General features: G+C 49.1%; 47 protein-coding genes (1 of these 47 running past the window's edge). 39 read left to right on the top strand and 8 right to left on the bottom strand.

The window, feature by feature from the left end:
- From DFR28_RS18570 to DFR28_RS18540, 7 genes are all read left to right on the top strand, one after another.
- On the top strand, nt 1-321 hold the 3' portion of the coding sequence (locus tag DFR28_RS18570) for a Rieske (2Fe-2S) protein (protein WP_113955897.1). Its footprint begins 27 nt before the window's first position; only the last 321 of its 348 coding nucleotides appear in the window; the start codon falls outside the window, past its left edge; it ends in the stop codon at nt 319-321.
- A 10-nt stretch (nt 322-331) separates the two neighbouring features.
- The gene (locus tag DFR28_RS18565) at nt 332-1,462 is read left to right on the top strand and encodes an FAD-dependent oxidoreductase (protein WP_113955896.1); all 1,131 of its coding nucleotides are present in this window, start codon (nt 332-334) and stop codon (nt 1,460-1,462) included.
- A 43-nt stretch (nt 1,463-1,505) separates the two neighbouring features.
- Nucleotides 1,506-2,300, top strand: a complete 795-nt coding sequence (locus DFR28_RS18560; protein ID WP_113955895.1) for a glutathione S-transferase family protein — start codon at nt 1,506-1,508, stop codon at nt 2,298-2,300.
- A gap of 55 nt (nt 2,301-2,355) precedes the next feature.
- Nucleotides 2,356-2,853 carry a cupin domain-containing protein gene (locus DFR28_RS18555; protein WP_113955894.1) on the top strand — a complete coding sequence of 166 codons (498 nt, stop codon included), beginning with the start codon at nt 2,356-2,358 and terminating at the stop codon, nt 2,851-2,853.
- A 42-nt stretch (nt 2,854-2,895) separates the two neighbouring features.
- A complete protein-coding gene (locus DFR28_RS18550; protein WP_113955893.1) occupies nt 2,896-3,849 on the top strand; it encodes an NAD-dependent epimerase/dehydratase family protein in 954 nt (317 codons plus the stop codon).
- A gap of 123 nt (nt 3,850-3,972) precedes the next feature.
- Nucleotides 3,973-5,046 (top strand): aromatic ring-hydroxylating oxygenase subunit alpha, encoded by a 1,074-nt coding sequence (locus DFR28_RS18545; protein WP_211317059.1) that lies wholly within the window; start codon nt 3,973-3,975, stop codon nt 5,044-5,046.
- Nucleotides 5,047-5,154: 108 nt separating this feature from the next.
- Nucleotides 5,155-6,183: an aromatic ring-hydroxylating dioxygenase subunit alpha gene (locus DFR28_RS18540; protein ID WP_113955892.1), complete on the top strand. Its 1,029-nt coding sequence runs from the start codon at nt 5,155-5,157 to the stop codon at nt 6,181-6,183.
- 131 nt (nt 6,184-6,314) lie between these two features.
- Here the strand turns inward: DFR28_RS18540 and DFR28_RS18535 are convergent, their stop codons facing one another.
- The 5 genes from DFR28_RS18535 to DFR28_RS18515 all read right to left on the bottom strand — a co-directional run bounded on the left by DFR28_RS18535 (nt 6,315) and on the right by DFR28_RS18515 (nt 10,685).
- Complete coding sequence (locus tag DFR28_RS18535) at nt 6,315-6,827, bottom strand: hypothetical protein (RefSeq protein ID WP_113955920.1); 513 nt, start codon at nt 6,825-6,827, stop codon at nt 6,315-6,317.
- A gap of 87 nt (nt 6,828-6,914) precedes the next feature.
- Entirely contained in the window at nt 6,915-7,607 is a 693-nt protein-coding gene (locus DFR28_RS18530; RefSeq protein ID WP_113955891.1) for a glutathione S-transferase family protein, read from the bottom strand.
- Nucleotides 7,608-7,763: 156 nt separating this feature from the next.
- Nucleotides 7,764-8,666: a LysR family transcriptional regulator gene (locus DFR28_RS18525; protein WP_113955890.1), complete on the bottom strand. Its 903-nt coding sequence runs from the start codon at nt 8,664-8,666 to the stop codon at nt 7,764-7,766.
- Nucleotides 8,667-8,683: 17 nt separating this feature from the next.
- Nucleotides 8,684-9,598 carry a LysR family transcriptional regulator gene (locus tag DFR28_RS18520; protein WP_113955889.1) on the bottom strand — a complete coding sequence of 305 codons (915 nt, stop codon included), beginning with the start codon at nt 9,596-9,598 and terminating at the stop codon, nt 8,684-8,686.
- 190 nt (nt 9,599-9,788) lie between these two features.
- Nucleotides 9,789-10,685: a helix-turn-helix domain-containing protein gene (locus tag DFR28_RS18515; RefSeq protein ID WP_113955888.1), complete on the bottom strand. Its 897-nt coding sequence runs from the start codon at nt 10,683-10,685 to the stop codon at nt 9,789-9,791.
- A 198-nt stretch (nt 10,686-10,883) separates the two neighbouring features.
- Between DFR28_RS18515 and pobA the strand changes: the two genes are divergently transcribed.
- The 14 genes from pobA to DFR28_RS18440 all read left to right on the top strand — a co-directional run bounded on the left by pobA (nt 10,884) and on the right by DFR28_RS18440 (nt 27,054).
- Nucleotides 10,884-12,056, top strand: a complete 1,173-nt coding sequence (gene pobA / locus DFR28_RS18510) for a 4-hydroxybenzoate 3-monooxygenase (protein WP_113955887.1) — start codon at nt 10,884-10,886, stop codon at nt 12,054-12,056.
- Between the two features lie 21 nt (nt 12,057-12,077).
- A complete protein-coding gene (gene ligA / locus DFR28_RS18505; RefSeq protein WP_113955886.1) occupies nt 12,078-12,482 on the top strand; it encodes a protocatechuate 4,5-dioxygenase subunit alpha in 405 nt (134 codons plus the stop codon).
- Entirely contained in the window at nt 12,470-13,312 is an 843-nt protein-coding gene (locus tag DFR28_RS18500) for a class III extradiol dioxygenase subunit beta (protein ID WP_113955885.1), read from the top strand. The genes ligA and DFR28_RS18500 overlap by 13 nt, the downstream gene beginning before the upstream one ends.
- A 15-nt stretch (nt 13,313-13,327) precedes the next feature.
- Nucleotides 13,328-14,278 (top strand): Gfo/Idh/MocA family oxidoreductase, encoded by a 951-nt coding sequence (locus DFR28_RS18495; RefSeq protein ID WP_113955884.1) that lies wholly within the window; start codon nt 13,328-13,330, stop codon nt 14,276-14,278.
- A gap of 22 nt (nt 14,279-14,300) precedes the next feature.
- Complete coding sequence (locus tag DFR28_RS18490; protein WP_113955883.1) at nt 14,301-15,305, top strand: aldo/keto reductase; 1,005 nt, start codon at nt 14,301-14,303, stop codon at nt 15,303-15,305.
- Nucleotides 15,302-16,192, top strand: coding sequence for an amidohydrolase family protein (locus DFR28_RS18485; protein WP_113955882.1), 891 nt, complete (start codon nt 15,302-15,304; stop codon nt 16,190-16,192). Before DFR28_RS18490 ends, DFR28_RS18485 begins: the two co-directional genes overlap by 4 nt.
- A 50-nt stretch (nt 16,193-16,242) precedes the next feature.
- Nucleotides 16,243-17,253 carry an amidohydrolase family protein gene (locus tag DFR28_RS18480; RefSeq protein WP_113955881.1) on the top strand — a complete coding sequence of 337 codons (1,011 nt, stop codon included), beginning with the start codon at nt 16,243-16,245 and terminating at the stop codon, nt 17,251-17,253.
- Between the two features lie 20 nt (nt 17,254-17,273).
- The gene (locus DFR28_RS18475; protein WP_113955880.1) at nt 17,274-18,359 is read left to right on the top strand and encodes a 4-oxalomesaconate tautomerase; all 1,086 of its coding nucleotides are present in this window, start codon (nt 17,274-17,276) and stop codon (nt 18,357-18,359) included.
- Between the two features lie 13 nt (nt 18,360-18,372).
- Nucleotides 18,373-19,071: a 4-carboxy-4-hydroxy-2-oxoadipate aldolase/oxaloacetate decarboxylase gene (locus DFR28_RS18470; protein WP_113955879.1), complete on the top strand. Its 699-nt coding sequence runs from the start codon at nt 18,373-18,375 to the stop codon at nt 19,069-19,071.
- Nucleotides 19,072-19,112: 41 nt separating this feature from the next.
- Nucleotides 19,113-20,276, top strand: coding sequence for an NAD(P)/FAD-dependent oxidoreductase (locus DFR28_RS18465; protein ID WP_113955878.1), 1,164 nt, complete (start codon nt 19,113-19,115; stop codon nt 20,274-20,276).
- A gap of 241 nt (nt 20,277-20,517) precedes the next feature.
- Nucleotides 20,518-20,709 carry a hypothetical protein gene (locus DFR28_RS18460; RefSeq protein WP_147251064.1) on the top strand — a complete coding sequence of 64 codons (192 nt, stop codon included), beginning with the start codon at nt 20,518-20,520 and terminating at the stop codon, nt 20,707-20,709.
- 480 nt (nt 20,710-21,189) lie between these two features.
- Nucleotides 21,190-22,899, top strand: a complete 1,710-nt coding sequence (locus tag DFR28_RS18450; RefSeq protein WP_170132183.1) for a ShlB/FhaC/HecB family hemolysin secretion/activation protein — start codon at nt 21,190-21,192, stop codon at nt 22,897-22,899.
- A 9-nt stretch (nt 22,900-22,908) separates the two neighbouring features.
- Entirely contained in the window at nt 22,909-23,808 is a 900-nt protein-coding gene (locus DFR28_RS18445) for a FecR family protein (RefSeq protein ID WP_113955874.1), read from the top strand.
- Between the two features lie 3 nt (nt 23,809-23,811).
- Nucleotides 23,812-27,054, top strand: coding sequence for a two-partner secretion domain-containing protein (locus DFR28_RS18440; RefSeq protein WP_147251063.1), 3,243 nt, complete (start codon nt 23,812-23,814; stop codon nt 27,052-27,054).
- A 276-nt stretch (nt 27,055-27,330) separates the two neighbouring features.
- Here DFR28_RS18440 and DFR28_RS18435 read toward each other — a convergent pair whose 3' ends face one another.
- Nucleotides 27,331-29,592 carry a CHASE2 domain-containing protein gene (locus DFR28_RS18435; protein WP_113955872.1) on the bottom strand — a complete coding sequence of 754 codons (2,262 nt, stop codon included), beginning with the start codon at nt 29,590-29,592 and terminating at the stop codon, nt 27,331-27,333.
- Nucleotides 29,593-29,749: 157 nt separating this feature from the next.
- Between DFR28_RS18435 and DFR28_RS18430 the strand changes: the two genes are divergently transcribed.
- A complete protein-coding gene (locus DFR28_RS18430; protein WP_113955871.1) occupies nt 29,750-31,006 on the top strand; it encodes an MBL fold metallo-hydrolase in 1,257 nt (418 codons plus the stop codon).
- Nucleotides 31,007-31,087: 81 nt separating this feature from the next.
- Here the strand turns inward: DFR28_RS18430 and gspD are convergent, their stop codons facing one another.
- On the bottom strand, nt 31,088-33,148 hold the full coding sequence (gspD, locus tag DFR28_RS18425; RefSeq protein ID WP_113955870.1) for a type II secretion system secretin GspD: 2,061 nt from the start codon (nt 33,146-33,148) through the stop codon (nt 31,088-31,090).
- Nucleotides 33,149-33,410: 262 nt separating this feature from the next.
- Between gspD and DFR28_RS18420 the strand changes: the two genes are divergently transcribed.
- From DFR28_RS18420 to DFR28_RS18385, 8 genes are all read left to right on the top strand, one after another.
- Nucleotides 33,411-35,045, top strand: a complete 1,635-nt coding sequence (locus DFR28_RS18420; RefSeq protein ID WP_113955869.1) for a GspE/PulE family protein — start codon at nt 33,411-33,413, stop codon at nt 35,043-35,045.
- Nucleotides 35,042-36,064, top strand: coding sequence for a type II secretion system F family protein (locus DFR28_RS18415; RefSeq protein WP_113955868.1), 1,023 nt, complete (start codon nt 35,042-35,044; stop codon nt 36,062-36,064). Before DFR28_RS18420 ends, DFR28_RS18415 begins: the two co-directional genes overlap by 4 nt.
- Complete coding sequence (locus DFR28_RS18410) at nt 36,061-36,492, top strand: prepilin-type N-terminal cleavage/methylation domain-containing protein (RefSeq protein WP_113955867.1); 432 nt, start codon at nt 36,061-36,063, stop codon at nt 36,490-36,492. Before DFR28_RS18415 ends, DFR28_RS18410 begins: the two co-directional genes overlap by 4 nt.
- Nucleotides 36,473-36,967, top strand: a complete 495-nt coding sequence (locus DFR28_RS18405; protein WP_113955866.1) for a type IV pilus modification PilV family protein — start codon at nt 36,473-36,475, stop codon at nt 36,965-36,967. The genes DFR28_RS18410 and DFR28_RS18405 overlap by 20 nt, the downstream gene beginning before the upstream one ends.
- Complete coding sequence (locus DFR28_RS18400) at nt 36,957-37,526, top strand: PulJ/GspJ family protein (RefSeq protein WP_170132182.1); 570 nt, start codon at nt 36,957-36,959, stop codon at nt 37,524-37,526. The genes DFR28_RS18405 and DFR28_RS18400 overlap by 11 nt, the downstream gene beginning before the upstream one ends.
- Nucleotides 37,523-38,353 carry a hypothetical protein gene (locus DFR28_RS18395; protein WP_113955864.1) on the top strand — a complete coding sequence of 277 codons (831 nt, stop codon included), beginning with the start codon at nt 37,523-37,525 and terminating at the stop codon, nt 38,351-38,353. The genes DFR28_RS18400 and DFR28_RS18395 overlap by 4 nt, the downstream gene beginning before the upstream one ends.
- Before the next feature lie 185 nt (nt 38,354-38,538).
- A complete protein-coding gene (locus DFR28_RS18390; protein WP_113955863.1) occupies nt 38,539-39,462 on the top strand; it encodes a hypothetical protein in 924 nt (307 codons plus the stop codon).
- Nucleotides 39,455-40,381 (top strand): GspMb/PilO family protein, encoded by a 927-nt coding sequence (locus DFR28_RS18385; protein WP_113955862.1) that lies wholly within the window; start codon nt 39,455-39,457, stop codon nt 40,379-40,381. Before DFR28_RS18390 ends, DFR28_RS18385 begins: the two co-directional genes overlap by 8 nt.
- A 27-nt stretch (nt 40,382-40,408) precedes the next feature.
- Here the strand turns inward: DFR28_RS18385 and DFR28_RS18380 are convergent, their stop codons facing one another.
- Nucleotides 40,409-41,746: a multiheme c-type cytochrome gene (locus tag DFR28_RS18380; RefSeq protein ID WP_113955861.1), complete on the bottom strand. Its 1,338-nt coding sequence runs from the start codon at nt 41,744-41,746 to the stop codon at nt 40,409-40,411.
- Between the two features lie 165 nt (nt 41,747-41,911).
- Between DFR28_RS18380 and DFR28_RS18375 the strand changes: the two genes are divergently transcribed.
- The 9 genes from DFR28_RS18375 to ltaE all read left to right on the top strand — a co-directional run bounded on the left by DFR28_RS18375 (nt 41,912) and on the right by ltaE (nt 57,372).
- Entirely contained in the window at nt 41,912-44,308 is a 2,397-nt protein-coding gene (locus DFR28_RS18375; protein ID WP_211317058.1) for an NAD(P)-binding domain-containing protein, read from the top strand.
- Between the two features lie 12 nt (nt 44,309-44,320).
- Nucleotides 44,321-45,202, top strand: a complete 882-nt coding sequence (locus tag DFR28_RS18370; RefSeq protein ID WP_113955860.1) for a hypothetical protein — start codon at nt 44,321-44,323, stop codon at nt 45,200-45,202.
- Between the two features lie 19 nt (nt 45,203-45,221).
- Complete coding sequence (locus tag DFR28_RS18365; RefSeq protein WP_113955859.1) at nt 45,222-46,664, top strand: cytochrome c3 family protein; 1,443 nt, start codon at nt 45,222-45,224, stop codon at nt 46,662-46,664.
- Nucleotides 46,665-46,693: 29 nt separating this feature from the next.
- Nucleotides 46,694-48,460: a GlcG/HbpS family heme-binding protein gene (locus tag DFR28_RS18360; RefSeq protein ID WP_211317057.1), complete on the top strand. Its 1,767-nt coding sequence runs from the start codon at nt 46,694-46,696 to the stop codon at nt 48,458-48,460.
- A complete protein-coding gene (locus DFR28_RS18355; RefSeq protein WP_113955858.1) occupies nt 48,460-50,328 on the top strand; it encodes a hypothetical protein in 1,869 nt (622 codons plus the stop codon). The genes DFR28_RS18360 and DFR28_RS18355 overlap by 1 nt, the downstream gene beginning before the upstream one ends.
- A gap of 6 nt (nt 50,329-50,334) precedes the next feature.
- Nucleotides 50,335-54,231 (top strand): LVIVD repeat-containing protein, encoded by a 3,897-nt coding sequence (locus tag DFR28_RS18350; protein ID WP_113955917.1) that lies wholly within the window; start codon nt 50,335-50,337, stop codon nt 54,229-54,231.
- A 5-nt stretch (nt 54,232-54,236) separates the two neighbouring features.
- Nucleotides 54,237-55,577 carry a multiheme c-type cytochrome gene (locus tag DFR28_RS18345; RefSeq protein WP_113955857.1) on the top strand — a complete coding sequence of 447 codons (1,341 nt, stop codon included), beginning with the start codon at nt 54,237-54,239 and terminating at the stop codon, nt 55,575-55,577.
- Between the two features lie 367 nt (nt 55,578-55,944).
- Complete coding sequence (locus tag DFR28_RS18340; RefSeq protein WP_113955856.1) at nt 55,945-56,166, top strand: DUF5808 domain-containing protein; 222 nt, start codon at nt 55,945-55,947, stop codon at nt 56,164-56,166.
- A 177-nt stretch (nt 56,167-56,343) separates the two neighbouring features.
- Nucleotides 56,344-57,372, top strand: a complete 1,029-nt coding sequence (ltaE, locus tag DFR28_RS18335) for a low-specificity L-threonine aldolase (RefSeq protein ID WP_211317056.1) — start codon at nt 56,344-56,346, stop codon at nt 57,370-57,372.
- The last annotated feature ends 299 nt before the right edge of the window (nt 57,373-57,671 follow it).

Here is a 57,671-nt window from a genome sequence, read left to right as displayed (position 1 = left end):
TTGAGCGAGCTGCCGCGCAACGGAGCCTTAGGCTTCGACCCATTTAACGAAGGGCGCGACACGGTGTTTGTGGTTGACACAATACACGGACCCGTGGCTTACCGAGACCTCTGCCCGCACTACGGCAGCACGTCGTTGCCTTGGCGGAAAAATGCGTACTTAAATTCAGCGGCAGACAAAATTATTTGTGCGGCACATGGCGCTGAGTTTCAAATTAATACCGGCGTCTGTGTGTCGGGCCCTTGTGTGGGGCAGTCACTTACACCGGTGCCAATAAAAATCGCTGAAGACGGTTTTATCTTGGCTTCAATCCATCAATAGGAGAAGGTCCTTGAGTAATTTAGTGAGTAAAGTCCTTATTATCGGAGGCGGTTTTTCCGGTATGTCCGCCGCGCTTCAGCTGCGTAAACAGAATATTGAAACGCATATCGTCGAACTGGATCCAGACTGGCAAGCCGACGGCGCAGGCATTAGTATCGGTGGTGCCACTTTACGCGCTTTTGAGACTCTAGGCATTCTGGATGAATTCTTGGAGCAGGGTAGTACCCAAGAAGCATTGGAAATTCATGCGCCCACCGGTCAGTTGCTGCTTAAGATTCCCAACCCACCATTGGCAGGTTCAAATGTGCCAACTGGCGGCGCCATTATGCGCCCAACCTTGGCACGCATTCTATCTAAGAAAGTGGTGGAAGCCGGCGCCCACGTCCGCCTTGGCTACAGCTATACATCAATCGACGAAGATGCGGATGGCGTTACCGTCGCATTTGCCGATGGCTCCAGTGATCGTTTCGATTTGGTCATTGCAGCGGATGGCATTTATTCGACAACACGCGAGTTGATTTTTCCTGAAGCGAGCAAGCCAACGTACAGCGGACAAGGTGTTTGGCGAGCTGTGTTGCCGCGCCCCGCTGAAGCAAATAACACCATGATGTGGGTTTCTGATCATCTTAAAACGGGTATTAATCCCATGTCGAAGGAGCAGGTCTACCTGTTCCTAACTGAGGACAAGCAAGAAAAAAGGCACGTGCCGAGCGATCAGTTGGTAGCGACACTCAAAGACTTATTAAGCCGCTTCCCCGCACCTATGGTGCAAGCGATGCGTGATCAAATTGATGAATCATCGCAAGTTATCCTGCGCCCAATAGAAGGGATGTTAGTGCCGTTACCGTGGCATAAAGGTCGCGTGGTCCTGATTGGCGATACCGTGCACGCGACGTCTCCACATTTAGCGTCGGGAGCTTGTATTGGAATTGAAGATGCAATTGTGTTGGCCGAGGAGTTAGCTAGGCACGACTCACTCAATGCGGCACTGGATGCGTTTGAACAGCGACGATGGGAACGTTGTCGCATGGTGGTCGAAAATTCTGCACGACTTGGCAAGATTGAAATTGAAGGCGGCGACAAAGCCGAGCACTCTGCAATTATGCGTGAGTCGATGATCGCGCTAGCGCAACCAATTTAGCGATGCGTGTTTGATCGGCATTGTTCCGCTTAAGATGAATTAGATGTTAGAGCTCTATCACAATGACATGTCGGTCTGCGCACAAAAAGTGCGCCTGGTCTTGGCCTACAAAAAACTTGATTGGCAAGGGACTAACCTGAACTTGCGCGCCGGACAACAGTTTTCGCCAGACTTCAAAAAAATCAGTCCTAAAGGTTTGGTGCCGGTATTGGTTCATAACGGTCAAGTCGTGACCGAATCAAATGTAATTATTGAGTACCTCGAAGAGGTGTTTCCTGACTTACCTTTATTGTCATCCGAACCCATCCACCGAGCGCAAACTAGAGTGTGGTTGACGCGTCTCGACGCCGGTTTGCATGAACAGGTCGCGGTGATTAGTTTTTGTATCGCGTTTCGCCATCAAATGCTAGAACGCTACCCCACTGACGACGCCTTACAGGGCTTTTTCAACAGCATGAGCGATCCAGCACGAAGAGCTGTAATGCAAGATATTGTGCTAAACGGCATGGACTCGCCGCGGCTATATTTGGCGGCCTTAGCTTACGACAAGCTGATTAAAGATATGGCCGAAGTCTTAGCCTTTAATGACTACTTAGTCGGAGACCAAATGAGTTTAGCCGACTTGTCGTTCTTGCCGTATATCGAACGTTTAGAGCAGCTGCAATTGAGCGCCTGGTGGTCTGAGTATCCTCAGATAGAACGCTGGTTGACGAGAGTGCGAAATACGTCAGCTTATGACGTGGGGATTGGTGAGTGGCATAAGCCCGACTACATCGCATTGATGGCTTCATTTGGTGCCAGCGCTTGGTCGCAATTGAGCGAGGTGCTCAAGTCCTAAATGTTCGCGTAATCGAGCGGATTTGTTTGGCAAGTTGAATAAGTTGGAGTGAGCTATGAGTACAAAAATATCGCCGTTTAGACGTATTGTTACCGGGCATGATGAACATGGTCGCGCAATATTTCGCAGTATTGATCAACTCCAACCAGAGATTATCCCCTCTGGTGATGCCGCATTCGCAACAATCTGGAGTACCGGCGAGGTGCCTGTCGATTTGAACGACGAAACAGATGGACGTGATCGAGATGTGGGTTTAACACTGCAAGGCGGCTCCGTTGTCCGCGTGGTAGATATGTTGCCCGGCAGCAGTTCGCCGATGCATCGTACCAACAGCATCGATTATGGCATTGTTGTTTGGGGGCAAGTTGAACTCGAACTCGATAATGCCGCGTTCGAAACATGCCGAGCTGGCGAGGTGGTCGTGCAGCGGGGTACCATCCATCGTTGGCGCAATACTAGTAACACGGAAGTTTGTCGGATTGTATTTGTATTAACCGAAGCGCGAGGCCCCTACTTACATGATGGTATGCCCCTCGATGAGGTGCAGCCATGATGTTTACCTATCAAGTAAAAACAGGCTGGAGCTGAAATAGGTATGCGCATCATTGTTACTGGCGCTGGAGGTTTTGTTGGCCGAGCTTTGGTTTCTCGTCTTGCTGACCTTAATTCTGAGCATCGTATTGTTGCGATAGACAATGCCGCTGAGGGTATTCCAAGTTTGCCTAACGTGATAGCGATTGCGGGAGATTTGCGCGATGTTGGCATTCTTAAAGAGGCATTTGTTGATGGCTGTGATGCGGTGGTCCACTTAGCCACCATGCCAGGCGGCGCTGCCGAGCAGAACCCTGATACTGCATGGCAGGTTAATGTTGAGGCGACGATGATGCTCGCCGAGATTGCCGCCAGCGGGGGGGCGAGCCCTCGATTTGTGTTTGCAAGTAGTATCGCCGCGCTAGGCAAAAACTTACCGAGCATCGTTGATGACAATACTGCGCTAGCGCCCAGCATGCTCTACGGTGCCCACAAGGCCATGATGGAACAATGGCTTGCAACGCTGACTCGTCGCGGCGTCCTTGATGCTATTTCGCTACGCCTATCGGGTGTGGTGGCTCGGCCGAAAGGCCCATCCGGTATGAAGTCGGCATTTATGAGTGATGTTTTTCACGCTTTGATTAACGGCGAGCGGTTTGTCATGCCGGTATCGCAACACGCCACCTGTTGGTTAAGTTCGCTTGACAGTGCAGTGAGTAACTTTGTACACGCGCTGCCGCTTGAACTTGAGTGCGCCCCGCCTGTTCGTGCAGTCACCTTACCCGCATTGCATGTCACCATCGGCAACCTGGTTGCTGAAATTGCCACGCAAACCGGCCAACCGAAGGAGCTAATTAGCTACGCTCCTGAAGCTGAGCTCGACGCCAGCTTTGGTCGTTATCCGCCGTTGCATGCCGATGCAGCTAGGGCATTGCAGTTTGGCGATGACCTCAGCCTGACTACACTGGTACGCCGCACACTCAGCAGCATAATGCCCGCTTGGACGCCACAACTATGAGCGCGTTTATGGAGCAAATGAGGATTGAGTTTTGTTGCTGCTCGCCCACATCTGTAGACACAATTTACCTATGTTTAGTGGCGCTAAACACGGCTGATTAATAAATTTACGAGGATAAAAATCATGAGCGTTAAGTTACACATTCCGGGCGTGAACGATATGACCACCGAAACTAAGAACACCTTTGCATTAAACCAGTGGTATGTTGCGGCGCTAAGCACAGAGCTAGTTGATCAGCCGCTGGCAAGAACCTTACTGAATCAAGCGGTAGTGTTATATCGTGATGATAGCGGTACGGTATGGGCACTCGACGATCGCTGTTGCCATCGAGCCTTGCCATTGTCGCACGGCACCTTGGAAGGAAAAGCTATTCGATGTGGTTATCATGGCATGTTGTATGACGGTACCGGGCAGTGCATCGACGTGCCTGGGCAAAACACCATTCCCAAACGCGCAAAAGTAAACAGTTATTGCATTGAGGAAAAAGATGGTTTGGTATGGATATGGTTCGGTGACGAGGGGCAGTCTGAGCCGCTGAATTCCGCACCAGATTATCCGGTACACACGAGTGGTGAATACGTATGGGGCGGTGGTGTCTTTTATTATGCCGCGCCATATCAGCTGATTCACGACAATCTATTGGATTTAAGTCATTTAGGATACGTGCATCTACTGACTATCGGCGGTGATCCCAATACGCATATGACGGCGGACATGAAAACGACCGTTGATGGAGACTGTGTGACTGTTGTGCGTCACATGCGCGATTCAACACCGCCCCCGACGTATCTTGCTGCTTATCCGTTCAATGACAAAATAGACCGGTGGCAAGAAATTGAGTTTATGCCGAGTCATCTGAGGATTTGGACCGGTGGCGTAAATATTGGCGAAGGCCACTTAGACGATCCAAATCGTGGCGGGTTTCATATGCGCGGGTTTCATGGCGTGACGCCAGAAACCGAATCTTCCGCCCACTATATCTGGACCATCGCCACCAATCCACAGACGGATTCGGACGCTATTTTGAATAAGGTAGTGGACCAAACCGCGTTGACCTTTGAGGAAGATAAGGTGGTGATAGAGGCTCAGTACCAAAATATGCTCAAATTTGGTAACGAGCCGATGGTCAGTATTCATGTTGATGCTGGCGCAACGCATGCGCGGCGGATTATTGAGAAATTAAGAACACGAGCTTAATGTAGTTGCTAAACACGTGAGCCAAATAAATTGAATATCGATTCGAGAGCATTAGCCAGAGATGCGACGCTCGGCACCATGCTACTGCTGAATATTTAGGAGAAGAGTATGTTTCTGAAAAACTGTTGGTACGTAGCTTGTACCCCAGATGAAGTTTCTGACCAGCCGTTGAGCCGCAAGATCTGTGGTCAGCGAATGGTGTTCTATCGTGCGGCTGAGAACCAAATAACGGCACTAGAGGATTTTTGCCCACATCGTGGCGCGCCGCTGTCGCTTGGTTATATTGAGGACGGTTTGTTAGTTTGTGGTTATCATGGTCTGGCAATGGGCGCTGATGGTAAAACCGCAAGTATGCCTGGCCAAACGGTTGATCGCTTTCGGTGTGTTCAGAGTTTTGCGGTGGTCGAGCGCTATGGCTTTGTCTGGGTTTGGCCTGGTGATCAGGCGTTGGCTGATTCAGCGGCCATACCTGCGCTTGAATGGGGCGAGCAGAAGGGATGGGCCTATGGCGGTGGTTTGTACCACATCAACTGCGATTACCGCTTGATGATTGACAATCTCATGGACTTAACCCACGAAACCTATGTGCACGCGAGTAGCATTGGTCAAAAAGAGATCGACGAAGCGCCCGTGACGACTGAGTTCGATGGCGACACGGTAACGACCAGCCGTTATATGGAAAATATTTCCGCACCGCCATTTTGGCAAATGGCTCTTCGTAGCAATGATCTCGCCGATGATGTGTTGGTAGATCGGTGGCAAATATGCCGCTTTAGCCCGCCCAGCCACGTGATGATTGATGTTGGCGTGGCACTTGCAGGCAAAGGTGGTTTTAATGCCGATGATAAATACAAAGCGAGTGGTACGGTGGTCGATTTTATTACGCCGGAATCCGACACATCGATCTGGTATTTCTGGGGGATGGCACGCAATTTTAAACCCGACGATGCAGACCTGACCGCGCAGATTCGAGACGGGCAGGGCGCAATATTTGCCGAAGACCTTGAAATGCTCGAGAGTCAGCAGCGGAATCTATTAGAAAACCCTGAACGTAAGCTCATGAAGCTCAATATCGATGCTGGCGGTGTGCATTCACGGCGCATACTGGCTCGCTTGATTAAGCAAGAAACGCAGTAGACCGGCGCCCCTTCTGGTGATTAAGACGTTGGATGCTCAAAACATTGTTGCGCCTCATTTTCAATTGCACGAAATGCTATTGGTGAGACGCACAATCATGAGTGACTCTCAAAGCTGTATGCGTTGCGCTCCTAAAACAACACCACGATCAAGGCCAGAACCATACCTGCAGCGGCGAACTTTAGGCCGGTGCGATAGGTCGACAAACGTGGCACGAACATAAAAAACGACGATATTGCAAAAAACAGTAAAGACGCACCAAAAAAGATATTCAAAAAGTACAAAGGGCTATTTACCGTCGCCTTGTGCATTTTTACCAGCTTCTGCAAAACCGGGTGATAGTCTTTCCCAGATACCATTGCCACGCCGCTATTTTTATCATAGTTGCCCTGTGAAAAGACCACTTGAGTGTCAGTGTCTTCTAGCACTTTGTAGTCCTTTAAACGTAATATTTTGCCGAGTTGACTGCCGCCGAGGTTGGATTCGAGGTGCCGCTCGGAGGTTTGTTCATATTTCAAAAAATCGGTGGTTCGAAAAATCATTAATACACCGCTGCTGGCATAAATTGCCATAATGCCGGCTAAGAAGAAACCAAGTAGGCGGTGATATTTTCGGAAAGTATTGGCTGTTTTTAATGAAGTCATTGTATTCGCTTTATTTGAAATTCGAATTAGATTTAGAGCTGAGTGAAACACCATGCCGCAAATAATATTTGCGTTAAGCTAAATGCTTTAATCAAGCTGTTTAGGGTTCAAAAACGTGGGATTTAGCCCCTTAGATTCTAAATAGGTTTCGGCTTCGTACTCTCGGGCGATTGCGCGTTTTACCGCGGGCATTGCCAATGTTTTCGAGTAGTGTGCTGAGATATAGGGGAAATCAGTGGCGTCAAATCCCGCTCCGGTTATACGAAACCATACCCAATGCAAGTATGCGTCGAGAACTGACCATTGTTGACCTGCCAGCCAAGGTTGTCTAGCCAGTTTCTGTTCGATCGGCTCTAGTTGCTCACGCATGATTTGAGTGGCCATCGACAACACACGCTCAGGGCCTCCGGGTAGGTCACAGAAAAAATGTGGTACCCGTATTCTCGAGACTAAGGGGTGCAGGTCTGATGGGAACCGAGCGAGTTGACTCAATAGTTGCGCTCGCTCCATGGGCGTGTTTGATTTGGGGAGGAGTTGTGCATTCGGGTAGCAAGCGTCGAGCCAGGTCAAAATAGCGATGTTTTGCGAAATGGGAATACCGTCAGCCACAAGCACTGGAATTTTCGACGAAGGGTTGAGTTGTTTAAACTTCGGCGACTTATGTGCACCTTGCATAAAAATAACCAGCTCGGTATTGAAGGCTACCTCTAAGGTCTCTAACGCTATAAGTGTGACACGAGAGCAGGCGCCAGGTGCAAAATGTAAGGTTAACTCAGGCATGCTAGATACTCCGATTTAAATCCGACGGTCTGTTTATTCGAAAACATTTAGATGATTCGTAGAGTATTGTCGTTAATCTGACGAGTGTATTTGAGCTAATGATAAAGAAGAGTTTGGAATCATGAAAATATATAGTTTTTATGTGTATGTATTCGTCTAAATGATGACTGTGCTTTTGATCTGCTCAATCATCCACCGAATTCCTCGATCGTCATTGCGGGTATCATGATACTGGACATACTCTTCGAGTACGGGAAATGTAAACGGCACTTCAGTAATCGCAATGGGCAAGCGCTGGGCGAAAATGTTAGCTAGCCGTTCGTGCATTACAGTTAATCGGTCAGTGCCGACCACCATTTCTGGCGCAAGCAGGAATGAGCCAACGAGCACATCGGTCTCACGCGGCCGTCTTCGAGCTTCAAGCATGTTATCTGTAGCCGATAGCGGTTGGCGTCTACCGAGTTTTACCATCACATGGCCTGAGTCATAAAACACTTTTTCGGAGAGGCCATTTTCAAATACTGGGTTGGTTTTACAGCCGACCACGACGAAGCGTTCTTCGAATAGGGCTTCGGAGGGCAGATTGTCTGAGAGCATTTGCTTTGGCGCTAACTTGAGGTCGATGCGTCCTTGGCTCAGGAGTTCGTTGGTCGAATCTGCTGGTGCTAATAGTTCTACTTTAATATTCGGTGCGCTGTATCGTAGTTTGCGAAGCAGCGGCACAAAGATTATCTGAGCTAAGTAGTCGGATACCGTGATGGTGAATTTTCGCGAAGATCGAGTCGGGTCAAATGATGCCGTTTTTGAGATAAGCGAATCCATGTCGCCGAGTACGGCTTTTAAGTCTTTATGAATCCTAAGAGCGTGCGAGGTTGGCACCATGCGTTTGCCGTGTAACTTTAAAACAGGGTCGTCAAAGTAATCTCGTATGCGACCTAGCGCCGCGGTCATGGCCGGCTGGCTCAAATGCAGTCGTTGAGCGGCCTTGGTCACGCTCTTTTCATCTAACAGGGCGTCGAGGGCAACGAGTAGGTTTAAATCTAGGCCTTTAAACCTCATGGCTTAGCCCGCACTGATTACTCGTGTTCATGATTGCCGATTGTGTCTTTAACTTGATCGATCATCCATCGGATGCCTGGGTCATCGACTCGCGTGTTGTGATATTGGACATATTCTTCAAAGATTGGAAATGTAAAGGGCACATCAGTGATAGCTATCGGCAGGCGTTCAGCGAAAATCTTTGCGAGTCGCTCATGCATAACGGTTATTCGGTCAGTATTGACAACCATCTCTGGAGCCAGGTGAAATGAGCTAACTAAAACATCAGTGTCACGCATTTTTTTGCGGGCTTCGAGGCTTTGGTCTGACACTGATTGAGGGCGTAGGCGCCCCAATTTAACAACGACGTGTCCAGATTCATAAAACTGTTCCTCCGACAGATCGTTTTTAAACACTGGGTTAGTTTTACAACCAACAACCACGAAGCGTTCTTGGAATAAATACTCTGAAGGAAACTCAGGTGCGAGCATTTGCGATGGCAGGCAAACAAAGTCGATGACTCCTTGCGACAACAGCTCATGTGTTGAGTCTGCTGGTGGTATTAATTCGACTTGTATATGCGGTGCTATCGACTTTAACCTTCTAAGTAGCGGCACAAATACAACATGAGACACATAGTCTGAAGCGGTAATTATGAATTTACGTGAAGAGGTGGATGGCTCGAAAAGTGCGGTTTTTGAAATAAGGGAGTCCACACTGCCTAACACTCTTTTCAGGTCATTTTGAATTCTAAGTGCGTGCGAGGTTGGAACCATACGCTTGCCATGTAGCTTTAAGATTGGATCGTCAAAATAGTCCCGTATGCGTCCTAAGGCAGCCGTCATCGCGGGTTGACTCAAATGCACACGTTGCGCTGCTTTGGTCACACTTTTTTCATCCAGAAGTGCATCGAGTGCAACTAACAAGTTTAAATCTAAGCCCTTAAATCGCATCGCGGTGTGAAATCATCTTCGAGTTTCTGATCGTTAAACTATAAATCAAAATTATAGTCTTTAATAAACCTAATACACTAAATTTATCTTAATGCTGAGCACGAAGGGGTTTAGTCAGTTTAGAAAATTCGTTTTTGGGCAACTTCAACCGGGTAAGCCAAGTGACAAGGGCTTTAACTTACGAGTGATGTTAGAGATTTTCACTAATCGAGGCACGTTTACGGTATTCGCTCGGTGACTCACCGGTGTGCTTTTTGAAAAATCTAGAAAAGTATGCCGGATCTTTAAAGCCGAGCATGTCGGCGATTTGACTTGCGGTCATCGAGGTATAGAGAATATTACGTTTGGCTTCGAGAATGATTTTATTGTTGATGAGCTGGTGCGCTGAAATGCCTAGAATTGACTGCGTCATCCGGCGCAATTTTGTCAGTGTGATGTTCATTGCGTTGGCGTAGAACTCAGTGCTGTGGTGTTCAGTGTAGTTCGCTTCGATCACCTCCATTAACGTGGCGACTTTTTGTTGGTTGTCAAAATCTGTTTCAGAAGGTTGCTCATTCAATTGTGGCACGCATCGGCTTAGATTTACTAAAATCAATGCCAGCAAGGAGCGCAGCGCGAGTAATCGGCAGGCCCTATTGCTGCGATACTCATCATGGAAACGTGTCATCAGATCTAATATTTTCGCGATCTGCCGCGTGTTGTCGTTTTCTGAAATGCTAAACGATTGATTAAATAGCGAAACAAGGTTCGGAACGCTTTGCAATGAACTGTGCACTTCGTCTTTGAACACGCTGAGCACGAAGCCTGAACTGTCTTCGATATAGTGAAAGCTGTGAACCGTAAGGCTTGGCACATAGGCGACAAACGGTGCCACGAACTTTATTGCTTCACCGTCAATTATTGCCTCACCGCCGCCCTCAAGCACCACGAATAGCTGCACTAGTTGGTCATGCCGATGGGGCTTTATCTTCCAGTCGTGGAACCCGCTGCGCTGCTCGAGGCGCTCACAATGCAACGAGTCAGGCAATTGCGTTGGCTCTAGTTCCTCGTAAAGGTTGGAAAAGATGGGGATGTTACTTTGTGTCATGAGTTTACTATCCAGCGCATTGCCTAGTGGGCTTTAAAAGTACCTGAAATAGGTATTATATTGCTTATATTTACTTAATTTTGAAACAAAAGTACAAGGTTTAATTTGTTTTGTCCATTCTCTGACAAGGCAATTTTAACTACAGTGGTAGCTCGAAATAAGTTTGGCAACATTTAGCGACCACGGGCGGGCAACGTAATGCGGACTCAAGTTGGAATTATTGGCGGTGGACCATCCGGCCTATTATTGTCGCAGCTGCTACATTTGCAAGGTATTGAGTCGGTGGTGCTTGAGCGTAAAACCCAGGAATATGTATTGTCGCGAATTCGCGCTGGTGTACTCGAAGCAGGCACCTGTGATTTATTGCGCAAAGCGAAGGTCGGTCAAAATTTGGACATGGTTGGTGACGTTCACAGTGGTATCGACATTGTGTTTAATGGTGAGGCCTGCAATATAAATTTCACTCGCTTAACCGGCGGTGATACCGTGACGGTATACGGACAGACTGAAGTTACGCGTGATTTGTACAAGGCACGCGAAGCGATGAACGGCGTCATCGAATATTCAGTCGATGACGTTGCCATTCATGATTTGCATACCACGTCACCGCACATTAGTTATAAGGTCGATGGTCAGGATAAGCAGTTGGAGTGCGATTTTGTGGTTGGTTGTGATGGCTACCATGGGGTCAGTCGTCAAACCATTCCACACCATCAGCGCGAGGAATATGAATCAGTCTATCCGTTTGGCTGGCTGGGAATTCTGTCTGAAACACCACCGGTATCTGACGAATTAATCTACGCGTATCACGAGCGCGGATTTGCCTTGTGTTCAATGCGCTCGCCTACGTTGAGTCGTTATTATGTGCAAGTCGACGCGGGCGACAAAGTCGAAGATTGGTCAGACGAGCGCTTTTGGGATGAACTAAAGCGCCGAATTCCTAAGCAGGCAGCGGATCGTTTAGTGACTGGCCCGTCGATCGAAAAGTCAATTGCGCCGTTGCGCAGCTTTGTGTGCGAGCCGATGCGTTGGCAGAATTTGTTCTTAGTTGGCGACGCCGCGCATATTGTGCCGCCGACCGGGGCTAAGGGCTTAAATCTGGCGGCTTCAGATGTGCATTATTTGTATGAGGCCATGCTGGCTTATTACCAAAAGGGCGACAAACAAGGTCTTGAGAATTACTCAGATCAAGCTCTGTCGCGAGTTTGGAAATCAGAACGCTTTGCTTGGAGTTTGACCAAGTTACTGCACTATTTTCCTGAAGACGGTGTATTCACTAACAAGATGCGTCAAGCCGAATTCGACTACCTGAAATCTTCCCAAGCGGCTCAGAGTTCATTTGCTGAGAGCTATGTGGGATTGCCCTATTAATATGAGGTTGACGATTTAAGTATGGCAACTAACAAAGTGTATAAACACATTCCTGGCACCATAATTTTTGATGCCGAGATGGCATCCAAAGGTTATCACCTAAACCAGTTTTGCATGTCGCTTATGACCGCGCCTAATCGCGCGCGTTTTAAGGCAGATCAGTCGGCGTATCTCGACGAATGGCCGATGAGCACCGAGCAAAAACAGGCTGTGTTAGATCGCGACTACAACCACATGATGAGCCTCGGCGGCAATATCTACTTTTTGGCCAAAATATTCTCTAGCGACGAATTAAGTTTTCAGCATGCGGCGGCCACCATGACCGGCATGGATATTGAGGATTACAAGAACATGATGATCAACGGCGGGCGTTCTCCAGCAGGTAATGTGCTCACCGCAGAGGAGATACAGCAATGGCAAAAATAACGGCTGGGGTTACTACCTCGCATGTGCCGGCTATTGGCGCTGCAATCGACAATAAGCTGACTCAAGACGATTACTGGAAGCCGCTATTTGCCGGTTACGAGTTCTCCAAACAGTGGATTAAGCAAGAGAAGCCAGATGTGGTGATACTGGTGTTTAATGATCATGCCACTGCGTTTGATATGAACATTATTCCGACCTTTGCGATTGGCTGCGCGGAAGAGTTTCAACCGGCGGATGAAGGTTGGGGCGCGCGCCCAGTACCCACAGTTAAGGGGCATCCTGAGCTGGCGTCGCATATAGCGCAATCGGTGATCCAAGATGATTTTGATCTGACCATTGTTAATAAAATGGACGTCGATCATGGCCTAACCGTGCCCTTGTCATTAATGTTTGGTGAGCCAGACAAATGGCCTTGTCGAATAATTCCGGTGGCGGTGAACGTGGTGTTGTACCCCGCGCCTTCAGGGAATCGCTGTTATCAGTTGGGTAAGGCAATTAATCGCGCGGTCGAATCATTCGATCAAGACTTGAACGTACAAATTTGGGGTACAGGTGGCATGAGCCACCAACTACAGGGTCCACGCGCGGGGTTAATTAATTCAGCGTTCGATAATGCTTTTTTGGACAGCATTGTGGCTGAACCGGAACAATTAACCAAGATGCCGCATTTGACGTATTTAAACGAAGCTGGGTCCGAAGGCGTGGAATTAGTGATGTGGTTGGTCATGCGCGGCGCGCTAAACGAAAAAGTGACGCAATTGCACCGCTTCTATCACGTGCCTGCGTCGAATACAGCGGTCGGTCATTTGGTGTTGGTAAACGAAGAATAGAGTGAGAATAATCGTATGAAAGTAGCATTAGCTGGTGCCGGCGCGTTTGGCGTAAAGCACATAGAAGGCATACAGAATATTGACGGTGTCGAGGTTGTGTCGGTGGTGGGGCGTGAGTTGCAATCGACTCAGGCCACCGCGGATAAATACGGCATTGGTCATGTCACCACAGACTTAGCCGAGTCACTGGCGCTGCCAGACGTTGACGCGGTTATCTTGTGTACCCCAACCAGCATGCATGCCGCACAGGCGATGCAGTGCATGCAAGCCGGCAAACATGTGCAGGTCGAAATTCCTTTAGCGGACAATCTTGCTGATGCGCAAGCCGTAGTCGACATGCAGAAAGCAACAGGCTTGGTATGCATGGTCGGTCATACACGCCGCTTTAATCCATCACACCAGTGGATGCACAACAGTATTCAATCTGGCGAGCGGTCGATTCAACAAATGGATGTGCAAACCTATTTTTTCCGTCGTAAGAACATCAATGCCTTGGGCGAGGCGCGCTCTTGGACCGACCATTTGTTGTGGCATCATGCGGCGCATACGGTGGACTTGTTTCAGTATCAAACGGGCGAGGCGATTACCGTAGCGAATGCAATTCAAGGCCCTATTCATCCAGAACTCGGCATTGCTATGGACATGTCGATACAGCTTAAAACGGAGTCTGGAAAAATCTGCACCTTGTCTTTGTCGTTTAATAACGATGGTCCGCTTGGCACCTTCTTTCGCTACATCTGCGACAATGGCACCTTCATTGCGCGTTACGACGACCTAGTTGACGGCAAAGAGCAGGTGATCGATGTGACCAACGTTGATGTGTCAATGAATGGAATCGAGCTGCAAGATCGCGAATTTTTTGCTGCGATCAAAGATGGTCGTGAGCCAAATTCAAGTGTTGCTAAGGTGTTTGCTTGCTACCAGACGCTGCACGAGTTAGAGCAATCGTTAAACCGAGTTGCTTAATTACTAAGTCGTGACTAACAGCATGAAACAAGCACATACAACTCGCCAAATCGGTGGTATCGAGCAGGCACCTATTGGCTTAGGTTGCATGAACCTCAGTCATGCCTATGGTAAGCCTCCGAGTGAATCTGAGTCCATCGAATTATTGCACCGTGCTTTAGAGCTCGGCGTCACGCACTTTGATACCGCCGCATTGTATGGCTTTGGAAAAAATGAAACCTTATTAGGGCGCGCCTTTAAAGGCATACGTCCGCAAATTCATTTAGCGTCAAAATGTGGGATGACCGGCGTGGACGGTAAGCGCGTCATAGATGGGCGCCCCGAAACATTGCATCGCACGATTGATGCTGCACTAACACGTTTAAATACTGATGCGATCGATCTCTACTATTTACATCGAATTGATCCAAAGGTACCGATTGAGGATAGCGTTGGCGCCATGAGCGACATGGTGCAGGCAGGTAAGGTTCGTGCGATAGGCTTATCTGAGGCATCCGCTGACAGTATTCGAAGAGCACATGCGGTGCATCCGATTACGGCGCTGCAAACTGAGTATTCACTGTGGTCGCGCAATGCCGAGATTGCGGTTTTAGATGTTTGTAGAGAATTAGACATCACTTTTACGGCGTTCTCTCCACTCGCACGTGGTTTCCTCGCGAACGGCGTCACCGATGTAAACACTTTGCTTGACAGCGATATTCGTAAAGGTATGCCGCGCTTTCAGCCTGCCGCGTTTACAGAGAATCTTAAGTTACTTGCACAGCTAAACACCTTGGCAATTGAGGTGTCGTTACCGCTAAACCAATTGGCGTTGGCTTGGTTATTACATCAGGGCGAGCACATTATCCCGATACCCGGCACCACCAGCGTTGCACATTTAGAGTCCAATATTGCCGCTGCGCAGCTATCGCTAGATGATGCGGTGTTAGAGCGCCTCGATGCAATCGTGAACCACAATACCGTCACTGGTGCTCGCTATCCGGCGCCAACACAACTTGAAATTGATACCGAGGAGTTTTTAGCGTGAGCGACTTTATAAAAGACGCGGATTGGTTGGATTGGCACCCGAATCCGGTACGACCCACGTATCGACCTCCTGCGGGAGCGGTCGATGCGCACTGTCATGTGTTTGGCCCTGGTGATCAATTTCCGTTTGCGGCATCACGCAAATACACGCCGTGCGATGCCTCGGCTGAACAATTATTCAGCTTGCGAGACCACTTGGGTTTCAGTCGCAACGTGGTGGTACAAGCGACATGCCATGGAACTGACAACCGCGCCATGCTTCATGCATTGGCGCAATCCAATGGTATGGCGCGTGGTGTCGCCACGGTTACGCCTGAAGTGTCAGATGCCGAATTAGATGCTTTGCATGCGGCCGGTGTTCGAGGTGTTCGGTTTAACTTTGTGAAGCGCTTGGTCGACGTGCTACCGATTGACGGATTGAGGTCTATAGCCGCACGTTTGGCGAGTCGAGACTGGCATATTGTGATCTATTTCGAAGCACAAGATTTGCCGGAGTATTATGACTTCTTTGCATCACTGCCGACCATCGTTGTGGTCGACCATATGGGGCGGCCGGATGTGCGTAAAGACGTCAACGGTCCTGAGTTCGACTTGTTCGTCAAACTATTAAGTGAGAACGATAATATTTGGTCCAAGGTGAGTTGCCCTGACCGCTTGTCGTTTAGTGGTGAACCGTTGTATGCCGATGTCGTTCCGTTCGCCACGCGCATTGTCGAAACTTTTCCTGAGCGAGTTCTATGGGGCACCGATTGGCCGCATCCAAACATGAAGACTCATATGCCTGACGATGGCGAGTTGGTTAACTTTATCCCCCAGATAGCGCGTACCGAAGAATTGCAACACAAGCTATTGGTCGAAAACCCAATGCGGTTGTACTGGGCTGACTAGGGCTTGGCAGTAGTTTAATTCACACTTTTGAAAATGGCAGAGATAACACTATGATCATTGATTGTCACGGACACTACACCACCACGCCGCCAGGTGTTGGTGAATGGCGCGAACAGCAAAAGGCTGAGCTAGCTAAAGACGCAAATTTCGTTGGTTCCAAAGGCGCAATGGCGGTGACCGACGATGAGTTGCGTGAGAGTATCGAAACCAATCAACTTAAATTGCAACAAGCGCGCGGCACCGATTTAACAATCTTTTCACCACGCGCCAGTTGGATGGCGCATCACGTTGGTAATGAACACACCAGCCGCTTTTGGACAGAACATCAGAACGACCTGATCCGACGTGTGTGTGATTTATTCCCGCGCAATTTTGCGCCGGTCGCACAATTACCGCAGTCGCCCGGTGTCGACCCCAGCAAGAGTATTCCTGAGATGGTGCGCTGCGTAGAAGAAATGGGGTTTATTGGCGTCAACCTGAATCCCGATACCACTGGCGGTTTTTGGAAAGATGCGCGCTTGGACGATAAATCTTGGTATCCGTTCTACGAAAAAATGGTCGAACTGGATGTGCCTGCAATGATTCATGTAAGCGCATCGTGCAATGATTGCTTCAGTGCCACCGGGTCGCATTATTTAGGCGCAGACACCACCGCATTTGACCAGTTGATGTATTCCAATTTATTCGATGATTTTCCTGACCTGAAGTTTATTATTCCGCATGGTGGTGGTGCCGTTCCGTATCACTGGGGCCGCTTTCGAGGCTTAGCGCAAGACAAAGGCCTCGGTGATTTAAATGAGGTCATGTTGAAGAATGTCTATTTCGATACGTGTGTATATCACCAGAAAGGCATCGACTTGTTACTCGATATTATTCCGGTAGACAATATTTTATTCGCCTCGGAAATGATTGGCGCGGTACGTGGAATTGACCCTGAAACGGGACACTATTTTGATGACACCAAGCGCTATATCGACGGCAACACTAAACTAAGCGACGAAGACCGATACAAGATCTTCGAAGGCAATGCCCGCAAAGTCTACAGCCGACTCAATGTTTGATTTGAGTGAGCGCACAGCACATGACTCAAACAGCGATTAACTACATGATGTTGCGTGGCGGTAGCTCAAAGGGGTTATATTTTAACGCCGCTGATCTGCCATCAGACACGGAGCGGCGAGATCAAATTTTACTCGATGCTTTGGGGCGAGATGCGCGTCAAATTGATGGGCTCGGTGGTGGCACTCCGTTAACCAGTAAAGCCGCGTTGGTCTCAGTGTCAAGCCAACCTGATTGTGATCTTGATTACTTATTTTGTCAGGTGGTTGTTGGTGAAAATCGTGTTGATACCGCGCCAAATTGCGGCAATATTCTAGCCGGCGTTGGCCCGTTTGCTATCGAAAGTGGCATGCTCAAAGCGCAAGACGGTGAAACGCGTCTCAGAATTTACATGGTCAACAGCGGTAAAGAATGCGAGGTAATAATTCAAACACCGAACCGGCGTGTGGAGTACACCGGGAGTGCGTCAATCTCAGGTGTGCTCGGCACTGCTGCACCAATTGTCTGTAACTACTTTGAGCTTGCTGGTTCCGCCTGTGGCCAATTATTCCCAACCGGCAATACCCTAGACACTATTGATGGTGTCGACGTGACCTGTATCGATAACGGCATGCCCGTGGTGTTGTTAAACGCTACAGATTTCGACATTAGCGGCTACGAGACGCCTGCCGAGTTGGACGCCAACCAAGTACTCAAGGCGCGCTTGCAATCAATTCGACTGCAACTTGGCCCGTTGATGGGGTTGGGAAATGTCGATGGCGCCGCCGTTCCCAAAATGTGTTTGATCTCGCCACCACAAGGGTCGGGCATCGTAAATACCCGCACTTTTATTCCGTATAAATGCCATGACGCAATCGGTGTGTTGGGTGCTGTGTCAGTGGCGACTGCGTGCTTAGCGCCCAAGAGCGTTGCTACTGGTGTGGCAACGCTCCCAGCGTCAAATGCCGACGGTTCCTTTAGCCTTTCTGTGGAACATCCGAGTGGTGAGTTTACCTGCGTGTTAAATGCGGAGCGCTCTGAACAATCTTTTAAAGTAACCAGCGCCGGCTTAGTTCGTACGGCGCGCTTGTTGAGTCGTGGGCAGGTATATCTGCCCGCAACCGATTAATGATGGAGCAAAAATGAAAACAGTCGCGGTTAAAAATATAGAGCGGGTTGACGCCGATGTTGCAAGTGCCCTGGGTAAATTAGGTGTGTCGACCGTGCATGAAGCGGCCGGTCGCACTGGTAACCTAAAACCGTATATGCGACCGATCTATCCGCGTGCTCGTATTGGCGGCAGTGCCGTCACGGTGTTGGCTCAGCCTGGTGATAACTGGATGTTGCATGTGGCGATAGAGCTGTGCAAGCCGGGCGATGTGCTCGTGGTGGCGTGTACTACAGATAATACCGATGGATTTTTTGGTGACCTGTTAGCCACCTCAGCGCAAGCGCGCGGCGTGAAAGGATTGGTTATTGATGCTGGTGTGCGCGACATTCGTGACCTACAAGATATGGATTTTCCGGTATGGTCGCGCGCCGTGTCGGCCAAGGGTACAGTGAAAAATACGCTTGGCGCGGTTAACGTACCGGTGGTGTGTGCTGGTCAATTAATTATGCCAGGCGATGCAATCGTTGCCGACGACGACGGCGTGGTGGTGGTGGCGCGAAAACAAGCCAAAATGGTATTAGACAAAGGCATTGCACGCGAGCAGCTCGAAGAAGAGAAGCGTAAGAAACTAGCCGACGGCACTTTGGGCCTAGACCTCTATAATATGCGGTCAACTTTGAAAGAGCGCGGTTTCACATACCTAGAAACTTTGGCGGATCTGGATAACTGATTACGCAACGCATAATGATCTTTTGAACGAGTGATGAATATATGAAAAATGTTGTAATTATCGGCGCCAGTCATGCGGCTGCGGAAGCGATTTCTTCATTGCGAAAACACGGTTGGACTGACGCAATCACATTGATCGGTGATGAAACACAATTGCCCTACCAACGGCCACCGTTGTCGAAGGGTTATTTCAAAAGTGAACACGGTATCGAGAAGTTGGCGATTAAAAATCCTGACTTTTACAGTAACGCCGAGGTGACGCTAAAATTAGGTCGACGAGTAGAGACAATTAAACGCAACAGCAAAACCGTGACGCTCGATAATGGTGAGTCGATTGCCTATGACAAGCTAATTATTGCCACTGGGACACGAGCACGCAAACTTACCATTGAAGGCGCAGATCTACCGTCAGTAAAATATTTGCGCACTATTGCGGACGTCGATGATATCAACACGCTGATTCACGAAAATGCAAAAATATTGATTGTTGGTGCTGGTTACATTGGCCTAGAAATTGCCGCGTCGGCGATTAAATCTTGCGCATCGGTGACCGTTCTTGAAGCACAAGATAGAGTATTGGCCAGAGTTACCAGTCCGGTGGTGTCAGCGTTTTACCAAAAGCTACACACCGATAATGGCGTAGATATTCGTTTGCAATCGGGTCTGAGTCGAATTGAAAAAGCTGGTGATAGCAATATTGCCGTATTAGCGGACGGAGAGCGCTTAGAGTTCGATTGCGCCGTGATCGGAATTGGTGTGATTCCAAATAGTGAATTAGCCGAGCAAGCAGGCTTGGAATGCGACAACGGTATCGTTGTGAATGAGTTTACCCAAACCTCGGACCCTGATATTTATGCCGTGGGTGATTGCAGCAATCACCATAACTTCATCTATGATAGAAGAGTGAGGTTAGAGTCGGTGCCGAATGCCGTGGCGCAAGCCAAGACCGCGGCCGCGTCGATCTGCGGCAAGCATGAAGCGTATAATCAGCTGCCGTGGTTTTGGTCGGACCAGTACAACATTAAATTACAGACGGCTGGACTCTTTCAAGACTATGACGACCTAATTGTTTCAGGTGATGTTGAGCTTGGTAAGTTCACCGTAACCTATCTAAAGCAGAGTAAGGTCATTGCGATGGATGCGTTAAATTCGCCGGCAGATTTCATGCGAGCCAAAAAGTCAATTATCGCTGAGCTGGCATCATAGAAAGAGCAGCGGCCATCGCTGGTTATTAGTTCAAGTGCAGTATGCTTGATGAGCGGGGTTTACCCTCTCGTCATCGTTAATCGGTATTGACAGCAACAAATCTACAGAAGAATCATGCAAAAATTCGGTTTACAGAGAAATAGCACTCGCTTGCATTCCGCTATTGAGCTAGAGATAGTCAAAGAACAAGCTTCAGTATTAGGCCGTGCAGGAAAAAAGCTCCGCTTATCACTTGAAAAATATGAAGGTGAACGAAATCGAGGGGGGCGGAGCTGAGCAGGAAATGCGGCTGCTTAAGGAAATTTCAAATAATGTTTGGGAGTTAGTGCTGCAACGAGAGTTTGTTGGTTTTATTGAAGGTAACCTTCAGTGGATAAAGCAGAATTATGTGATTCCTGACGAAGCGTTCAATATGTTAGGTAAAAGTAGCTAGTTAAATTTTAGATATAGTGAGTTATTTCAACGGCTTGGTGAGAGTGCCGTCGAGGTATGTGGGTTGGGTTTCGTTGCGATTATTGAGATTAAGGCGGTGCTGAATGAAGTTTGAATAAGAAAGCCTGGACAAGAAAGTTTGGCAGTTTCAATCGTGATGGGCTCCGCGCTCAACACTTCACTGGTTTGCGGTTCACTCTGGTTAGGTGGCGCGTCAAGATCGCGGCCAATCCATTTTACGAATAGCGAGTAGTCCATTTGTCTACTTGCGCTAAACGTAAGTTCGGCCTATCCTCAATTCATAATTATTAGGGAAATCTATTGGACAATTGCCATTAACGGGTGAGACGTTGTGGTGTCGTTGCTAATAGGTTTTGGGGTGCGGGCTCGGTCATGCTAGCGCTGATCGTAGACTTCGGGTTGGAAGCGAAGTCGGGTGCGCTAAATCACGAAGTATTAGAGTAATAATAAGGCAGCTATGATGAAAACAACGTTTTCGAGGGAGGGCGTTACCTGCATGCACGGCTCTCGCCTCGCAGGTAAATCAAACGTGCGGGGTAAGGCCGTTCACGACACGTCAAAGCCGACGTTCTGTTTGAAAGTATTGGTGGCCAGTTTGTCTGGCAGTCTACTGTTAGCAAGCTCTGTGGTTTCAGCCGAGTCTGAAGTTACCCAGCTCACTCAGGGGCTGTTGGAACGAGTTAGTTTCGATGTGTCGGCGTTTTCGATACAGGGTGATAATCCGTTAAGTGAAGCTGAAACTCGCGATGCATTTGAACAGTATATTGGCCCTAATCGTGGTATCGATGATATTGAAAATGCAGCTGATGCCTTAGAGCAAGCCATTAAGGCGAAAGGGCTTAGTTTTTATCGTGTTTCGTTTCCGCCTCAGGAATTAACCGACGGTGTTGTTGATCTATTAATCAAGCGCTACACCATCGGCAATATCGAGGTTGTGGGTAATAAACATTACTCACCAGAGAACGTAAAAGCGAGCTTGCCGGTCCTCCAGCGCGGCACTTCTCCAAGTGCGAAGCAAATTGCCCAGTCGTTGCGACTAGCTAACCAAAACTCTGGAAAACGAGTGCGAGTTACACTGGCGCCGGGTAAAACAGAGAATGAAATTGACGCTAATGTTAGCGTTATGGATCAGAGTCCGGTTCTGTTCAGTACATGGTTAAATAATACTGGCACCGAAGTGTCAGGTGACTATCGTGTTGGTGTTAGTGCGGCACATCGCAATCTATTTGGGCGAGACCACAGCGCATCCATCAGTTTTATTACCTCGCCAGAGGGCATTGACGACGTACAGCAGTTTGCACTGAACTATAAAATGCCTTTTTACCGCTTGGGTGGCTCTCTCAACATAATTGCGGTTGAGTCCGATGTTGACAGTGGCACGGTGGGTGGAGTGTTTGACGTGGCTGGGCGTGGCGAAGTGTTTGGCCTAGGCTACAGCCAGTCTTTACCTAGTGTTGATCGTTATCATCAATCCGTGTCTTTACAGCTGACCGATAAGCTATTTGATAATGATATTCAGTTCCAAGGCAATCAAGTATTGGAGGATGTTCGCAGTCGACCAATCGCGCTTACCTATTCTGGCGCGTGGAGTAGCGAGAGCGGCGTTGACGTAAGAACCAGTTTGGGTGTGTCGAGCAACTTAAGTGGTGGTTCGTTTAATAACGCTCGTTCGTATGGGTTGTCGCGTGTTGGTGCGAGCGACGATTGGCAAAAATACGATCTAGGAGTGAATGTTCAGTATTCAAAGTCAGATTGGATATGGAGTCTAGCAACTAAGTTTAGTGTGAGTAGTGATCGCCTAATTACCGGTGAACAATTTGCAGTAGGCGGTACCAATAGCATTCGGGGAATGGAGGAGCGTGAGCTTCGTGGTGACGAAGGTTACCAACTGAATTTTCAAGCTTGGGCACCGGAAATTACTAAGGGACTAAGACCGGTAGCGTTTGTCGATTACGGCAGCGTGGAAAACAATCTGCCGATCGAAGGCGAGCTTGGATCTGAGTCAGTGATATCAGCTGGCGTGTTATTCAATTGGAACCCAACAGATAAAATTTCGGCCTCTGCTAGCTACGGATACTTGATTGATGGTATCGACAGTGGAGATGAGTTAAGTGAAGCCTCGCGTGATGGCGACAGTAAAGTTCACTTCAATTTAGCGTATCGTTTCTAGGGGCTGATCATGAAATATTTAATTCAAACACTCGTAGCATTGCTAGTTTTAGTGACGGCGAGTGATAGCGTATTTGCAAGCACCGGCACGGTGATTCTAGCGAAAGGTGTGGTAACCGCAACGGGTGCCGATAAGGTAGACCGTGTGTTGGCTAAGGGTGGCGCAGTGGCTGAGGGCGATATGGTCAGCACGGCACAGAAAAGCTTCGCGGTTATCCGAATGATGGATAACACCAAGTTGACTCTGAAGCCTGGTACCACTATCGCGATTGGTAAGTTTAGTACCGAAGAGGGTAAAGAAGAAGGGTGTATCAATCTAGTCAAAGGTGGGTTGAGAACCGTTACAGGATTGATTGGTAAACGCAAGCCAGACGCGTTTCAAGTTGATACACCGATTGCCTCGATTGGCATTCGGGGTACGGACTTTATAACACGCATCTGTGCCGGCGATGAGTGCTTGGTTGATGAGCAAGAGCTTGGCTACACCATCGGTAGTGACGATGACTTTGCTGGGCGTAAAGCGGTGGCTGATTCAATTAATGAATTATTGCCAGAAGGTCTCTATGGCAGTTGTGCTACGGGAGCGATCGCCATTAGTCAGTGTGCTGGTCAGGTAGCGGATTTCGAACTCGGAAAGTGTCGCTTTAGCCAGCCAGTAGATTGTGTTGACGTGCAGTTAAAAGCCGGCAATGCGGGTTATGCAGGGATGCCTGTGTTGCAGGCTAGTGCAACACCGGATATGCCGGGCGTTACGCAGAAGAGGGTCAGTGCACTACCAAGTGTACCGCTGATTATGGAGCGCGATCCCTATTTCGCGCTATCAGATTTGAGTGATGCGGAATTAGATCAGATCGATCGTTTTCCACAGAGCTTTGCGCCGCAAGGCCAGTGCTCAGTGTACGGAGGGTAGGGCGTGAATACCATAAAGCAAAAATTATTTACCAAGGGGTTGGCTAGTATGTATCAGACAAGTTTTTCTCACGGGTGCTTCAGGCTAAAAACCACAGTACTTGCTACGTTGCTGGTTGCTTCCAGTGGAATCGCACAAGCTAACCCGCAAGGTGCCGACGTGGTGGCCGGAAGCGCAAGTTTCGAGTCTATTGGAAATCAGCTTAACGTTACCAATAGTGATGGTGCGATTATTGATTGGCAAAGTTTTTCGATAAGCCAAGATGAGATTACGCGTTTTATGCAAAGCTCGGCGTCCTCTGCGGTACTTAATCGTGTGGTTGGCGGCTCGATGAGCGAAATCTTGGGAAGCTTAGAAAGTAACGGACAGGTGTTCTTAATCAATCCGGCTGGTTTGTTGGTTGGCGATGGCGCGGTTATTGATACTGCCGGCTTCGTTGGCTCGACTCTAGGGCTTTCTAATGACTCTTTTAGCTCGGGAGATTTGTCTTTCTCTGGTGGCGACGGTGTATTAGTGAATCAAGGGTTGGTGCACGTAACATCGGGTGGTGCCATATTGCTAGTGTCGAAGTCGATTGAAAATAGCGGTATTTTGCAAACCGATGGCGGTGACATTATGTTGGCTGCGGGTCAGTCAGTGTCTCTGAGTTTTGCCGATCTGCAGAATGTTGAATTTAAAGTGCAGGCGCCACAAGACTCGGTACTAAATTTAGGGCAGATTATTGCTAGTGGTGGTGATTTATCCATTGCCGCGGGGCGAATTACTAATCAGGGCGATCTGAGTCTGGTGGAAAGTGCTGATGGTCGTATCTTTTTACAAGCTGCGGATCAACTAACCATCAGCGGAGATGTAACGGCTCCAGCCGGTGATATTCACCTAGAGGGTCGTCAAGTTGAAATTCTGGGAGCGGACATCAGTTCTGCACCTATTGATGATAGCCAAGAAGCGGGCGATATTTCGCTGCTTGGTGATAACGTTGGAGTTTACACTGGGTCTAGCATTGATGCTTCGGCAAACTCTGGCGGCGGTACAATTTTAATTGGTGGCGAACAGCAAGGGCGGGGCACAACCCGTACGAGCCAGTTTGTATATCTTGGTGAAGATGCGGTGGTTGCGGCTAATGGCGACACTCAGGGTGACGGTGGTACCATCATTCTGTTTGCAGAAGACAGTGCCAGAGTGAACGGGCAATTGAGCGCGCGCGGCGGCACCGAAGCCGGAGACGGTGGGTTTATTGAAACATCAGGGTTACTAGGGCTTGAGGTTAATACTGTTCCGAACGCTGGTGCAGATTTCGGCCGGGCCGGTACTTGGTTGATCGACCCGATTGATTTAAGAATAACTTACGACGAGCCTGAGGATGGAGTCGATAATTCGACTCCTGGAACCTTTACAGCGATTACCTCTGGAGCGCAGATATCTCCTGAGACTATTGGCACCGCGCTTGATGAATCCGACGTTGTGATTGATACCGGCAGCACCGGTAACGAAGATGGCAATATTACGATCGACGAGTTTTTATTTTCATATTCAGGTAATACGTTAACGCTCAATGCGGCGAATAACATCATAGTCAATCAAGATATCGACTTTGGTGATGAAGGTGGGCCATTGGGAGGCTTAGTATTTAATTCCGATTTTGATAATGATGGATCAGGCTCTACGCTTGTCGACAGCAGTTTTTCAGAGGGAGTGTCCGTGGAAATACGAGCCGCGACTTTGGAGTTCAATGGTGGCGGCCTGACTGTACAGGATGGCGCGGACCCGTATACTCTTTCGGCTAACTCAATCACGTTTGACGGTGGACTACGCATCGATAATGCCTTTTTGTTCTTGAACGCACCTCAGGCCTCAATTGATGCGTTGACTATAAACGGGGGCATTGACAACGGTGGTGGTATCGCGGGTGAGTTCGGAGGTACCGGTAATTACGAAATTGGCACTTTAACGATCACCTCACCTGCACCGAACGCGTTTACCGGTGTCCTGTTAGATTCGGGTACATTTACCGTGACCGATGGCGGTGAGATCAACATAGCTCAAGGCGGCGGTCAAGAACAAGGCCCTGGTATATCTGGGCCCGCTCTGCAAATTGATGCGGATTTGATTGTACAGGGCGATGTGGACGTGACTGGCGCCGACGGTGAGATAATAGTCGGTTATGACGGTTTTGCCATGCCTGGAAATGAAGGCCCGGGCTCGTTGGTAATTGGTTCTAACGGACGTTTGAATATTCTTGATCCGATTTTGATCAACAGTAGCCAAGTTATTGTTAATAATGGGGTTTTGGATGTTTCTGCGCCGGAAGGTGTGGTAGCCATAAGTGGCCAGTTGCAAAATGACGGCCTGCTTAATATTGGTAACGGGGCGATCCTAGAGGTAGCAGCACTCCCGATGGAATCAACAGCGTACACTACTAATGCTGGAGAGCTGCATTTTGACCAAGGACTTTTGAGCTTGTTGGGTGACGGGCCTATTGATGTGACCTTTGGTAACGGTTCATCAGTCACTGGCACTGGCGATATTTTAACGATGGGCGAAGTGTTTGTTGATTTTGGCGCGACCTTTGCACCGGGTAATTCACCAGGTGCGATATTTATTCCAGGCGATGCGACCTTCTATGATGGTTCTATTCTGAATTTTGAGTTAGCTGGTCCGAATCCTGGCGATTTTGATACGCTCGATATTGGCGGAAATTTGGTGTTGGGTGGCACGGGCTCGCAAGCTCCTGCCAACCCTGGTGTGGTTTTGAATATTATAAATTTGGATGGCTATGATCCAAACCCGAATACACCGCATCCGGTATTGGGTGTGGGCGGGACGCTTACTCAAAATAGCCCGTTTATTCAGACTGCCAATGGGTTTGATACGCTAGATGTGCAATTTGTTAATAATATCTTGGATGTGGTCGTGAGTGTTACGCCACCGCCGACACCAACGCCGACACCGACACCGACACCAACGCCAACGCCAACGCCAACGCCAACGCCAACGCCAACGCCAACGCCAACGCCAACGCCAACGCCAACGCCAACGCCAGAACCGGCTCCTGAGCCAACACCAGAACCGGCTCCTGAGCCAACACCAGAACCGGCTCCTGAGCCAACGCCAGAACCCGTTGCATCTCCGGAGGACGTAATCAATGACGTTCTGGTCATTAGTGACGAGGTGGTATCCGTGGTTGAGCCGGTGGATGGTGAAGAAGAGGATCTCGAAATTAAACATTACGAAAACCGCTGTCGCTAAGCGAATGTGGGTTGGGACGGCTAATTGACAGTCAATGGCCAGCTTTTGTTACTGAGCTGGCTCGTTTTAATCACTCCAGGCTAGTCCAGCGCACCATGCTAGCCTAGTTGGCATCTGCCACCTAGGCTTTACTTGTTACTTCTAAGCTGAGTAATTGTAGGCATGCGGCCACTCCGCTCAATCAGCAATTTGAGCTGTTGGGCTTTAGTTTCAGTGCCGCTAACCTCACGCCAAGGCCTGGTTTGCGAGTAGGCCTCGGCTGTCATTGTGATAAGCTTATTTGGTTGTGAAAGTGACAACACCATCCCAATCTACGCCAGGTGGTTGTTTGACTAATTGCTGGCATCTTTCGATATATATTTGGTATAGCATCCTTTCTGGATCGGCTTTAGCGAGTACGCTAAATTGATTCAATGCTGATTCAAACTGTTGATTTAAATACTCATCGAGTGCTGCATGGTATTGGTCTCGTTCGCTGATTTCCGCTTGCGAAACCATGCCGGCCTGACCCATTGGCTCTAAAATCGTAACCGGTTCCGCTTTGCCTTTCACACGCACAATATCCAGCCGACGGTACTCAAATTCGGGAGCGGCGGCGGCAGTGGATTCGGTAACAATAAAGAGTACTCCATAGTTCTTGGTTAGCCCCTCGACTCGTGCACCAAGATTCACAGCATCGCCGAGAACCGTATAGGCCATGCGAAACTCCGAACCCATGTTACCGACGTTCATGTCGCCAGTATTAACACCGATTCCGATTTTAACTTCAGGCCACTGACGTTCAGCGAAATGACGATTCAACTCTTCTAGTTCATCTAGCATTTTTAAGCCGGACGATACGGCGGCACTGGCGTGATCTGGGTTTTCTATTGGCGCGCCCCAAAATGCCATCATTGCATCGCCCATGTATTTATCGATGGTGCCCTTATTGTCATGCACGATTCTGGTCATGGGGCTGAGCAATTCGTTCATCAACTGCGATAGTGATTTGGGATCCAGACCTTCGGCAATGGTGGTGAACCCCCGCACATCGGTAAAGAGTACTGAAAGTTCGGCTTTTTTCGCTTCAAGGTCATAAGAATCTGGGTTCTTAGACATTTCATCGACTAGCTCGGGAGGAATATATTGTCCAAATAGACCGCTTAACTTGGCTTTGTTACGAGACTCAAAAAAGTAGCCATAGGCCATGTTCACCATGTATAAGCTGGTTGCCAGCATCAGCATTGGCGCGATTGCCAAGATGGTATTTTCAGCAGTCCAGAGATACATATTACCGGCGATTACCGCCGTTGATGAGCCAAGCCATAATAGTGTTTGAACCGTTGCGCCGGAGGCAGGTAAGGCGATTGACAGCAGCAGTCCCAGCACGAGAATGCTAAGAAATTCAGCGGTTGCCGCATAATAAGGACGCGAGCGGAAATTATCATCCAGCAGGCCGGCTATGGTTGCGGCGTGGACTTCAACACCAGGGTAATTATTTTGTTGTAATGGTGTATTACGCAGATCGACCAAGCCTGCTGCGGTAGTGCCTAATATGCCGATAACAAACTGCAGATCTTCGGGGTTCTCCACAGTTTGGTTCAAAATGTCGGTGGCTGACACGTAGCGAAATGAATAGGCCCGACCGCTGTAGGGAATATAGCTGGTGCCTTGTGCATCGATCGGGATGCGCCCAGTTCCAATATCCAAACCTTCGACGACTTCCTGGTTACGTTCATCGAACGCGGTGATCAATTCGACTTCACTGACCATGTAGTGGCGAGCCAGCGCTAGCGACAGTGATTCGTAAATTCCGCCGTCAAATTTCTCCAATAGCTGGATGCGTCGTAAGATTCCGTCTCTATCTTGTGATGGAATGGAATAGAAACCTCCGCCTAAGGCATTCTCTTGTAATTCTGGGACGTTGGCGGTGTAGCTGGTTACATTGGCATCAACTAGTTTCTCGGCACCATCAGCGCCAATAGCTTTTTGCTGTAGCGTTAGCATCTCATAATAGGGCGTGCCCTTAGCAAACAGCGGATCAACTAGGGCGCCAGTGCGAGTTGAGCGTACAGAACTCTTGTCAAAGTAATAGCCCATGATGACTTGTCGGCCATTCAGTGCACGAGCAAATGCTTGATCAGGGTTGATATAAGGTTTGTAGTCTTGAAAACGTGTTAGGAACTCGGTGTCCTCGGTTTCCATAGCCAAGGACTCAAGTAGCTCCATTTCTTCAGAGGAATCACGTTCAGCGAATACCACGTCAAATCCAAGTAGGTCGATTTGATACACATCGAATAAGGTTTCGACTAGCTGGGCGAGCTTTACGCGATTCCACGGCCAGTGTCCTTCGGCTACTAGGCTCTCTTCGTCGATATCGATGATGACGATGCGAGGATCCACGTCTTCGTTCGGCACCGTAGCTGCTAATCTAGTATCGTAGGCAATGAGTTCTAGCCGATCGATGATCGGCAGCTCAATCATATTTCGTTCCCAAGCCAAAAATACGCAGGTTAATGCTAACCCCACTAAAATTCGTCCACCACTTTTTCGAAACATTTTGATATTTATTGTTGTTATTGTGATCCCAATATACCGCGTAAACCAAGCTTTGTGGATGTGAATTTGTTCGTTCAATGCTGTGTTTGAGTGAGATGCTGTTGTCAGTGGCGAACGGATAAGATATAAGTCGATAAAGAATTTCAATGAGCGGGCTATGGCGGGCGATATTAACAACCTAAGAATTCATTTCTATGGTGTGCAAGGAAGTGGGTCCGTGTATCCGCGCAGGGCCGAGCGGCACCTGATGCGCGAGCGCACTGAGGTCGAGTTACTCGAGCGAGTTTTTGCATTATTGAAAACGCAAAGCACTGCAGAGTCCAATCAGAACAATGTGGCAGGTAATGGTTCTGAGGCTGGTTCCACAGCTGAAGCTCTCGCTTTGGCGGAAATTCTTTCGGCTGAGTCGATTGCTCCTGAGCGAATAAAATCGTTGTGGGAGAAAATTGCGCCACCTGAGGCACCAAGTTATGGTGGCTGGACCTCGTGTTTTCGCTTAGAAACTTCGGACGGCTATGACATTGTATTTGACTGCGGTAGTGGCTTTCGATTATGTGCGCAAGACTTAGAATTAAAGTGGTCAAGCCAAGCATCACGGTCATTGACGATCTTTGGGACGCATGCTCACTTTGATCACACCGAAGGTTTTGATCAAGCGGATGTGTGTTTCAATCCAGCCAACCATATTCATGTGTATGGCAACGCTTCATATTTGAATGCACTGGATCATTATCTTGGAGTGTTCTCGCATAAAGTTGATAAGAGTGAACCTGGTCGACAGACGCCATTAACCTATGAACTAATGCCGGCCGATTTTGAAGCGACTGAGCTGCGCGATCTAAGCAAAGACAAGTCAAACAAAAGTAGTGATGAGCTTGGCGCGAGCGAGGCAGATTCGGTCGCACAACACATCCACGATTGGAATCAGCCGGTGTGGATTGGTAAAACCAAGATACAAGCGTTTGAAGTGTTTCATCCTGATCCGTGCCTCGCGTATCGTATTGAGCACAACGGTAAGGTGTTTGTTTACTGCACCGATCATGAATTACGGCATGGCCCCAACCCAGAATATCCGCCACAAGTAGAGAGTGTCGACGCTGAGCGACGTTTGCGTGAATTTGCTAAGGATGCTGATGTGGTGTACCGGGATGGTCAATTTTTACGGGCCGAATATGATGGCGACAAGAGCCTAGACAGCGGCATAGGAACTGCTCGTCGTGACTGGGGACACAGTTGCATCGAAGATGTGGTCGAAATGGCCCAAGCGTGCAACATTCGGCGCACTTACATAGGGCATCACGATCCGAGCCGATCTTGGCAAGAGAAAGTGGAAATCGATGAAATGTTAAAGCAGCATTGCACTGACGATCAACATATTGAGCTGGCAAAAGGCGAAACGGTAATTGATCTTTAACGCCGTTTAATGGCTATTTAACTATTACCTCGGATTGGCCCCAGCTCAGCATTGATGGGCGCTTTTACGTGATTTTGTGGTTTATAAGCGGTCAAGTGGAAGTGGTTTTAGGCCGATCAACTTTTGACGAAACTCTTCAGTAACTGAGGATGCGTCTGCGGCGCTGACGATAACTTGAGGCGTAATCAATACTACTAGTTCGGTGCGCTGCGCTGAATTGTGTGTGGTGCTGAAAAGCTTGCCGAGCCCAGGTATGTCTTTTAGAAATGGTACGCCAGATTCGCCGCTGGAATCTTGTTCTCGAATTAGCCCACCTAGCACCACAGTTTGACCGCTACGGATCGATACCGTGCTATTCACTCGGCGCTGCTGAATGGTTGGGGCATCAATGTCCGACACGGTATTATTGACCACGCTACTTACTTCCTGGCTAATATCCATAGTTACCATGCCGCTCGAATTTACTCGTGGTGTGACGGTCAATAGAATGCCAGTATTGCGATACTCTATTTCGTTTACGGTTGGTGCTTCGGGAGAAATATTGCTGACCACTTGACGGGTAGGGACCGGGATTTCATCACCGACTAGAATGCTAGCGGTGCGGTTATTGAGCACCATGAGTGACGGTGACGATAATACTTTTAAACGTGAGTCGTCGGCCAAACCATTTAAGGCTGCGCGCACTTGTCCAGCGCGCTCAATGAGGTAGCTGAAACCAGGCTGTGTTGCGTTAATACCTGCTCGCCCAAAATCCAGAGAGGCAGAGGTATTGCTAGACGCTCGTGACCCGTTGAGGAACCATTCCAAGCCGTACTCGAGGTCATCGCTCAGCGTTAGTTCCATAATGCGCGCTTCTACCAGGACTTGCATTGGTGTGCTATCTAATTGCTCCATAGCTTGCCGTACCGCTTGATAGTATTGTGGACCGCCAGAGACAATAATGCTGTTGGTGCTTTCATCGGCAATAACATTGAAACGATTGCTGGGGTCAGGGCTGTGGTTATTGTCATTGAGTTCAGTATCGTTTCGGCGATCATCTGTTGGTTGGCTAGCGGTGCCAGTAAACATTTGACTCAATAGCTCCGCTAAGTCCTTTGCTCGACCATTTTGAACGCGATAAATAAAGAAGCGCCCATTACCGTTATGGCTTACTTGATCGAGGCGTTGAATCCAATCTCCGACCGTTTGTATGGTGTCTGCGTGTCGCGCTACCACTAGCAAGGAGTTGCTGCGTTCGATGGTCACCAGTCTTAATGCGCCTGACGTGTCGGCGTCTATTTCTTGTCCAAACATGCCAACAATTTCTTGGCGCAGCGTGTCGGCATTGGTGTGGTGAATTGGATAGATTCCTATCGAAACACCTTTTAACCAATTTAAGTCAATGCTTTTAGCTAGGCGTCGAGCTTGCTCAATTTGCTGATCGCTACCACTGACGGCTATCAAATTACCTTTGGGAAGCGCGGTGATACTCGCCCCTAAGTTGGCCGATACTTTTATGAATTCGCTCGCATCGATATGTCGTAGTGGAATCAGTTGCAGATTACTTAGTTGGTGCGGTAGCGCAATCTGGCTCCCCGTTGTTACTCTATAAGTGCCGTTGGTTTTTACAAGTTGTGCGTCAATGCTTGCAAGCAGTGTTTCTAGCACTGGAATCAGGTCTTGTTGCTGAAAGCCGGTTTGTTTATCCAAGCTAATTGCGCCTTGAACGGCGTCATCGATTTCGAAAGATTGGCCTAAATTGTCCCCGAGAATAATTTGTACCACGTCGCGCACCGGCGTGGCCACGAAGCGGAGTACGATGTCGCCGCTGGCTAATGTATCTAAGTTCATTGGCGGCTGCGCGGTTTGCGACTTCGCGTCTATGCGCGTCGCGGGTAGCACGGCTTGTGCCGGGTAGACTTGTGCTTGTGCTGAATTTGCCAGTTCAGTGTTGGGCGGCATAATGACCGATGTGTCTTGGTTGCTCGGTATTTGAGCGGCCTCAAAGTGATTGTTATCGACGCCGCGCCAACTATTTTGAGAGGAAGCGCAGCCACTGATGACAATTGCGCCAAAGGCGAGCAGTGATGGTCGGAGTGCTGATGCCCCAAGCTGCTTAATATAATTCAATGATCGAAGTGTGGTGAACGATGAGGCACGCATATGTTTCTCTCAAAAGCTTTTATTATTGTTGTTGATGGCGAGATTGAGACGGAATCGTCGCTTGGCTTAAGAATAGCGCAGGCGCTTAAACAACACCATACTAGCGCAAGCGCTCGGTGAGGTATTAGCGTCGGATATAGTGCACGAGCTTTAGCCTTAGCTAACGGCTGCTTCGTTGCTCGAATGACGAGGTGCTGATATGGTTACCATCATCGATTTTTATTCACGCCCCTGTTGGGATGCCGAGTGCCGACTTTAGCCTATGAACCATTCCTTGTATCGTGCCGCGCTTGAGCGCTTCACCGACGCCGGCTATTTATCAAAGTCTTTACTGCGTGATGCGGTTGAGGACGCCTCGCAACCATCGTTGCTGTCCTTGCTGCGGCACGGGAGTATTCCTGAAACAGTGTTTGCACAAACAATGTGCGAACTGTTCGACGTGCCGCTACTGACCGCACACCAGTTGCCAGTTCAAGCGATTGCTGAGCTGGATGCTCTGGGTTCATTTTTGCATCAACAAGAAGTGTTACCGATAGATCAATCAACGGCAGGTTTACGGCTTGCGATGGTTGATCCGTCTGACGAATTTACCCTAAAAGTGATGCGCTCTAAATGCCAATGTGCAGTGATTCCGGTGGTCGCCGCGCGAAGCGATATTTTGGCCGGACTGAGTCGACTTTATCGTCAGCAAGTGGATCAAGTTGAAGCCGACTCGTCTGCTCAAGCTATGCCGAATAGCGCAATCACTGACATCGACAATGAGTCGGCGGTGGTGCGAGCCGTGCACAGTCTATTGCAGCGTGCCATTGCTGCCAAAGCATCAGATATCCATTTCGAGCCTTACCAGCAAGCGTTGCGGGTCCGCTTTAGGGTATCGGGCGTATTGCAAAGCGCAGGTTCCATTGACCAAAGCCGTATTGCTCCAACCATGGCGCGAATTAAATTGATGTCGGGTTTAGATGTGACTCAGCGCCGGCAGCCGCAAGATGGGCGCTTTAAGTTTCCAGCCGACGGGCAGCTGATCGATATGCGGGTTTCCACAATGCCATTGCATGATGGTGAGAGTGCGGTGATTCGCTTACTGGATCCCACGCTCGGGCATGCTTCTCTTAGCGAATTAGGTTATCGCCAATCGGTGATTGACTGTTTGCACGCCGCCATGCGGCAACGGCAGGGCTTGATTGTAATTACCGGTCCAACCGGTTCGGGTAAGTCGACCACGCTGTATGCCTTACTCAATCGGCTCAATTTGGATCAGTTAAAAGTAATAAGTATTGAAGACCCGGTGGAAATAGCCATGCCAGGAATCAATCAAATTCAAGTTGATACGGAGCACGGTGTTAGTTTTGCCAAATCATTGCGGTCGGTGTTGCGACAAGATCCCGATGTTATTATGGTTGGTGAAATTCGCGATGCGGAGACTGCAAAACTAGCAGCTCAAGCGGCACTGACTGGACATTTGGTATTGACGACTTTACATACCAATAGTGCAATTGAAACACTGGCAAGATTGCGTGATTTCGGTGTGCCAGACTACTTGATTAGCGCGACGCTTAAAACTGTGGTGGCACAACGTTTAGTTCGATTAAGCTGTCGCTTTTGTCAAACACTAGCCAGGGGCGCCGATTGTGAGCATTGTCAGTCCACCGGCTATCTTGGCCGCACTGCCATTGCCGAGGTATTGCCATCGCTCGTCGGTGTTGATTGGGTTAACAGTAAGGCCAGTAATAAGCAGTTACTTAAGTCGATCCGCTTAGACAATATGAGTTTGGCCGATGATGCGGCGCGCTTGCTCGCGTCGGGTTGTATTGATGAGCTCGAGCGGCTTCGGGTAGTCGGTGATGAGGCTTTGAGTAATCTTGAGGTTAACGTCAGCGACGCTGTAGAGCATTCATGAATACACAGCAATGGGTAATTGATTTTTTAAGTGACTTAGGGCTGTTGCTTGAATCTGGCGCCGAGTTAGATGCTGCGCTGGTGACACTATCTAGCTCCACCGCTAATGATGAGCAACAAAACCTTCTTGGAGAATTGATTGCCGGAGTGCGAGCAGGTGGCTTGTTTAATCAGCAACTGGGCCGATTTCCTAGCCACTTTGATGGCGTAGTGTGCGGCATGGTGGCGGCAGGAGAAGCTGCGGGGGATCTTCCGACGGCGCTGGAGTTGGTGACTGAGCAATTAAGCCGTGCGCAAGAACTTAGATCCAAAATTATTAACGCATTGATTTACCCCGCGATTCTCTGTGGTGTGTTGTTGGTCAGTTTGTTACTGATTCTGTTGCTGATTCTGCCGCAGTTGGCTGCCGTGGTTGATTCGTTTGGAGGTTCACAGTCGGCGCTGGTTAATGGTTTGGTGGGTTTTGGTGTATTTGCTGATCATTGGGGGATGTGGTTCTTGGCTTTGACTGGGTTTGCTGGTGCGCTGCTTTGGTTGTTTCGCCATGACATTGCCGATCGAATACCGAGTGCTTGGCCAAGCCCGTTACGTCCGCTGCGAACTAAATTGGAATTAGCACGATTAACCGGAACCTTGTCGAGCCTACTGGGTGCTGGATTATCGCAGACGGCCGCGTTAGATATTGCCTGCCGGGGACTGCCGCAGGGCGCGCGTAAAGAGTCGCTCAGACTTGTGATTGAGCGGGTACAGCAGGGCGAGCGTTTGAGTGATGCCGTGCAGGCCATGGGCGATGTAGGAGATTTAATTGCGCATGGTATTCGGGCTGGCGAACAGAGTGGACGGCTTGCTGACACATTGGCACGTTTATCTAAGCGCTTAGAACGCGAGTTTACCGTTGCGGCCGAACGTTTAGCTGCGGTCGCTCAGCCGGTGCTGATTATCGTGATGGGCTTGGCAATCGGTTCGGTGGTGTTGATTGTGTTCTCCGCCCTACAAAGTGTGGGGCAATTTGACCTATGATTTCTACCAACAATGACCTTGGGTTCACCATGCTTGAGTTGCTCGTAGTGATCGCCTTGATGGGATTATTGTTGGCTCTGGTGCCGCGCGGTATGCAATCTTGGTTGGGGCCGGTGCGTACCCAGAGCGCAGTGCAATCGTTGGCGACAGCACTGCGCAACTGTAGGCTCAAGTCGCAGGAGCTACAACAATCGCTACATTGGCAGAGTGGACGGTGTCATCAGCCGAGTTCGCTCGCTTCGGTGTTGCAGGTAAGCGAACAGCAATCACTGACTTTTAATCCAGATGGTAGTAGCACGGGCGGCACCTTATTGCTTCGAGATCGCGCCTCTTCGGACGGTGTCGCTCCACAAATTGATCAAGCATGGTTGTTGCGCGTTGATCGAATTACGTCACAGGTGACGATTGATGCCGCGCGGTCTAAATAATTTTTGTAATCGCGGGTTCACGCTGATCGAGGTGCTGGTGGCGCTGTCGCTTACTGTGGTAGCGGTAACCGGCGCGTCATCGATTGTTGCGAAAGCCTATAAACAAGTTGCGATTACCGCTCAATTGCAGCGAGCGCATCATCGTGCAGCCAGCCATCTCGCTTCGCTAGATGCTAAACCGCTGGTTGCTGGAGTGCAGCACGGGGTTTATCCGCCTGCCGACGGTTCTTTCAATGGTGATGCCGCAGGTATGGAGTGGACTTTGGTATTGACCCCAATCACTGCCACGGACCTTGCACCAGAGGTCAAAACAATGACTAATCGTGTTGTTGCAATGCAGGCTGAGCTGGAAGTTGTGTTGCCTGATTTATCACGGCAAGTGCACTTAAGCACAATCGTTTTTTCGTTGCAGCATCAGGCTCTTGTCTCCGATCAAGTGCATGATACTTTGCGTGAGATGCAAAATGACCAATAGGTCACGACGACTCTCAATAGTTATTGGGCAGCAAACCGAAGGACGATGTCTGCCTGGTTCGTTCATGAGCGCGCGGCAGGTCGGGTTTACTTTAGTGGAGTTTTTGTTGGTCCTGTCGTTGTTTGCAATGCTGAGTCTGATTGCCTATCAAGCGATTGCCGATGTGGTTAATGCTAAGCGTCGTATTCAACAGGAAGTAATGCAGCAGACTGAGCGCAGAATTACGCATCGTACTTTGCAATTGGCGGCGCTGTCTGGTGCCAAAATAGGGGGGAACCACACAGCACTTACCTTGAACTTTGAGAGCCGAGATGCCGATTGGTTGAGCGGTGCGAATACGGTGTTGTTTAGAGTTTCGAACGAAGGGATGTTGCAAGTGCAATCGGATTTACAGGACTCTTGGTCGGTATTGATGAGCGGCTTACAGCAAGCTGGTTTTCGTTATGTGATGGACGGTGTTGAACTGGATGCTTGGCAAGGTGATGAGCCTCCTCAGCAAATCGTGTTCTATTGGCGTCAGCATGGTGAGTTTGAGCGCTGGAGGTTCGCGTTAAGATGATTAAGCGTCGTCCAGTTTCGGTGCGTAGCACAAATGGGTTTGCGTTGCTAACGGCGGTTTGGATTGCCGCTATTTTAGCGATGTTAACCGTTGGTTTAGCGTCACAATATAGTGCGAACACTGAAGCCACACGTCTAGATATGTTGCGGCTTAAGCATAATTTTCTGCATCAGGCGGGCATTCGTCATGCTGCGTTGACCCTCGCGTCAAACCGAGTTGCTGTGGCACCGACCGGAACGCCGGCGCACATATTGAATCTTAATCTGCGAGCGGGTTCGGTGATGATCGAAGTGGAAAATGAAGCAGCTAGACTTGACCTACGCTATGTTGCTGATGATGTATTAGTCGCTATTCTGTCTGAGGTTGGTTTGGACTCGGCATCTACTGCCACCATTGTTCAGCGAGTGCAGGCTTTAGTTCAGCAAGGTAAACCGTTGACTTATCGTCTGCTACGCGAGTGGTTGGAGTCTACCCCTGGAGCTTACCAGCGTCTTATTCCGAACGTCAGCTTACACAATGGTGTCGCGACTGTGCATCCTCAGTTGGCGAGTGAGATGGTGTTGAGCTGGTTACCTAATCTGGCCGTTGCGGACCGACAACGTTTGCTGTTAGAGCGTCAGCAACAGTCTTTGGTTGATGCTCGCATACCAAATTCTCTAGCGTTAGTCAGCACGCCGGTGCATCATACGATGTTGGATACTCGCTTATCAGCGTATTATCGAATTACCGTGACAAGTAAAGTTGGGAGCGCGACGCGCGTTTCTAGCGAGGTCATCAAAATGACTAATGCGGAAGGGCGTCTGTATGATTCGGTCGCGCGTTTATAAGTCGTCGATTGTTTGCAACAGAGTAAGGCTCATTTGAAGACTGTTCGCGGCGCCATAAGACGCTAAGCTGACACATGATAGTGCACATGGAGCGCTGACTGGTTCATAATACCAACGCTATGAATAAGACACACACAATGCAAAGCGTCAGGCGGTTCCTCTCATGGTGGGCTCAGGGACTTGGCATGCCATTTGCATTTCGTGCGAAGCAACCCGCTGTCGTTGCCTATTCATCTTCAGATAACAGACTTTATTTGCCTGATCGAGATCAAAATCGAGTCTTAGATCCGGTCGAAGTTACGCGTATAATGCGGTCGTCGGGTCGTGTAAAAGTCTACTTATTGGTTCCCGCCGATAATGTTATTTCAATCGCTGTGCCACTTAATAAACGGGGAATGTCTGTTGATGCGGTGGTTGCGGAGCTCATGCCGTTTAAAGCAGAGGAGCTTTGGTATGTTGCTGCGGACGCTGGAGCTCGGGTCGATGCAGTGTTACGACAAGAGCTCGTAGAACCGCTGGATGCGTGTAAGGAAGCCTTGCTTTCAATTAGCGGTTTGGCCTTTGATGCAGCACAACAACGGCGCTTTGTGGAGTTTCATGATTTTGCTGGTGATGCGGGTCAAGCTCGTGCTGTGCCGCGCAACCGATACCAACGCCGACTAGTACTTGGCGCTGTTACGCTGATTGCTTTGTTCGGTTTGAGCGGTTACTGGTGGAGTCAAGAAAGCAAATTGCAAACCAGTTTGCAGCAGAAAATTAGTGCATTAAATCAGAGTAATAGCGGGCTTGAGTTTGATTCTGATGTGATAATGACTAGTGGCCAAGGCTCGAGCGTTGCCACAACGGTGAACTATTTGGAGTCGCTGTCGCGCACTTTGCCGAATGATGCCGTCGTCGATCAAGCAATACTGAACGCTCATACTTTGGTGCTTGATATGCGGGCACGAAGTTCATCGTTGGTTAGAACTCGAGTCGACACCAATGATTTGGTCATAGACAGCGAGTTTGTATCGGCAATTTCCGCCGACGGAGCGCGAGATGTCGAACGTTTTCGACTGAAGTTGAAATTTGCCGCGACTGATACTACTCAGGAGGGCGCGGATGATTAGTCGTAGTCAATTGAGCCAGTCGGTGCTGGCCTACCTGTTACTAGCCGCAGCGTTATGGCTGTTGTGGTCGGTTGCTGTCAGGCCGGTATTAAGCAGCTTTGAGTCGCATAGACAGCACACAAATTCGTTGCGAGCGGCGTTGGACGAGCAACGTAATCAGCAGCAGTCTAACGCAGGGATGTCCCAGCTATTGGAGTCAGGGCTACGCGATAAATTTGCCCGCGGCGACCTTAGTTCTAGCGCAATAGGTAGTTTGGTTGGTCACCATCTTCAAGAGTCTGTTAAGGCTCTATTTGTGAATCACGATGCCAGTATTTCAAGCCTCAGGCCATCAATTGACGAGCACGATGATGCTGTGTCGAGGGCGCGTCTCGAAATAAATTTTCGAATCAAAAGCGAACAATTAGATAGTCTGTTACCAATGCTTGATACATTAAGACCAAAACTTCAGTTCGAGTTGTTGTCACTGCGTCGGCATGACTTACGTGCGGCCAATACGCCAAGTTTTGAGCTTGATGGCACGGCGGTGGTGTTCGTGGCATACATTAGTGAGTCGTTGCGTGCGCGGGCTGTTAGTGCTGGAGTTAGGCCGGTGGTATTTGATATTGTTTCGCCGCAAGAAATTGACTCACAAAGTAAATCTCGACCTGGTTCAAGAACGCAGGTAGTGGGCCTATTTGATGCTGATTATAGACAGCAGTTGGAAAATCCCAGCGCAGGTCACTATCGACTTAGCGCAATATCGATGTCCAGCAACTCACAAACAGCGATTATTGCGGATACCCGAACTGGGCAAAGCTACCGAGTCACAATCGGTGATTTCATACAAGCATGGACAGTCACTGAAATCCAAGCTAATAGCGTTGTGCTAACGTCAGGCGAAGCAACCGCGACGCTTTCTCTGTTGGCTGACAACTAGCCAAAGAAGTGATTAGCCAAAATCTGGCTAGAGTTCACTCATTGCTGGTTTAATACGTCTTAAATTGCGCATAAATGCGGCCGCGTTGTAACGTTCAGGATCCGCCGCCGAGGTAAATAATTCATTAATTATGGGAATTAAACGCTGCTTAGTTTGTGCGTCAAAATTTGATTGAGACAACGCATTAAACAATGAGTTTAATCCCATAGCCAGCTGCTCGGCTGAAGCATAAGAGTGGTGCCCTGATTCGATGCCGTAGTCAACTAGCGCTGCAATGAGTTGGTAAGTCTGCTGAGCCGAAATTGTCGATGCGGCGAGTTTGAGCTGCAGCTCAGATAGTTGTTCAGTGAGTGGCTGTACTAAGGTATTGGGATTCTCTTGAGTGGCCGCTTCAGTTAAAAATTTGCGAATAGATTTGAGTAGAGTTGGCGCCATTTCCGGTGCCACCACGGATGCAATTCGGTAGCTACTTAATAAATGCGCATCTTGGTAGCGCAGCGTGCCGCTTGGTAATTGCGTTACTGAGTCTGGCATCCATGTGATCTTACTCATTGACTGATGGCAGCCTAGACAGTCCATATGCGAGAGTTCTGGAAACAGTCCTGCGCGAGGTTTGTTTGCTACGTTTAGCAGTAGCTGTTCAGCTGCAACCACTTGTCCCATCGCCCAAGTCGAGATTGCGCTGACCTCACCTTTGCGTTGTCGATAGTCTTCGTCAACCATGTAATGGGCGGGTTGAATGCTACTGAAGGTATTGAGTTCAAAACTGAGGCGAGGATGTCCTGCGCCCATGATTTGATGTGTGATTTGGCGTGTTTGTTGACCGCCAACATGGCAGCTAACGCATAGCTTGCCGCGGGTTAGAGGGTCTTCAGTTTTTCTCAAGCCGGCACTCAAATTATCTATGTGCGCTTGTAAGGTGTGAGATTTTAAGTAGTTTTCTGCGCCGCCATGACAGGCTTCGCAGCCAACGCCGTCCTGTAGACGAAAGTCAGCGCCACGTTGCGCTGGTGCGACGTTATCGGCGTGGCAAGTTAAGCACGTGTCAGCTGTGCTAGCGGACTCGAGGCCGAGCTTGCGGGCGATCTTGGCCGACTCGTCGGTCAACAAGGTTTGGTAGGCTCGGGCATGCGGGTCGAGTTCATACCAAGTGCGGAATTCATTTTGCAGTACATTAGATTCGGTATACGGTACGGTACTGCCGTGACAGGTGCTGGCTGAGCAACTCGCGACTCCAAGGTGAGCGGTGGAGTGTTCGCTCTCCGCATTATTAATTTGCGCTAGTGAGTCTGAACTAATCAGTACGCAGCTTGCGATTAAGCAAGCGAGTACAGCGTGAGAACGAATCGAAAGTTGCTGAAGCATTGGGCACCCATAAGCCGCTAATGTGACTTTCTTATCATAGCCGATAGTTTGGGCTCATGGCGAATGAATGCGTTGGATCGCTAATTGCAACAGGTTCTTCAATTAGGCATCGGTTTACTATAAACTGATGTAAGGTGGAGGAATAACAATAATAAGGGGTTGCAGGTGGAATTGTTTGATATCGCAGTAGTGGGTTCTGGTCCAGGTGGAATGAGTGCTGCTGCACATGCCGCTGAGCTAGGGGTATCGCACGTTTTACTCGAAGGATCGCCCAAGCATTCGAACACCATACAAAAATACCAGAAGGGCAAGCACGTAATGGATACGCCTGCGCGCTTACCATTACGGAGTCCGCTAAAATTCACCGCTGACACGCGTGAGAATATTTTAGATGAGTGGTATCAAGGGCTTTCGGCAACCAACACCAATATACGATATAACAGTGAAGTCTCCGGCATAGAAGGCAGCCAGGGGAACTTTGTAATCACCACTACGTCTGGCGATAAAATTGGCGCTAAGTCAATAATTCTCGGTATCGGTGTGCAGGGTAATCCACGCAAGCTGCCATGCCCAGGAGCCGATTTTGAACACGTCCAATATCAGCTGGATGATCCGGCAGAATACAATGATGAGCGTATTGCCGTAGTTGGTGCTGGTGATGCGGCAATTGAAAATGCCATTGGTCTTGCTGATCGAAATCACGTGACCATCATTAACCGAAAAGACGAATTTGCGCGTGCCAAGCAAGGCAACTTGGACGCCATTATGGGCGCTATTAGCGACGGAAAAATCGACTGTCAGTATGAGTCTAATCCTGGTCGCATCGAGCTAAACCCCGACGACGAGAGTCGTTACTTGTTTGTTCTGAATACCCCGACCGGTGAAGTTGCCATTCCTGTTGATCGCGTGATTGCTCGTTTAGGTGCAATTCCTCCGCGTAAATTGGTGGAATCATTTGGTATTGAGTTCCCAAATGACAATCCTGCATCGCTGCCTGAACTAAGCGCTAAGTATGAGTCGAATGTGAACGGGATCTACGTGATCGGCGCATTGGGCGGATATCCGCTGATCAAGCAAGCGATGAACCAAGGCTATGAGGTTGTCGAATACATACTAGGCAACGATATTGAGCCGGCTGATCATCCATTATTAGTTGAAGCGTTTAAGGGGCTTCCGTACGACAAATCGGTTGCGGAACTCTTGGTGTACCTGCAGCAATCATCACCAATTTATCGTGACATTAACCCTCTGACTTTTCGTGAATTCATTCTCGACAGTAAAGTGCAGTATCGAGCGCCGGGCGATGAACTCTGTGTAAGTGGTGAATTCACCGACACCTTTTTCGTGGTGATTGATGGCAATGCATTTGTGAGTTTGCCCGGGGTTGGAGAATTTCATTTCAATCGCGGTGGCTTTTTTGGCGAACAGAGTTTGATATCCGGGCGACGACGTACCGCGACGGTTTACGCTGGCGAAGGCTGTGTGGTGGTTGAAACACCTCGACGTACCATGGTTAAGTTGTTGAGTTCGGTTGATGAAGTGAAGCGTGTACTGGATGAGGCGTTTATCCTCAGAGCATTGCATTCAAAGTTTACCCCCAACACACCACACTCCGAACTGACCACTGTGGTGCAAGACAGTGGACTGAAAATGTTTGATGCGGGCGAAGATATCTATACCCAAGGCACCTCTGGTGATGAAGTGCATTTGATTCGGGTTGGATCTGTTACCTCAATAAAACAAGCCGAGGAACATGAAGTCATTACCTCGTATTTGCCCGTTGGTCACTACTTTGGTGAGGCGGGCGCGCTGGGCGACGGGATTCGCACCGACACCGTACGAGCCAATGTGCGAACTGAGACAATTTGCTTAAGTAAGAACAGCTTTTTGTCACTGTTAGAAAAAGATTCAGGCATGCGTCAGCAGGTGCAAGCGCACGTCCGCGAGCGGCTAACGGTTGAAGCTAAAATGGAGGCCGAACCACGTGGTGGTGAGTTAATGTCGTTCTTTATGCGTGAAGGCTTGGGCGAGGGCACCGATGTGCTGCTTATTGACGAGTCTTTGTGTGTCGGTTGCGACAACTGCGAGAAAGCATGTGCTGAAACTCATGATGGAAACTCTCGCTTAGACCGGGAGGCCGGCGCGTCGTTCGCTAGTATTCATGTGCCAATTTCGTGCCGCCATTGTGAGCATCCGCATTGTATGAAGGACTGCCCTCCAGATGCCATTCACCGTGCTTCCGATGGTGAGGTCTTTATTGACCAAGAAGCGTGCATCGGATGCGGCAACTGTGTGCGCAACTGCCCATACGAAGTGATTTCCTTGGAAACTGAACCCGCCGAAAAGCCGGGTTTGTTGCATTGGCTTTTAACTGGCAAAGGACCTGGTCCTGGTGGCAAGCAGAAAGATCCATCGCAAGATATCAAAAAGGCCGTTAAGTGTGATGCCTGTAAAGATCGCGCTGCGGGTCCGGCATGCGTCAGCTCTTGTCCTACCGGAGCGGCGATGCGTTTGAATCCCAAGCAATTTGTCGATTTGGTTAGCAGTCGCGTTGAACGCTAGGGTGTAGCGAATATGTATCAGTCAATAATTGGATTTCGTAGAGGCCGGTATTTTTGGTTTGCGTTGTGCGTAAGCTTGCTTTGTTCAGCGGCCTATTTCTGGCATGACCCGATCGACGGACCGAATGGTGGAACTTGGCTGGGCTACACGCTTGGCACGATCGGAGCGGCCTTGATTGTCTGGCTGTCGCTACTAGGGGTACGGAAGCGTAGCTATGCATCTAGTTTGGGATCGGTGCAAGGCTGGACGTCAGCACATGTTTATCTTGGCACGGCATTGATTTTGATTGCGAGCCTTCATTCAGGTTGGCAATTTGGTTACAACATCCACACCTTAGCGTATGTGTTAATGGTGGCTGTGATTTTGAGTGGATTTTATGGTCTTTACGCCTACGTGCGATACCCATCGCGCATGAGCGAAAATCGTGCTGGTGATACATTGGCGAACCTGTTAAAAAAAGTTGAAAAACTGGATAAGCGGGCGCTCAAAGAAGCATCTACAACAGACTTGCGCGCCCTCATAGCAAACACCATTGAAGGCACGCACATTGGTGGTAGTGTCTGGCAGCAACTAGCGGCTAAAGACAATTCAACCGTACGTATACCCGCTGCGCTTAATTCGGGTGTCGAGCAAGAAGTATCGAATACTGATCAGGCGAATGCGATCGAATGTTTGGCCAATCGACTGTCGGTATTAACTGGAGGCGAGGAGGCTGGGTCGGTTCAAAATCTATTGGCTACGGTTGCGGCTCGTCAAACAATATTGCGTCGTATTCGGCGCGATGTGCAAATTCGTGCGTTGTTAAAAATTTGGCTGTATTTTCACGTGCCGTTATCGATCTCATTGTTAGCGGCTTTAACGGTGCACATTATCGTTGTGTTCTTCTACTGGTAGTGGCGCTTGGAATTGAATAATGGAAGATCGAAATAAAAAGAATAATAGCCCGCTCTCCCTAGAGGAAACTAATCTGAGTCGGCGTTGGCCGTCTTGGGTCTTATTGGCAGGGATACTGTTGCTGTTTTTAGTGGTACCCATTGTTAGCTTAATGAGTGGTCAGCTGTCATCGTTCTTACGCAGCTCGCCGTTGCCGTCTGACAATGCATGGATTTCCGGACCATTGTCTTCGGCGCATAAGATTCCTGAACTGAATCAAAATTGTCAAGCCTGCCACACAGTGCCTTTTCAAAAAGTGCAAGATGATACTTGCTTGACTTGTCATGCCGATGCTCAGCAGCATATAGATGGCGAAATGCATCCGGTGGTGAATTTGGATGAGGTGCGCTGTGCGAGTTGTCATCGTGAACATAATAAGCCTGCTAACTTAGTTCGGCACGATGACCAGTTGTGTATTGGTTGTCATGAAGACTTAAGTGAATCGGGTTTAGAGACTGCGCTGGAAGATGTTGGCGGCTTTGGGCTTGAGCATCGTGAGAAAGGTAAGCCTGCGCCACATCCAGCATTGTCAGTTAGCATTCTTACTGCAGAGGGCGTACCCGGCTCAATGACTTGGCATGCTGAGCGTGCAAAGTTAGCCGACAACCCGGTTGAGAATTCAAATTTAAGCTTTCCGCATGATGTGCATCTTGACGCGGCTGGTGTCGATGGCCCAGATGGGAATACTCAACTGGTATGTAATGATTGTCACGTTACCGACGGCGCGGGGGAGTTGATGCGGCCGATTAGCATGGAAAACAATTGTCGCGCCTGTCATACCTTGGTGTTTGATCCTGATGCGCCTGAGCGTGAACTTCCGCATGGCGACCCTGCTCAGGTAGTATTAGCGCTGGAAGAGTTTTATGCGCGACAATTTTTACGCAACAGCCTTGGGCGCGCGCCGACCCAAGAAGAGATACAGGATTTCGTGTTGCGGCGGCCTGGTGGTTCAGTTAAGCAACGCGGAGCGCAAGCGCTTACTATGGCAGAACCGTGGGGCAAAGCGCGGAGTGTAGCAGAAGAGGTATTTACTCGAACCACGTGCAAAACTTGTCATGAAATCAGTCAAACAAGTGATGCTGATGGTGCACTTAGTTGGCAAGTTGCCGAGGTTAAATTAACTGAACAGTGGATGACGAAATCAGTCTTCAATCACCGTAGCCACCGTTCGTCAGATTGTAGCTTGTGTCACGCGGCAGCCGAGTCTGAACAAGCGACCGATGTGCTGATGCCGGATATGCCAGTCTGCGATTCGTGTCACACCGGTGTGCGCTCGCACGAGAGTAAGACTCCGACGAGCTGTATTGCTTGTCACGAGTTTCATCGACCTGCGTTAGCGCCTTGGCGGTCGGGCGAACGGCCGCTTGAACAAGCACTTCGTGATAGTGCTAGCAAGCCTTCTAAAGCATCCACTAACCTATGATGAATCTTGATAGCGAGAGAGATTTTGGTATGAAAAACAACGTTCAAATAAAACCAAGACCGACGGTGTGGAAACGGACGTTGCGTTGCGCATGTGCGGGATTGTTTGTTGCGGGATTGTTTGGTGCCGTGAATGCACAAACAATTTTGAGTGCCGATGAGGTTCGACGTGTCGTTGGGCAAGCCGTGGCAGAAGCGAAAGCGCGTAATGTAGCAGCCACCATTGCCGTGGTTGATCGGCCGGGTAATGTCTTGGCGGTATATCAAATGAACGGTGCTGCTGAGAATGTTACGGTGACATCGAATCGTGGTATTGCACAAGGCAATGGGCTTGAACAGCAACCGGTACCGGCGAGCTTTGCGGCCATCGCGAAAGCGATCACTGGAAACTATTTGTCGAGCGGCGGTAATTCTTTTAGTACGCGTGTTGCCAGTCAAATTGTGCAAGAGCATTTTAATCCTGGCGAATTTAACCAACCGGCAGGCCCCTTATTCGGCGTTCAATTTAGTCAGCTGCAATGCTCAGAAGTGACTTCTGAAGTTGGCTCACAAGGACCAAAAGGTTCGCCGCTTGGATTGTCGGCTGACCCCGGTGGTTTTCCGTTGTACCGCGGTGGACAAGTGATTGGCGGTGTTGGCGTGATTGCCGACGGTTTGTACTCGCTTGATAACTCTATTTCGGATATCGATCAATCTATTGATGAATTGGTAGCGCTGGCGGCAACTAGAGGTTTTGGTGCCCCAGAAGTCCTTAGCCAGATAACATTAGACGGAAAACTAGTTCGCTTCAGTGACGCAGAACATAAAGATCTACGTACTAGCTCAGTTGATTCGCTTGCTGGCGGTAGGTTTGTGCCGGTCGCTGGCTTTTTTACCGGATCGGTTAAAGCAGGGGTTGCGTTTGGTTCGATACAATCTGGATTTGTCGTGAGCGATGCGTTCGGCGTGCCTGCCGTAGTATTAGGTGATCGATTTCCGATTAGAGCCGGAACCGACGCCGCTGCACTTACCGAGAATGAAGTACGAGTGTTAATCAGTAACGCATTGCGTGTGGCGATGCGGGCACGCGCTCAAATTCGCAACCCTGCAGACTCCGGCGCGCGGGTTTCTATTTCGGTAGTGGACAGTAATGGCATTATTTTAGGCATTGCTCGTACGCCTGATGCGCCGATTTTTGGCACAGATGTTTCCCTACAAAAAGCTCGAACGGCAGCGTTTTTCTCACGAGCCGACGCCGGTCAAAAGCTGATAGACGCGGGTCAACAGCATTTTGTAAATGCGCTACGCAGCTTTGTTTCACCGACCGCACTCGCCGACGGGATTGCTTTCTCGGATCGAGCCGGTGGCAATCTATCTAGACCCTTCTACCCTGATGGTATAGACGGGAACCCTAACGGGCCGTTGAGCTTTCCTTTTGAGGTATGGAGTCCGTTTAATGTTGGCTTACAGTTTAATTTGATTGGCATTGATCGCTTAATTTCAGCCGCACCAGGCTGCACTAGCATTCCGAATTTGGCCAACGGTATCCAGATTTTCCCCGGCAGTGTGCCAATTTATCGAGGCGGACAATTGATTGGTGGAATTGGTGTCTCCGGTGACGGAGTTGACCAGGATGACATGATTTCATTTCTTGGCTTGCATAATGCTGGCGTCGAATTAGGCGGGGCGATTAATAATGCCGACCCAGCAATTCGCGCTGACACCTTGTCACCGCAAGGTGTTCGCTTGCGCTACATAAACTGTCCGCAAGCACCGTTTATCGATTCTATCGAGGCATCGCCGTGCGCGGGAAAATAATGTCTGACAAGCTAGCTAGCCGCAAGGTGACTCTCATGCCAGGCTCAGGCGTAAACCCAGGTGCAAACCTAGGTGTCGGTCGCGCGATGGTTGGCTTGTTGTGTGGATTGTGGTTTGCAGCTAGTCACGCTGCGACACCGACTGAAGCTGACGAGATGGTTAACGTAGATGGTGCAGTGGTGTGTGAACAGGCGGACGCTGAGGTTGAGCAGCCGCGTCGCCGCCCCAATTACCCGGTGCTGGTGTACGAAGCTGATCCCTGCAATCCAAACCGTTTGCCGACGCCGCGTGCAATGTTATTACCTGATCTTGCACCAGTGCCAGACCGGTGGCGAATTGTCGATGCCTTAGGTTACGAAGAGAATTTGTGGGATCCGTATAACAATAATAACCCGATCAAAGGTGATCGACCCGTATTCGGCAAAGACTGGTTTGTGAATCTGTCGGTGATAAGCGATACGGTGGTAGAGCCGCGTCGTTTTCCGATACCGGTTGGCGCGGCGACCACTGCTGGTTCAGGCGATTTAGACTTAGTTGCGGCTGGTGATACTTACCTCGTTAACGAAAATCTGATTGTTGAAGGGGTTTTGTATAAAGGCGATACAGTTTTCCGGCCGCCAGATCATGAGTTTCGCGTGATCACCGCGATTAATATTAATCATACTGTGGCTGACGAAATTGGCGCGCTCAAAGCTGATCCTGCGCAAGGTGACACGCGTACCGAGGGCTATGTGGGCTTACAGGGTGCATTTTGGGACTACCATATTCGCAATGTATCAGACCGTTACGATTTCGATAGCTTTCGTATCGGGATTCAGCCATTTAGCAGTGACTTTCGAGGATTTTTATTCCAGGATAATCAGCTCGGTGTCAGATTGTTTGGTACTCGGAACAACAATATTTTTCAATACAATCTGGCCTGGTTTCGCCGCTTAGAGAAAGAATCAAACAGTGGATTGAATGACATTACTGATGACCTTCGCAAAGATGATATTTTCATTGCCAATCTATATTGGCAAGACTTTCCATCTAAAGGCTTCATCTCACAAGCCTCGATAATTCATAATCGAAACCGCGAGTCGAGTGATTTTTTCTTCGACGACAACCAGTTTATTGCGCGGCCAAGCTCACTCGGATTTGAACGTGGTCGTGATTATGATGTCACTTATTTGGGCGTGAGTGGTGATGGGCATTTTGGACGCAACAACCTAACTTATTCAGCTTATTATGCATTGGGCGATCAAAGCAATGGCGTGTTTACCAATCAAAATACCGATGTAAACGCCTATTTCGTGGCGGCAGAAGTATCCAGAGATTATGACTGGATACGCGCTAAGGCGTCACTTTTGCATTCTAGTGGTGACGATAATCCGCTCGATCAACGTGAAACTGGCTTCGACGCAATTTTTGAAAATCCACAGTTTGCTGGCGGTGATACGGCGTTTTTTATTCGTCAAAATGTGCCGCTCATTGGTGGTGGTCGCGTTGCACTAAATGGTCGAAATTCGATTATTCCGTCGCTACGTTCGTCTAAAGAGCATGGTCAATCTAATTTTACTAATCCCGGTATTACCGTGTTAGGTGTTGGGGCGGATTTTGACTTGACCCCGCAAACTCGATTGTCCTTGAATTTTAATCAGATGTGGTTTGATGATACTTCGAGCCTTGAGTTAGCAAGAAACCAATCAAAGGTGGGTAAAAATATTGGGCAGGACCTTTCGGCAGCGATGATCTGGCGGCCTTTTGCATCACAAAATATCGTGTTTCGTTTATCCGGTGCGGTATTGAATCCCGGTAGCGGTTTTAAAGATCTTTATGGACAGACGCGACCGTATTCTGTTCTGGCAAATTTGGTGTTGGCTTACTAACTCATGATGAATCTTAGACTTACTATTATTTCTAGAAACTTGCTGGCTCTGGCTGCCGTTGCGCTGTGCGGCGTTGTAAGTGCGCCGTTGTACGCCGCTAGTGGCGAAGAACCATTAGTCATTGAATACCCGGTGTACCCGCCCGCACCTAAGGCTCAAACCCAAGCCGAAGCCGATACTAAATCTAGTGGCTGTGTCAGTTGCCATACCGCGAGTGATCGTCACACAATGCACAGTAACCCCGCCGTGGTGTTAGGATGCACCGATTGTCACGGCGGCGACTCAAGTATTGAAGCGCCGGTAGCAGACAGTCATGAAAAACCCGAGTCTCACGATTCTGTTGAGCGTTTGTCGGCACACTTTCGCGCAGACCCTCAGCCCGCTACTGGCCAAGTTGTTGACAGTGACGGACATGCGGATGAACACGCAAGTGACCATGCTTATGCACCAGCTTACTTAGCCGCGATGACGTTGGCTCATGTGCAGCCAACATTGCCTAAAACCTGGCATTCACCTTCGAGCGCGAATCCGCCGCATGCTTACACCTTGTTAAATAGGGAAAGCCCAGAGTTTGTACGATTTGTTAATCCCGGCGATTATCGAATTGCAGAGGAAGCTTGCGGTGCCTGCCATTTACCTATCATTAAAGCGGCTAAGCGTAGCTTGATGTCAACTGGCGCAATGTTGTGGGGCGGCGCGGCGTATAACAATGGAATATTGCCCTATAAGAATTACATATTGGGCGAGGCGTATACCCGCGAGGGAGAAGCAGCCGCTATTGCTGGGCCCGTCACCAACGTGCCTGAAATGCTGGCAAAACGTCATGGTGTGTTACCGAGTTTGGCGCCACTGCCAGCATGGGAAACCGTGCGCCCCGGCGATATTTTTAGGGTTTTTGAGCGCGGCGGACGAAATCTATCAAACCTCTTTCCGGAAACCGGCATACCGAATGCTCTTGGCTTGTTGCAGCGGCTTGAAGAGCCAGGTCGACCGGATATTCGTCAGTCTAATCGTGGGCCTGGTACTGGTGGTCGAATCTCAGTGCCGCTGATTAATATCACCAAGACGCGCTTAAACGATCCGCTGTCGTGGTTTTTGGGCACCAACGATAATCCCGGCGATTATCGCTCATCAGGGTGCAGTGGTTGCCACGTGGTCTATGCCAATGATCGTGATCCAAAACACTCAGGCCCGTATGCTGAATTCGGGCATTTAGGTAAAACACAAACCGCCGACCCAACTATTCCCAAAGATGAATCGGGCCACCCGTTGAAGCACGAATTCACGCGCGCTATTCCGACCTCGCAATGCATGATTTGTCATATGCACCAGCCTAATATGTTCGTCAATACGTATCTTGGCTACACCATGTGGGACTATGAGTCGGATGCCCCACATATGTGGCCAGAAGAGCAGCAGTATCCAACGGATGCCGAAATCCGGCAAACCAACCAACGTAATCCTGAAGCCGCAGCGGCTCGGGGCAAGTGGGCAGATCCTGATTTTGTCGCCAAGGTGTCGGAACTTAATCCGAAGCTTCGTGATACCCAATTTGCCGACTATCACGGGCACGGATGGAACTTTCGTGCGGTGTATAAACGCGACCGTGAAGGCACGTTATTAGATGCCCAAGGTAATGCAATTAGTGATGATGACCCTGAGAAATTTGATAAGGGCGTACACATGTCGTCGATTCATGCTGACAAGGGGATGCACTGTTCGGATTGTCACTTTTCGCAAGACTCACACGGCAACGGGCATATCTATGGTGAGGTGGCGAATGCGGTTGAAATCGACTGCGTGGATTGTCATGGCACGGCGGATGCTTACCCGAATCTAACCACGACTGGACCAGCCGCTCCACCACAAGGAAATCGCTTGGCGGCCTTGCGTAACCCTGATGGCCAATTGCGCTTCGAATGGGTCGATGGCAAGCTGATTCAGCGCTCATTATTGACCCCTGGGTTGGAGTGGGAGCTGTCGCTGGTTAAGGATTCAGTTGACCCGAAGCATGCGCAATATAATGACAAAGCGGCGCGTGCTAAAACCGTTAGTAATGATACCGCCAAGCAAGACTGGGGACTTGGGGTTAGCGCTGAAAATCGAGCGCATCAAGACGACCAAATGGAGTGTTATACCTGTCATACGTCGTGGACCACATCGTGTGCGGGCTGTCATTTGCCGATTGAGGCGAACTGGAAGACTGAGCGAAACCATTACGAGGGCGGAGAGTCGCGGAATTATGCGACGTATAATCCGCAAGTTGCGCGCGATCAGATGTTCCAACTAGGTCGACGTGGTGGTATCAACGGCGGACGTATCGCGCCGGTGCGATCTTCGTCGGCATTGGTTTTGTCGTCGACTAACGCTAATCGCGAAAAAATTTACACTCAGCAACCACCGATTTCATCGAGCGGATTCAGTTCTCAAGCGTTTGCGCCGCACTTTCCTCATACGGCTCGATTGACTGAAACGAAAACCTGCGACGATTGTCATTTGTCGGAACAGAACGATAATAATGCGATTATGGCGCAGCTATTATTGCAGGGTACCAATTTTGTTAACTTCGTTGGATACCATGCATGGGTTGGTGGGCAAGAGAGCGTTTCGGCAGTGCAAGTAACCGAGTGGGAAGAGCCTCAAGCCGTTATTGGTAGCTACTTGCAAAAGTATGCCTACCCAGATTGGTTTGCCCAACATCAAGACAATCAGCAGGAACTACAAATAGCATATGAGCGGAGTTCTGCGCAGGCTTCGTGTTTACAGTTGCGGGGCGAATATTTGTTTGTTGCTGAAGGAAGTAATGGTTTTAGAGTCTACGACGCGGCCAATGTCTCGAACAAAGGATACAGCTTAAGATTTGTAACTGCACCGTTCAGCAAGCTCGGACACGATACCCAAGTAGAAAGCGATAACGTGACTTGCATGGCGCTGCCAACTAACCAAAACATTGCGCCGGAGCGTAATCAGGGTGAGTTGATGCGTGTCGACAACCAAGAGCAGCCATTCCACCCAATATATAATTACGCGGTGGTGACTGACTCGGTCAAAGGTTTGATGCTAGTCGATGTTAATACTTTGGTAGATGGTGAGTTTCGTAATAACTTTCTAAAGGCGAACTTAACCTGGAACCCTGATGGCATTCTAGATGGCGCCCGGCATGTGGTATTAGGTGGCTATTATGCGTACGTAATAGCGGATGCTGGAATGGTGATCATCAACTTAGATTCACCACTTGAGCCGATCATTGAAACCGTGATCGAGCTTAACGACGGTCGCGCGTCGGCCTTACAATTTCGTTACCTATTTGTGACCGACGCTGATGGACTGAAAGTGGTGGATGTTACACAAGGCGAAACACCTAGGTTGCTTGAGCAAAACACTATTCCAATGAAGAACGCGCAGCGTATCTACGTGGCACGTACTTACGCTTATGTGGCAGCAGGTGAAGAGGGCTTAATGATTGTGGATGTTAAGAACCCTGAAAAAATGGCTCTGTATCAGCAGTACGATGCGCAAGGTCAGATAAGCGATGCGCGCGATGTGGTCGTCGGCAGCACGAATGCGAGTTTGTTTGCCTATGTTGCGGATGGTGTTAACGGTCTCAAAGTTGTGCAGCTTACGTCGCCCGATGCGCAACCTAAGTTCTACGGGTTTAGCCCATCACCTAAGCCTGAATTGATCGCTTGGCATAAAACTAAGTCCCCAGCTATAGCATTGTCTAAGGGTATGGATCGCGACCGTGCGGTGGATGAGACCGGTGGGCAGATCGCGGTATTCGGGCGGCTTGGTTCGAGGCCGCTGAACTTGAAAGAGATGCGTAAGTTGTATCTTGATAAGGACGGTCGGCCGTGGCGAGTTAATAATGCTACTAAGCCGGCTCAACAAGGTGGTTCGGATTAAATTGTATGGCGGCTGGCAAACACATTAATTTGGATTCTCGGTCTCTCGGCAAGCATTTTGCGCTTGTATGCGCGAGTGTGGGCTTTTTATTACTTGGGTTTAGTCGTGTATTTGCCGCCGAGTTGCCGCAATACGATCAGCAAACCCATATGGGGGTAGCCACGTGTGCAAATTCCAGTTGTCACGCCAGCAAGGTACCCGCCGATGACAGTAATGTATTGCAATCAGAGTACCTCACATGGTTATTTCACGACCAACATGCCAAAGCGTTTAATACGCTGCGCAATGCCGAGTCCAAGCAGATAGCCGCTAAGCTGGGCATTGGAGACCCCGCCACAGCGAGCATATGTTTAGATTGTCATGCCGACAATGTGCCGCTTGAGTTACGAGGTGCTGAGTTTCATATTAGCGATGGGGTTGGCTGTGAGGCGTGTCATGGTGGTGCCGAAAATTGGCTGGCTCAGCATACCGTGATGCCTTATGACTTGAGTCGTAACCTGGCGGACGGCATGTATCCAACGGCCGAATTGGGCAGTCGCACTAGGCTTTGCGTTAGTTGCCACGTCGGTACTGAAAAAAAATTCGCTACGCATCAAATCATGGGGGCGGGTCATCCGCGTCTTGGATTTGAGCTGGATACATTTACACAGCGGCAACCACCACACCATGACGTTGACGAAGATTATTTAGCCCGAAAAATAACCGACACAGCCGCACGTAGAATGATGGTCGGCACGGCGATATCGGCTCAAGCATTAGCAGACAATTTATCGGGTGGCTTGTTGAATCATCCACAAGGGTATCCTGAGCTCGGTTTGTTTGACTGTCACGCCTGTCATCACTCATTAAATGATTTGCGTTGGCGCCCAAGGCCAAGTACAGCGGAACTTGAGCCTGGCTCGGTACGCGTTAACGACGGAGTGTTTTTGGTGTTAGCGGCGCTGGTAGGAGCGGTTGATCGTGCACAAGAACGTTCACTGCGACAAGCCGTCGCTAGTCTGCATATGGCTTCCAAGTCCTCGCTACAGGAGGTGCGAGTGGCTGGAGCGAGGTTAAAGCAAGAAGCGGTCCAAATTCAGTTGCTGGCGGAGAGCCAAGATTTTCAGCAGACGGACTTACTCAATATGGCGAACCAATTGATAGAGCTAGGAGCCAGTGGTGAGTTGCAAGACTACGTTGCCGCGGAACATGCCTTGATGTGTCTAGACAGTCTGCAACGTCAGTTAGACGATCAACCGAAGCTCGCATCTCTGGTCGACTACGCATTTCAATTGTTGTCTGATGAAGATCGCTATTCTGAACGTCAATTACGCAAAGCTATGCGAGACTACCGGCAACGGAATTAGTGTGCGAAGCCTTTATCTAGCTAAAGCCTTTAGCAGAATGAAAGGCTTTAGCAGAATGAAAGCCCTTAGCTGCATGAAAAGCCGTTAGCTCAATAAAAAGCCCTTAGCTGAATAAAAAGCCCTTAGCTGAATAAAAAAACAGCCGCCACTAAAACGTATTAAACCTCGAACATTATGACGCAAAGGATTGGCGTCTATAAATTTAGGAAATTTTTCAACTGTTTCCGACACTGCTACTATACTTGAAGAGCTTAAGTTGCTGAGCTGATGTCGACAAGGGTTGGGTCGACACATTCGCGTTCTTTGTCTAGCTCACTGACGGTCCAACGAGCTAGCTGAACTTGTGTATCTACTCAAGGAGGCTTCAATGTCACAGTCAGAAACGAATCAAAAGGAATGGGAAGACGAGCAAAACTGGGTCCCATGGTTTGGGATCTACAGTAGCACGATGGACTCTAGGCTTTGGGTTCGCAAACGGATGCCTGCGTGGGGCTGGACCATCAATTTTGGTCACTCAAACGGTAAAATCACGTTTTGGCTTATCTTAGGGTTTGTTTCCCTGATTTTGCTGACAGCCGTATTTTACTAGTAGGTACAGCCTGCGTCACACCATTGGGGCAACGTGCTTCGGTATTGAAATCCAGTTTTAGGTTCGATTATCACAACTGCTCGGGCGGTACGCTGCACTAGCTTTGCTGCAGTGGTTGAGTGTGGCTTTAAGCTAGTATCTAATAGATCAACACATAACATTCTCTACTTCGAACTAATGACACAAGCCCCCACAATTATAGATCTACGCAGCGATACCTTTACTACTCCTTGTGCGGGTATGCGCCAAGCTATGGCGGATGCCGAGGTCGGTGATGATGTATTTGGTGAAGATCCGACGGTCAATCGATTGCAGTCACTGTTAGCTGAGCGGGCAGGGCACCAAGCTGGTTTGTTTTTTCCTAGTGGCACTCAAAGTAATTTAGTCGCTCTCTTGGCGCATTGTCAGCGAGGGGATGAATATATCGTCGGGCAGAACGCACATACTTATCGTTACGAAGCAGGTGGTGCCGCTGTATTGGGGAGCATACAACCGCAACCAATCGAACATGAGGCTGACGGCACGATTAATCTCTCTAAGATTGAAGCGGCGATTAAAGCCGATGATTTTCACTTTGCAAAATCAAAATTATTGGCGCTCGAGAACACCATCGGCGGTAAAGTGATTCCTGCCGCATACATAGCCGACGCGCGGGAACTCGCTGATCGACATGATTTGGTATTCCATCTGGATGGAGCTCGGGTTTTCAATGCGGCTGTTGCGCAGAATACTGATGTGGATCAGATTACACGCTCGTTCGATTCGGTCTCCATTTGTCTGAGCAAAGGGCTTGGCGCACCTGTTGGTTCGGTATTAGTGTCCGACAAAACAGTCATTGATGAAGCCAGACGCTGGCGTAAAATGGTGGGCGGTGGAATGCGTCAAGCGGGCATATTGGCAGCCGCGGGGGTGTATGCTTTAGAACATAACGTAGCTCATTTACACCAAGATCACCGCCATGCTCAACAATTAGCTGATGCGCTAATGACGGTTCAAGGGCTTACTGTGGTTGATGGGTCGGCGCATACCAATATGGTATTTTTATCTTGCGATAACGGTGATGGCTCGGCCTTTTTAGAATACTGCAAAGCTCAGGGTTTGCTGTTCACTGGTGCCAGTGTGGCGCGTTTAGTGTTCTACAAAGATATATCGAGTGGCATGGTTGAACGTGCTATTAAAATTATTCGCGCTTACTTTGAGTCTTAATTAGCTTAATTCTCAAGGGCTGAGTGTGAATAAGGCACAAAAAAGCCCGAATTAACGGGCTTATTTGCTAACCGATGGTACGATGGTCGGAACAATAAAGTATATGTAACTATTTGATATACATATATATAAAAAATATTGATATGAAATGCGCGACGAACACATCTTGAGATGCAGTGATAGTAGGGCGTATCGGTGGCTGATAGAGAGTGTAAATCTAACTGTGTAAATGCCATTGGTTGGGATTTAAATATAGTCAGTTAGTCGATCCTCAAACTCGATCATAAATCGGTTGAGAG

It is taken from the genome of Arenicella xantha, assembly GCF_003315245.1.
GTDB classification, from domain to species: domain Bacteria; phylum Pseudomonadota; class Gammaproteobacteria; order Arenicellales; family Arenicellaceae; genus Arenicella; species Arenicella xantha.
The sequence above is the reverse complement of the archived record's forward strand: the minus strand, read 5'-3'. Positions and strand labels throughout refer to the sequence as shown.

Excerpts from the sequence above, each read along its gene's own strand:
- DFR28_RS18560 (WP_113955895.1), top strand. The coding sequence starts at position 1,506 with ATGTTAGAGCTCTATCACAATGACATGTCGGTCTGCGCACAAAAAGTG.
- DFR28_RS18555 (WP_113955894.1), top strand. The coding sequence starts at position 2,356 with ATGAGTACAAAAATATCGCCGTTTAGACGTATTGTTACCGGGCATGAT.
- DFR28_RS18550 (WP_113955893.1), top strand. The coding sequence starts at position 2,896 with ATGCGCATCATTGTTACTGGCGCTGGAGGTTTTGTTGGCCGAGCTTTG.
- DFR28_RS18545 (WP_211317059.1), top strand. The coding sequence starts at position 3,973 with ATGAGCGTTAAGTTACACATTCCGGGCGTGAACGATATGACCACCGAA.
- DFR28_RS18540 (WP_113955892.1), top strand. The coding sequence starts at position 5,155 with ATGTTTCTGAAAAACTGTTGGTACGTAGCTTGTACCCCAGATGAAGTT.
- DFR28_RS18535 (WP_113955920.1), bottom strand. The coding sequence starts at position 6,827 with ATGACTTCATTAAAAACAGCCAATACTTTCCGAAAATATCACCGCCTA.
- DFR28_RS18530 (WP_113955891.1), bottom strand. The coding sequence starts at position 7,607 with ATGCCTGAGTTAACCTTACATTTTGCACCTGGCGCCTGCTCTCGTGTC.
- DFR28_RS18525 (WP_113955890.1), bottom strand. The coding sequence starts at position 8,666 with ATGAGGTTTAAAGGCCTAGATTTAAACCTACTCGTTGCCCTCGACGCC.
- DFR28_RS18520 (WP_113955889.1), bottom strand. The coding sequence starts at position 9,598 with ATGCGATTTAAGGGCTTAGATTTAAACTTGTTAGTTGCACTCGATGCA.
- DFR28_RS18515 (WP_113955888.1), bottom strand. The coding sequence starts at position 10,685 with ATGACACAAAGTAACATCCCCATCTTTTCCAACCTTTACGAGGAACTA.
- pobA (WP_113955887.1), top strand. The coding sequence starts at position 10,884 with ATGCGGACTCAAGTTGGAATTATTGGCGGTGGACCATCCGGCCTATTA.
- ligA (WP_113955886.1), top strand. The coding sequence starts at position 12,078 with ATGGCAACTAACAAAGTGTATAAACACATTCCTGGCACCATAATTTTT.
- DFR28_RS18500 (WP_113955885.1), top strand. The coding sequence starts at position 12,470 with ATGGCAAAAATAACGGCTGGGGTTACTACCTCGCATGTGCCGGCTATT.
- DFR28_RS18495 (WP_113955884.1), top strand. The coding sequence starts at position 13,328 with ATGAAAGTAGCATTAGCTGGTGCCGGCGCGTTTGGCGTAAAGCACATA.
- DFR28_RS18490 (WP_113955883.1), top strand. The coding sequence starts at position 14,301 with ATGAAACAAGCACATACAACTCGCCAAATCGGTGGTATCGAGCAGGCA.
- DFR28_RS18480 (WP_113955881.1), top strand. The coding sequence starts at position 16,243 with ATGATCATTGATTGTCACGGACACTACACCACCACGCCGCCAGGTGTT.
- DFR28_RS18475 (WP_113955880.1), top strand. The coding sequence starts at position 17,274 with ATGACTCAAACAGCGATTAACTACATGATGTTGCGTGGCGGTAGCTCA.
- DFR28_RS18470 (WP_113955879.1), top strand. The coding sequence starts at position 18,373 with ATGAAAACAGTCGCGGTTAAAAATATAGAGCGGGTTGACGCCGATGTT.
- DFR28_RS18465 (WP_113955878.1), top strand. The coding sequence starts at position 19,113 with ATGAAAAATGTTGTAATTATCGGCGCCAGTCATGCGGCTGCGGAAGCG.
- DFR28_RS18460 (WP_147251064.1), top strand. The coding sequence starts at position 20,518 with ATGAAGGTGAACGAAATCGAGGGGGGCGGAGCTGAGCAGGAAATGCGG.
- DFR28_RS18450 (WP_170132183.1), top strand. The coding sequence starts at position 21,190 with ATGAAAACAACGTTTTCGAGGGAGGGCGTTACCTGCATGCACGGCTCT.
- DFR28_RS18445 (WP_113955874.1), top strand. The coding sequence starts at position 22,909 with ATGAAATATTTAATTCAAACACTCGTAGCATTGCTAGTTTTAGTGACG.
- DFR28_RS18435 (WP_113955872.1), bottom strand. The coding sequence starts at position 29,592 with ATGTTTCGAAAAAGTGGTGGACGAATTTTAGTGGGGTTAGCATTAACC.
- DFR28_RS18430 (WP_113955871.1), top strand. The coding sequence starts at position 29,750 with ATGGCGGGCGATATTAACAACCTAAGAATTCATTTCTATGGTGTGCAA.
- gspD (WP_113955870.1), bottom strand. The coding sequence starts at position 33,148 with ATGCGTGCCTCATCGTTCACCACACTTCGATCATTGAATTATATTAAG.
- DFR28_RS18420 (WP_113955869.1), top strand. The coding sequence starts at position 33,411 with ATGAACCATTCCTTGTATCGTGCCGCGCTTGAGCGCTTCACCGACGCC.
- DFR28_RS18415 (WP_113955868.1), top strand. The coding sequence starts at position 35,042 with ATGAATACACAGCAATGGGTAATTGATTTTTTAAGTGACTTAGGGCTG.
- DFR28_RS18410 (WP_113955867.1), top strand. The coding sequence starts at position 36,061 with ATGATTTCTACCAACAATGACCTTGGGTTCACCATGCTTGAGTTGCTC.
- DFR28_RS18405 (WP_113955866.1), top strand. The coding sequence starts at position 36,473 with ATGCCGCGCGGTCTAAATAATTTTTGTAATCGCGGGTTCACGCTGATC.
- DFR28_RS18400 (WP_170132182.1), top strand. The coding sequence starts at position 36,957 with ATGACCAATAGGTCACGACGACTCTCAATAGTTATTGGGCAGCAAACC.
- DFR28_RS18395 (WP_113955864.1), top strand. The coding sequence starts at position 37,523 with ATGATTAAGCGTCGTCCAGTTTCGGTGCGTAGCACAAATGGGTTTGCG.
- DFR28_RS18390 (WP_113955863.1), top strand. The coding sequence starts at position 38,539 with ATGCCATTTGCATTTCGTGCGAAGCAACCCGCTGTCGTTGCCTATTCA.
- DFR28_RS18385 (WP_113955862.1), top strand. The coding sequence starts at position 39,455 with ATGATTAGTCGTAGTCAATTGAGCCAGTCGGTGCTGGCCTACCTGTTA.
- DFR28_RS18380 (WP_113955861.1), bottom strand. The coding sequence starts at position 41,746 with ATGCTTCAGCAACTTTCGATTCGTTCTCACGCTGTACTCGCTTGCTTA.
- DFR28_RS18370 (WP_113955860.1), top strand. The coding sequence starts at position 44,321 with ATGTATCAGTCAATAATTGGATTTCGTAGAGGCCGGTATTTTTGGTTT.
- DFR28_RS18365 (WP_113955859.1), top strand. The coding sequence starts at position 45,222 with ATGGAAGATCGAAATAAAAAGAATAATAGCCCGCTCTCCCTAGAGGAA.
- DFR28_RS18360 (WP_211317057.1), top strand. The coding sequence starts at position 46,694 with ATGAAAAACAACGTTCAAATAAAACCAAGACCGACGGTGTGGAAACGG.
- DFR28_RS18355 (WP_113955858.1), top strand. The coding sequence starts at position 48,460 with ATGTCTGACAAGCTAGCTAGCCGCAAGGTGACTCTCATGCCAGGCTCA.
- DFR28_RS18350 (WP_113955917.1), top strand. The coding sequence starts at position 50,335 with ATGAATCTTAGACTTACTATTATTTCTAGAAACTTGCTGGCTCTGGCT.
- DFR28_RS18345 (WP_113955857.1), top strand. The coding sequence starts at position 54,237 with ATGGCGGCTGGCAAACACATTAATTTGGATTCTCGGTCTCTCGGCAAG.
- DFR28_RS18340 (WP_113955856.1), top strand. The coding sequence starts at position 55,945 with ATGTCACAGTCAGAAACGAATCAAAAGGAATGGGAAGACGAGCAAAAC.
- ltaE (WP_211317056.1), top strand. The coding sequence starts at position 56,344 with ATGACACAAGCCCCCACAATTATAGATCTACGCAGCGATACCTTTACT.